The sequence below is a fragment of the Candidatus Schekmanbacteria bacterium RIFCSPLOWO2_02_FULL_38_14 genome, assembly GCA_001790855.1.
Taxonomy (GTDB): Bacteria; Schekmanbacteria; GWA2-38-11; order GWA2-38-11; family GWA2-38-11; genus 2-02-FULL-38-14-A.
This window is the reverse complement of sequence record MGDH01000026.1, coordinates 1-51,748: the sequence shown is the minus strand read 5'-3', so window position 1 is coordinate 51,748 and position 51,748 is coordinate 1. Positions and strand designations below refer to the sequence as shown.

General features: G+C 35.1%; 44 protein-coding genes. 31 read left to right on the top strand and 13 right to left on the bottom strand.

Features of this window, described 5'->3' with window-relative positions; all coding sequences use genetic code 11:
* The 3 genes from A3H37_06790 to A3H37_06780 all read right to left on the bottom strand — a co-directional run.
* On the bottom strand, positions 1-985 hold a 985-nt coding region (locus A3H37_06790; protein OGL49368.1), incomplete at its 3' end, for an adenylosuccinate synthase.
* 184 nt (positions 986-1,169) lie between these two features.
* Entirely contained in the window at positions 1,170-2,747 is a 1,578-nt protein-coding gene (locus A3H37_06785) for a phosphoglycerate dehydrogenase (protein OGL49367.1), read from the bottom strand.
* A gap of 155 nt (positions 2,748-2,902) precedes the next feature.
* The gene (locus A3H37_06780) at positions 2,903-4,042 is read right to left on the bottom strand and encodes a class V aminotransferase (GenBank protein ID OGL49366.1); all 1,140 of its coding nucleotides are present in this window, start codon (positions 4,040-4,042) and stop codon (positions 2,903-2,905) included.
* A gap of 223 nt (positions 4,043-4,265) precedes the next feature.
* On the opposite strand from A3H37_06780, the gene A3H37_06775 reads away from it, so the two are divergent.
* The 11 genes from A3H37_06775 to A3H37_06725 all read left to right on the top strand — a co-directional run bounded on the left by A3H37_06775 (position 4,266) and on the right by A3H37_06725 (position 16,547).
* Positions 4,266-5,342 (top strand): hypothetical protein, encoded by a 1,077-nt coding sequence (locus tag A3H37_06775; protein OGL49365.1) that lies wholly within the window; start codon positions 4,266-4,268, stop codon positions 5,340-5,342.
* Between the two features lie 28 nt (positions 5,343-5,370).
* A complete protein-coding gene (locus A3H37_06770) occupies positions 5,371-7,590 on the top strand; it encodes a hypothetical protein (GenBank protein ID OGL49364.1) in 2,220 nt (739 codons plus the stop codon).
* A gap of 815 nt (positions 7,591-8,405) precedes the next feature.
* Positions 8,406-9,911, top strand: a complete 1,506-nt coding sequence (locus tag A3H37_06765) for a hypothetical protein (protein ID OGL49363.1) — start codon at positions 8,406-8,408, stop codon at positions 9,909-9,911.
* A gap of 286 nt (positions 9,912-10,197) precedes the next feature.
* Positions 10,198-10,578, top strand: a complete 381-nt coding sequence (locus A3H37_06760) for a hypothetical protein (protein ID OGL49362.1) — start codon at positions 10,198-10,200, stop codon at positions 10,576-10,578.
* Positions 10,579-10,588: 10 nt separating this feature from the next.
* Positions 10,589-11,038, top strand: coding sequence for a hypothetical protein (locus tag A3H37_06755; GenBank protein OGL49361.1), 450 nt, complete (start codon positions 10,589-10,591; stop codon positions 11,036-11,038).
* 19 nt (positions 11,039-11,057) lie between these two features.
* Entirely contained in the window at positions 11,058-11,651 is a 594-nt protein-coding gene (locus tag A3H37_06750; GenBank protein ID OGL49360.1) for a hypothetical protein, read from the top strand.
* Positions 11,648-12,196, top strand: coding sequence for an ATP synthase F1 subunit delta (locus tag A3H37_06745; GenBank protein ID OGL49359.1), 549 nt, complete (start codon positions 11,648-11,650; stop codon positions 12,194-12,196). The genes A3H37_06750 and A3H37_06745 overlap by 4 nt, the downstream gene beginning before the upstream one ends.
* A 47-nt stretch (positions 12,197-12,243) precedes the next feature.
* Positions 12,244-13,761: a F0F1 ATP synthase subunit alpha gene (locus tag A3H37_06740; GenBank protein ID OGL49358.1), complete on the top strand. Its 1,518-nt coding sequence runs from the start codon at positions 12,244-12,246 to the stop codon at positions 13,759-13,761.
* 42 nt (positions 13,762-13,803) lie between these two features.
* Positions 13,804-14,664, top strand: a complete 861-nt coding sequence (locus tag A3H37_06735; GenBank protein ID OGL49357.1) for an ATP synthase F1 subunit gamma — start codon at positions 13,804-13,806, stop codon at positions 14,662-14,664.
* A 45-nt stretch (positions 14,665-14,709) separates the two neighbouring features.
* Positions 14,710-16,131 (top strand): F0F1 ATP synthase subunit beta, encoded by a 1,422-nt coding sequence (locus A3H37_06730; protein OGL49356.1) that lies wholly within the window; start codon positions 14,710-14,712, stop codon positions 16,129-16,131.
* A 5-nt stretch (positions 16,132-16,136) separates the two neighbouring features.
* A complete protein-coding gene (locus tag A3H37_06725) occupies positions 16,137-16,547 on the top strand; it encodes an ATP synthase F1 subunit epsilon (GenBank protein OGL49355.1) in 411 nt (136 codons plus the stop codon).
* A gap of 86 nt (positions 16,548-16,633) precedes the next feature.
* Here the strand turns inward: A3H37_06725 and A3H37_06720 are convergent, their stop codons facing one another.
* Together A3H37_06720 and A3H37_06715 are read right to left on the bottom strand one after the other, a co-directional pair.
* Positions 16,634-16,852 (bottom strand): hypothetical protein, encoded by a 219-nt coding sequence (locus A3H37_06720; GenBank protein OGL49354.1) that lies wholly within the window; start codon positions 16,850-16,852, stop codon positions 16,634-16,636.
* Complete coding sequence (locus tag A3H37_06715; protein OGL49353.1) at positions 16,824-17,036, bottom strand: hypothetical protein; 213 nt, start codon at positions 17,034-17,036, stop codon at positions 16,824-16,826. Before A3H37_06715 ends, A3H37_06720 begins: the two co-directional genes overlap by 29 nt.
* Before the next feature lie 377 nt (positions 17,037-17,413).
* Between A3H37_06715 and A3H37_06710 the strand changes: the two genes are divergently transcribed.
* The 14 genes from A3H37_06710 to A3H37_06645 all read left to right on the top strand — a co-directional run bounded on the left by A3H37_06710 (position 17,414) and on the right by A3H37_06645 (position 37,607).
* Positions 17,414-18,778, top strand: a complete 1,365-nt coding sequence (locus A3H37_06710) for a hypothetical protein (GenBank protein ID OGL49352.1) — start codon at positions 17,414-17,416, stop codon at positions 18,776-18,778.
* Between the two features lie 154 nt (positions 18,779-18,932).
* Positions 18,933-19,961 (top strand): hypothetical protein, encoded by a 1,029-nt coding sequence (locus A3H37_06705; protein OGL49351.1) that lies wholly within the window; start codon positions 18,933-18,935, stop codon positions 19,959-19,961.
* Between the two features lie 81 nt (positions 19,962-20,042).
* The gene (locus tag A3H37_06700; GenBank protein OGL49350.1) at positions 20,043-22,133 is read left to right on the top strand and encodes a hypothetical protein; all 2,091 of its coding nucleotides are present in this window, start codon (positions 20,043-20,045) and stop codon (positions 22,131-22,133) included.
* A 75-nt stretch (positions 22,134-22,208) separates the two neighbouring features.
* On the top strand, positions 22,209-23,687 hold the full coding sequence (locus A3H37_06695) for a hypothetical protein (GenBank protein OGL49349.1): 1,479 nt from the start codon (positions 22,209-22,211) through the stop codon (positions 23,685-23,687).
* The gene (locus tag A3H37_06690; protein ID OGL49348.1) at positions 23,688-25,043 is read left to right on the top strand and encodes a hypothetical protein; all 1,356 of its coding nucleotides are present in this window, start codon (positions 23,688-23,690) and stop codon (positions 25,041-25,043) included.
* A 19-nt stretch (positions 25,044-25,062) separates the two neighbouring features.
* Positions 25,063-26,040 (top strand): hypothetical protein, encoded by a 978-nt coding sequence (locus A3H37_06685; protein ID OGL49347.1) that lies wholly within the window; start codon positions 25,063-25,065, stop codon positions 26,038-26,040.
* Complete coding sequence (locus tag A3H37_06680) at positions 26,040-27,041, top strand: hypothetical protein (protein OGL49346.1); 1,002 nt, start codon at positions 26,040-26,042, stop codon at positions 27,039-27,041. The genes A3H37_06685 and A3H37_06680 overlap by 1 nt, the downstream gene beginning before the upstream one ends.
* Positions 27,042-27,062: 21 nt before the next feature.
* Positions 27,063-28,205, top strand: a complete 1,143-nt coding sequence (locus A3H37_06675) for a hypothetical protein (GenBank protein OGL49345.1) — start codon at positions 27,063-27,065, stop codon at positions 28,203-28,205.
* 5 nt (positions 28,206-28,210) lie between these two features.
* Positions 28,211-29,407, top strand: a complete 1,197-nt coding sequence (locus A3H37_06670; GenBank protein OGL49344.1) for a hypothetical protein — start codon at positions 28,211-28,213, stop codon at positions 29,405-29,407.
* The gene (locus tag A3H37_06665; GenBank protein OGL49343.1) at positions 29,400-30,641 is read left to right on the top strand and encodes a hypothetical protein; all 1,242 of its coding nucleotides are present in this window, start codon (positions 29,400-29,402) and stop codon (positions 30,639-30,641) included. The genes A3H37_06670 and A3H37_06665 overlap by 8 nt, the downstream gene beginning before the upstream one ends.
* A gap of 42 nt (positions 30,642-30,683) precedes the next feature.
* Positions 30,684-32,240: a hypothetical protein gene (locus tag A3H37_06660; protein OGL49342.1), complete on the top strand. Its 1,557-nt coding sequence runs from the start codon at positions 30,684-30,686 to the stop codon at positions 32,238-32,240.
* 284 nt (positions 32,241-32,524) lie between these two features.
* A complete protein-coding gene (locus tag A3H37_06655; GenBank protein OGL49341.1) occupies positions 32,525-34,606 on the top strand; it encodes a hypothetical protein in 2,082 nt (693 codons plus the stop codon).
* 255 nt (positions 34,607-34,861) lie between these two features.
* Complete coding sequence (locus A3H37_06650; protein OGL49340.1) at positions 34,862-36,352, top strand: hypothetical protein; 1,491 nt, start codon at positions 34,862-34,864, stop codon at positions 36,350-36,352.
* 28 nt (positions 36,353-36,380) lie between these two features.
* Positions 36,381-37,607 (top strand): hypothetical protein, encoded by a 1,227-nt coding sequence (locus A3H37_06645; GenBank protein ID OGL49339.1) that lies wholly within the window; start codon positions 36,381-36,383, stop codon positions 37,605-37,607.
* On the opposite strand, the gene A3H37_06640 is transcribed toward A3H37_06645, so the two are convergent.
* The 6 genes from A3H37_06640 to A3H37_06615 all read right to left on the bottom strand — a co-directional run bounded on the left by A3H37_06640 (position 37,567) and on the right by A3H37_06615 (position 44,343).
* On the bottom strand, positions 37,567-37,806 hold the full coding sequence (locus tag A3H37_06640) for a hypothetical protein (protein ID OGL49338.1): 240 nt from the start codon (positions 37,804-37,806) through the stop codon (positions 37,567-37,569). The genes A3H37_06645 and A3H37_06640 overlap by 41 nt on opposite strands.
* Before the next feature lie 370 nt (positions 37,807-38,176).
* Positions 38,177-39,205, bottom strand: coding sequence for a hypothetical protein (locus tag A3H37_06635; GenBank protein ID OGL49369.1), 1,029 nt, complete (start codon positions 39,203-39,205; stop codon positions 38,177-38,179).
* A 23-nt stretch (positions 39,206-39,228) separates the two neighbouring features.
* Complete coding sequence (locus A3H37_06630) at positions 39,229-40,635, bottom strand: lysine 2,3-aminomutase (GenBank protein OGL49337.1); 1,407 nt, start codon at positions 40,633-40,635, stop codon at positions 39,229-39,231.
* Positions 40,636-40,941: 306 nt separating this feature from the next.
* Entirely contained in the window at positions 40,942-41,427 is a 486-nt protein-coding gene (locus tag A3H37_06625) for an S-adenosylmethionine decarboxylase proenzyme (protein ID OGL49336.1), read from the bottom strand.
* Positions 41,428-41,922: 495 nt separating this feature from the next.
* Positions 41,923-43,281 (bottom strand): transcriptional regulator, encoded by a 1,359-nt coding sequence (locus tag A3H37_06620; protein ID OGL49335.1) that lies wholly within the window; start codon positions 43,279-43,281, stop codon positions 41,923-41,925.
* Positions 43,282-43,296: 15 nt separating this feature from the next.
* Positions 43,297-44,343, bottom strand: a complete 1,047-nt coding sequence (locus A3H37_06615; GenBank protein ID OGL49334.1) for a hypothetical protein — start codon at positions 44,341-44,343, stop codon at positions 43,297-43,299.
* A gap of 149 nt (positions 44,344-44,492) precedes the next feature.
* On the opposite strand from A3H37_06615, the gene A3H37_06610 reads away from it, so the two are divergent.
* The 3 genes from A3H37_06610 to A3H37_06600 all read left to right on the top strand — a co-directional run bounded on the left by A3H37_06610 (position 44,493) and on the right by A3H37_06600 (position 47,775).
* Positions 44,493-45,632 (top strand): aspartate aminotransferase, encoded by a 1,140-nt coding sequence (locus A3H37_06610; GenBank protein OGL49333.1) that lies wholly within the window; start codon positions 44,493-44,495, stop codon positions 45,630-45,632.
* On the top strand, positions 45,607-46,551 hold the full coding sequence (locus A3H37_06605) for a signal recognition particle-docking protein FtsY (GenBank protein ID OGL49332.1): 945 nt from the start codon (positions 45,607-45,609) through the stop codon (positions 46,549-46,551). Before A3H37_06610 ends, A3H37_06605 begins: the two co-directional genes overlap by 26 nt.
* A gap of 66 nt (positions 46,552-46,617) precedes the next feature.
* On the top strand, positions 46,618-47,775 hold the full coding sequence (locus tag A3H37_06600) for a rod shape-determining protein RodA (GenBank protein ID OGL49331.1): 1,158 nt from the start codon (positions 46,618-46,620) through the stop codon (positions 47,773-47,775).
* A 61-nt stretch (positions 47,776-47,836) separates the two neighbouring features.
* Here A3H37_06600 and A3H37_06595 read toward each other — a convergent pair whose 3' ends face one another.
* Positions 47,837-48,229, bottom strand: coding sequence for a 30S ribosomal protein S9 (locus A3H37_06595; protein ID OGL49330.1), 393 nt, complete (start codon positions 48,227-48,229; stop codon positions 47,837-47,839).
* Positions 48,230-48,242: 13 nt separating this feature from the next.
* Positions 48,243-48,683, bottom strand: a complete 441-nt coding sequence (locus A3H37_06590; protein ID OGL49329.1) for a 50S ribosomal protein L13 — start codon at positions 48,681-48,683, stop codon at positions 48,243-48,245.
* 294 nt (positions 48,684-48,977) lie between these two features.
* Between A3H37_06590 and A3H37_06585 the strand changes: the two genes are divergently transcribed.
* From A3H37_06585 to A3H37_06575, 3 genes are all read left to right on the top strand, one after another.
* Positions 48,978-49,574 carry a hypothetical protein gene (locus tag A3H37_06585; protein ID OGL49328.1) on the top strand — a complete coding sequence of 199 codons (597 nt, stop codon included), beginning with the start codon at positions 48,978-48,980 and terminating at the stop codon, positions 49,572-49,574.
* Between the two features lie 8 nt (positions 49,575-49,582).
* Positions 49,583-50,404, top strand: coding sequence for a tryptophan synthase subunit alpha (locus A3H37_06580; GenBank protein ID OGL49327.1), 822 nt, complete (start codon positions 49,583-49,585; stop codon positions 50,402-50,404).
* Positions 50,405-50,528: 124 nt separating this feature from the next.
* Positions 50,529-51,748, top strand: a 1,220-nt coding sequence (locus A3H37_06575; GenBank protein ID OGL49326.1) for a hypothetical protein, incomplete at its 3' end; no start/stop codon positions are given.

The following is a 51,748-nucleotide window of genomic DNA, read 5'->3' as shown; positions in this document are numbered from 1 at the left end:
TTGCAAGCATATTAATACCATTTATCCATATTGTGTATTTCAAAACCATTAAATCAAGCCATCCACATCTTCTTCTCCTGCCTGTTGTAGCTCCAAATTCAGCCCCTCTTGAACTCAGCATCTCTCCATCTTCTCCAAAAACCTCTGTAGGAAAAACTCCTGAGCCGACACGGGTAGTGTAAGCCTTGCTTATTCCTATAATATCATTTATTTGTTTTAAGGGAATCCCAAGACCTGTCAGGACTCCGCCAACAGTTGTGTTTGACGAGGTTACAAAGGGATATGTTCCATGGTCAACGTCTAACATTGAGCCCTGAGCTCCTTCAAAAAGAAGTTTCTTTTTTGATATGATTGCTTTTTTTAAGATTTCTCCAATATCAGCAAAGAATGGTTTAATTATTCTCCTGTAACCCATATATTCATCAAATATTTGTGATGCAGATAATGGTTTGGCTTTAAAATAATTCTTAATTAAAAAATTTTTTTCTAAAAGATTTTCCTCGATTTTTTCTCTGAAAATCTTTTCGTTCATCAAATCGCAAATACGTATTCCCACCCGTCCTATTTTATCTATATAAGCAGGACCAACTCCTCTCATAGTAGTTCCTATCTTGCCTTTGCCTAATTTGGTTTCTCTTTCTTTGTCCAGAACCTTATGATAGGGCATAATCAGATGGGCGTTCTTGCTTACTTTGAGATTCTTTCCTATTTTGACACCACCTTTTTTGAGGTCTTCCATTTCTAAAACCATTGCCTGAGGGTCAATAACAACGCCGTTACCTATTATACAGAGTTTATTGGAGTGCAGGATTCCCGAGGGTATAAGATGGAAGATAAACTTTTTGTCCTTTAGGACAACAGTATGACCAGCATTTGGGCCTCCCTGATAACGGCATATTATATCTGAATTTTCTGTTAATATATCTACTATTTTACCTTTTCCTTCATCTCCCCACTGAGCGCCAACGACTAAAGTGTTTGCCATAATTGTTTCCTTAAAAAAGATTTTTTAAACTGTAATTGTCATTGCGAGCGCAGCGAAGCAATCTCAATCTTTAGCTTTTAGATGAGAGCTATTAATTTTCAACCTTTTTGGTGAGATTGCTTCGTCGCTCCTGCCTGCTGCAGACAGGTTGCTCCTCGCAATGACAGAGCGAACTACATAACATCTACAATCTAACAAGTTTTGCATCTATGATATTTGGCAGATTTTCTATTCGGTCCAGAATTTCTTTTGAGATTTCACTGTCCACATTAACAATTGAAACAGCCATTCCCTGAGGCTCTGCTCTTCCAAGAATCATTCCTGCAATGTTTATTTTGTTCTCTCCAAGGAGAGTCCCGATTCTCCCGATTACCCCAGGGGCATCCTTGTTGGAAAATACGAGCATAAATCTGCTTGGAGGGGCTTCAAGGTCATATTCATCAATACGGACTATTCGAGGCGATGTTTTGTGGAAAATGGTTCCTGCGACAAGATTAGTTTTTCTGTCTGTCTTTAATCTCACCTGAATAAGACTTGCAAAGTTTTCAATATCGTGGCTTGTGGTTTCAGAAATCTTGATACCCCTTTCTTTAGCAAGAATTGGAGCATTTACCAGATTAACATCTTTCATAATTGGAGTTAATAGCCCCTTGATTACTGAAAGGGTCAGCGAACTTGTTCCAAGTTCTACAACTTCACCCCGGTATTCTATTGATACCTCTTCAAGGCTTCCTTCTGAAAGCTGTGTAACAAAGCTTCCCAGTTTTTCTCCCAAGTCCATGTATTTTCTGAGTTCAGGCAGCAAGGTCTGGTCAACAGACGGGAGATTTACTGCATTTTTTATAACTCCGTTCAAAAAGTAATCTTTTAACTGCTCGGCAATGTCAATTGCCACGTTTGCCTGTGCCTCTACTGTCGAGGCTCCAAGATGTGGTGTGCATATTACACTCTCGTGTTTCACAAGATCAAGATTCTTTGTTGGTTCTTCTTCAAAAACATCAAGCGCCGCTCCTGAAATTTTTCCATCCTGCAGTGCTTTTAGCAGGGCTTTTTCATCGATTATTGAACCCCTTGAGCAGTTGACTATCTTGACGCCTTTTTTCATCTGAGAAAACGCCTTCTCATTAATAAGGTGTTTTGTCTGTTCAGTTGCCGTGGCGTGGATTGTAATAAAGTCTGATATTTTTAATAATTCCTCAAGAGTAACAAGAGGGATATTCAGTTTCTGCGCTGACTCTTTTGAGAGAAAGGGGTCAAAGGCTATGACCTTCATTTCAATCCCCTTTGCCCTTTGAGCCACGAGGCTTCCGATTCTTCCCATTCCGATTATTCCGAGGGTTTTGTTGTAAAGCTCATTTCCAACAAACCTGCTTTTTTCCCATTTCCCTTCTTTCATTGAACTGCAAGCCTGCGGAATTTTTCTTGTCATAGACATAAGCATAGAAATGGCATGTTCAGCTGTTGTTATAACATTTCCTCCGGGTGTATTCATCACAATGATTCCACGTACAGAAGCTGATTCTACGTCTACATTATCAACACCTATTCCTGCCCTGCCTATGATTTTAAGGTTTTTCCCGGCATTGATTATCTCTTTTGTGGCTTTTGTACTGCTCCTGACAACGAGGGCATCATACCCGCCGATTATGTTTTTCAGCTCTTCCGGTTTAAGATCAGTTTTAATATCTACCTCTAACCCCGGAGTGCTACTTAAAATGTCAACCGCTTCTTTTGACAGTTTATCACTAATTAAAATCTTCATAGACTCCTCATAAAGTAAAGTTCAAATGACAAAGCACAAATACCAAATAAAAAAAGATTTAGTTTTTAATTTTAAAATTTGACATTCATTTGATATTTGGATTTTGGTATTTGTCATTTATTATCTCTGAATAATCAGAATAAGCCCTTTTAGAATTATCCTCCCAATATCTCCTCTGCTGCTTTGACACCTCTTCCAAGCTCAATTTTTGCCCCGAGTTCTTTAAGCGTCATTTCAACTGCTGCTACTGCTATTATTATGTCAAACCTGTCAAAGTAGCCAAGATGGGCAATCCTGAAAATCTTCCCTTTTAAATGGTCCTGTCCACCGGCTATTGTGATTTTATATTTCTCTCTCAGTGTTTTGACAACAGCCTGCCCGTCAACTCCCTGAGGTGCCATTACAGCTGTGCAGGCATTGCTTGGAATATCCTTTGCCAGCAGCTCAAGACCCAATGCCTTCATCGCACTTCTTGTAGCTTCTGCAAGCCTATGGTGGCGCTCAAAAACTTTTTCAAGCCTCTCTTTCTGTATGTCCTTTAAAACTTTATCCAATCCTATAATCAGAGAAACTGCAGGAGTGTAAGCAGTCTGGTTTTTTTCCTGATTTTTCTTCTCTTTTTTAAAATCAAAGTAGAACTTTGGGAGATTTGATTTTTCTGCAAACTTCAACGCCTTTTCACTCATACTTACAAAGGCAAGTCCCGGAGGAAGCATAAAAGCCTTTTGTGAGCCTGATATAACCACATCAAGACCCCATTCATCTGTTTTTATATCAAAAACGCCAAGTGCAGTGATTGCATCCACAATGGTTATTGTATTGTTCAGCTTCTTGACAAACTCTCCGATTTTTCTGACATCATGAGCAACACCTGTTGATGTTTCACTCGCCTGAATGCAGACTGCTTTTATATCAGGGGATTTTTCAAGAAGGTCAAAAATAAGTTTGGGATCTACTGACCTTCCCCATTCCACATCAATAAAAACAGGCTCAACTCCATAGACCTGACATATATTTCCCCATCTTTCCCCAAACTTTCCGCCCCTTACTACAATTGCCTTGTCTCCTTTTGAGAGGGTGTTTACAATTGCGCCTTCCATTCCTCCTGTACCTGATGAGGCAAGGGTTAAAACATCATTTTTAGTCTGAAAAACATATTTCAATCCCTTCCTGACTTCATCAAACAGAGTACTAAAAACAGGGGCTCTGTGGTGGATTATTGGTTCTGCCATTGCAAGCAAAACTTCCGGAGGGATTGGAGTGGGTCCCGGAGCTAACAAGTAACTCTTTTCCATTTTTTAAACTCCTCAAAATACCATAAATTACGTTTACAAATCAGGGTTAAAAAATTAATCAGAGCAATTCTTTTAACAAAGGGTTAAAAGCCTGTCAAGGGAAATTGGGTGGTGGAGATAGAGATTGACTTGAGCGGAATTTTCATGGTAAAAAAATTAAGGAGTTTACTCCTAATCTCATTTCAGTATTTGGATCTTATGATTTGGAGCTTGAATATTAGCGATGGAGAAAGAAAAGAAATTCCTGCCAAAGCCCCTGATGAAATTGATTACCATAATCGCTTATGGTACAGGTATTTTTTTTGCGCTAATGATTGTATCAGGATACTGGCTTTCATCTCCCTATACTATGCCGGACCCTACAAGCCGTTTCATTTCCAAAGAGACAGACGGGTTTATTTCCATAAATTTTGATCCTGATGATCCGGGGTTTTCAGAGTTTTGCACATCAATTGCTGTGAAAATTCTAAATACTGAAAAAAACTCTGCTGTGCTGATGAATATGCCTTCGTCCTTTATCCAGTTCCTTGAAAGCAATGAAAAAGATGAAAACATAAAACTGTTTTTCCCTTATGAGATAGGGTATTTGTTTTCCTTTAAAAGAAATGAAGAAAAACCTTTAAAGCTGATTGTTGTAAACTTCAGATATTTTAAAAACTTTTTCAAACTTTTTATAAAATCTCTTCTGCAGACAAAAACAAAACTGATTGAACTTGGCAGCGAAAACCTCAGGAACCCTCTCCGTCTTTTTGCGGCAAGGCAGGATAATAGCCATGGTGGGGGAGAGGATGACTTCCTGACATTCTTTGAGAGTGACATGATTTATTTAACAAGTGAGAAATTCTTTAAAACATCTGCTGAATCTTACTTTGATAATATTGCTCCCTATTATGAAAAACCTGAAGTCAAAAATTTTTATAATAAACTGGTGTTATCAGAAAACATATCTTTTGTTGCAGATAACAGGGAAGACTCGCTTTCACGCTTTATTGAGTTTGAGACAAAGGGGAACATTTCAGGAGTATTTTTTGATATAATAGATATTATTGCAGGCAATATAGATATAAAAAAAGATGACATTGCAACAGGGATTGTTTATATTGATTTAAAAAAAATGTATTCTGAAAAAAGACTTCAGGAAGAAATGATTAAACTTGAAGTACTGACGAAAGAGAATTTTAATCTTAATATAGATTTTGAGTTTGGAGAAATCAAGGAACAGAATTATTATGTTTTAAAGTTTAAGTGCACTGGGTTGACTAAGCTCATAGTGGACGGAATAGGGAAAAGGGTGTCATAGAAAATTTACCTGCAATCAGGTCATTTTGATGAGTAAAAAGAAAAAAAGCAGCAAGAAATTATTGACGAAGTTTTATGCAGCCTTAATCATCTGTCTGGCTATTGTAATGGCTGTCAGCCTTTTTTCTTATAGTGAGAAAGACACAACATGGTTTCGCTTCAAAATAACTGAGGATGAGGAAACGCACGGATGCAGTAATCTGTTGGGAAGTGTTGGGGCTCATATAGCAGCTCTGGCTTATGAAGTTTTTGGATACAGCGCGATATTTCTTCCTCTGATTCTTATTGTTTTCAGCTTCAGGTTTTTCAGTGGCTTCTCCAAAAAGGGATGGGTTTTCCTGATATCTGGCTTCATTCTTTTCTTTTCAAGTATTGCTCCAATACTCCATCTTGTATTTTCATATTTTTATCCTAATGAAGATTTTTCTTTAAGAATATCTCCCGGAGGAGCTATTGGCCTTCCTCTTGTGAATTCAAGTGAAAGGTTTTTTGGAATACTTGGAAGCTATATAATGTTTATAGCCCTTCTGGTTTTATCACTTCTCCTTGTTACCAATTTAGCCATTATTTCAGGATTTATTAAATTCGTAAATTATACCGGAATTATTTTTTCGTGGCTTAAAGCATCTTTTGCAGATTTGAAAGATGTTTTGATGAAGTGGAATGTAAAGAGAAAACATTCAACACAGATAAAACAGCGGATAGAGGAAGAAAAGCAAAAACCGGAGCCTAAAATTGAAATCCCGCAGGAAGAGATAAAGCCTCCTCCTGTTGTTTCTCAGGAATCTTTTGAGTTTATTGAGGAATATACACTTCCTTCCTTAAACCTCCTTGATGACCCTCTTAAAGCAAGTTTAAAAATAACAAAACAGGACCTTGTTATGAATTCAAGAATTCTTGAAAAGAAACTTCTTGATTTTGGTGTTGCAGGAAAAGTTACAGAGGTGCAGCCAGGACCTGTCATAACCATGTACGAGTTTGAGCCCGCGCCCGGAATAAAGGTGAGCAGGATAATAAATCTTTCAGATGACCTTGCCCTTGCGATGAGGTCAGTAAGCGTCAGGATAGTTGCACCAATTCCGGGGAAAGGGACTGTCGGGATAGAGATTCCAAATACTCACCGGGAGGATGTTTACCTGAAGGAAATACTCCAGTCTGAGATCTTTATTAAAAATCCATCAAGGCTTTGTCTTGCTCTTGGCAAGGATATATCAGGAAATCCCTATGTTTGCGACCTTGCCAAAATGCCTCATCTGCTTGTGGCTGGGACAACAGGCGCAGGTAAAAGCGTTTCAGTGAATGCAATGATATTAAGCCTTCTTTTCAGGGCAACCCCTGATGAAGTTAAGATGATAATGGTTGATCCAAAGAGGCTTGAACTTTCTGTTTATGAAGATATTCCGCATCTTCTTACCCCTGTTGTTACAAACCCGAAGCAGGCATCAAGGGCATTATACTGGGCTGTTCAGGAAATGGAGAGGCGTTACAGCCTGATGGCTGAAAGGGCTGTGAGAAATATAACATCCTACAACCGGTTAATAGAAAAAGAGAGCAAACCTAAGGGATTTCCTGAAAAAGATGAAGGTTCCAAAGCAGAAAAACTTCCCTATATAGTTATCTTTATTGATGAGCTTGCGGACCTGATGATGGTTGCTTCAAAAAATGTTGAGGATTCCATACAGCGCCTGGCTCAAATGGCAAGGGCAGCGGGAATTCACCTTATAATGGCGACTCAGAGGCCATCTGTTGATGTCATAACAGGAGTAATTAAATCAAATTTTTCATACAGGATTTCTCTTCAGGTTTCTTCAAAAACTGATTCAAGAACAATTCTTGACCAGAACGGCGCAGAGCTTCTTCTTGGAAAGGGGGATATGCTCTATATGGCGCCGGGGGATTCAAAGCTTACAAGAGTTCACGGAGCTTTTATAGGGGACCACGAGGTGCAGACAATTGTTGATTTTTTGAAAAAGCAGAAAAAATCTGATTTCAACCACTTAATTCTCCAATCAGAGGATGAAGACAGTAAAGAGGTGGTTAATGAGGAATATGATGAGAAGTATGATGAGGCTGTGCATCTTGTTGCAAAGGCAGGTTATGCTTCGATTTCCATGGTCCAGAGAAGGCTTCGCATTGGATATAACAGGGCAGCGCGTATTATTGAGACAATGGAAAAAGAGGGAGTTATAGGTCCGGCAGACGGAGTAAAACCCCGCGAAGTTAAGGTAAGGGAAATTGACTTAGAGTAGTTCAAAAAAATGTCGGTTTTTTGAACACTTTTTATGTTAAAATACAATGACTTAAAAAGAAGCCGGGAAAAATGTTCATTTATTGAACAATTTCAAGGGATTGTTGTTTTGAAACTTTTTTTGTTTCTGCAAAATTCGTATTAAAAAACAATGAGATATTAATATTGTTTTTTTGGGCATAAAATTTGCATGCTTTTTCAATAAAAAGCAAATTATTTATATCTATCTTCTTAAGGAGTTATAAGAAGATGAAATCCAATAAAAAATCTTACCAGAAACCACTGCTTCCAGCGCCTTATCCCTCAGTGCGTTAATCAGGGAAGCTAAAAGAAGTGAATAGTGAACAGCATTTAGTGAAAAGTAGCAGCAGAGCCTTGCTCTGCTATTTCATATATTTGTTTTGAATTTTGTGGTTGACTGTTCGGCAAGCTCACAGCTCACCATGCTGAACAAAGTCAACGCATTGTTTAGAATTTAGAATTTATTTTAAAATAGGAGTGTTTTGTGAAAAAAAACCTTACAGGAAACCAGTATTAAACAAGGTCAATCTTGTTGCTGAAGAAGCTGTGCTTGGTGTGTGCAAGAACAACACACAAGCAGGACCAAACCAGAGCGGGTGCATTATTCCCCAGTGCTTTAATGAAGGAAGCTGAAAATAAAGTAAATAGTGTATCGTAGTTAGTGAATAGTAAGGATAGGGCTTTCACTTGTCCGTTCTCCTATATAATTACTAAAAAGTGAACAATCGTCAACTAACAGAAAAAAAGGATGATTTATCCTTGAGATGAAACAAATTACTTTTTCAAGGAGAATATATGCAGTTTAAATCTATAAAGTTTTTCTTTGCGATGTTTTTAGTTTTTCTTTTTCCAGAATTTTCTCAATCAGCAAATTTCTCTGATATTACATCTACAAACCTTCCAGCAATTCTTGATTACAGTATTGGTGCAGTAGCTGTTGATATAGAAAATGATGGAGACTTTGATATCTTTGTGGCCAACAATGGGCAGGACCGCCTTCTGCTCAACAATGGCTCAGGTGTCTTTTCAGACTCTACCTCTACAAGATTACCTCAAGATACTGACGATAGTCATGGTGCAGCAGCAGGGGATGTGGATGGAGATGGTGACATAGATATATTTGTAGCCAATAATGGGATTAATAAGCTCTTGATAAACAACGGAGCAGGAGTTTTCACGAATCTGGGAACAACATGGCTTCCACAAGTGACTCGATTTTATACCAGCGAAGCTTTTGGTGACATAGATGGGGATGGTGATTTAGATTTAGTCGTTTCAGCCTCTTCGCTTTCTAAAAGCAATGCAATAAGGGTATTGATAAATAATAGCATGACAAATTTTGTTGATGAAACTTCTTCAAGATTAATAGGGAGTAATTCTTTAGTTACACAAAAGTTAATCCTTGCTGATTTTGACAGAGATGGAGACTTGGATATCTTGGCTATCAATTCCCTCGAGCAACCAAATAGACTTTTACGTAATGGTGGAACTGGAATATTTACTGAAGATACAACAGGAATAATTCCATCTGATACTAATTCAAGTAATTCTGCCGCACTTGCAGATATAGATAATGATGGTAAGATTGATTACATTTTTATCGCCAATGATGGTGGTCAGCAGAATCGGTTGTATGTCTTTAATTCAAGCACCTCAAAGTTTGAAGATAATACCTCAACAAAATTACCTGTTGATAGCGATTATAGCTTCGATGCAGCTTTTGGAGATTTAGATAAAGATGGGGATTTAGATATAGTTGTAGCCAATGGGGAGGGTAGTGGTACGGCAAATAAAGTCTATATGAACGATGGTACTGGTAATTTTACTATTGCTGCCCCTGCTTTCTTTCCGCAGGGCACAGATTTCAGTGCAGCGGTCTTGATAAAAAACTTTGATGGAAATGCAGGCAATGAAGTTTTTATTGCCAATGAATTTTATCAACAGAATAGATTGTACTCAGCAGAGGAAATACCAACTGCTATTACTCTTTCATCCTTCATAGCAGAGATAAGGGGAGGCAAAGTTGTGCTGAAATGGGAAACAGGAACAGAGATTGACAATATTAGCTTTAATATTTTGCGTTCTGAAAAAGAGGATGGGAATTATGTAAGGATCAATAGGAGACTAATTCCTGCAATCAGTAGTGCAACATCAGGAGCAAGCTATGAGTTTAAGGATAGGAATGCTAAACCTGGAAGAACATTTTTTTACAAACTTGAAGACATTAACAGGAATGGCAAGAGCACTCTTCATGGGCCTGAGTCTGTAACGGTGAATTTTAAGAAGAAAGGGAAGAAGTAGTTAACAATGAGTCGGTGAATCGGTGAGTAGGTGAATCGTAGGAAGTGAATACTGAATAGTAAACGCAAGGGCAGAAAAACCTCTGCCCTTGCGAAAATATAACCCTCCTTTATAAATTAAGATAAAGCTAAAAATTTTTAAACCTATCTGCAACAAGCTGTTTGGCGTACAACTATTCACTATACATTAATTACTGTCCGCTATTTCAAGATTGGTCTTGACAGAAAAAAATCATTCTGTTAAAAAGTGCCAGCTTTTAAACCCATTGATTTATTAAGAGATAAGATTGTTTCTAAGTATTTATAAAATAAATGATAAAATTATAATAAGTGTAGTAGTCTTAATCATTATTTTAATTTCAGTTTCATTATTAATAAGAAATTCAGAACTATTAATTGGAACAATTCTTGGCGGTGTTACAGGAATTATAAACTATATTCTCTTGTGCAAAACAGTTGGGCAATTGTCAGATGTAAGCAATAAACCCAAGAGAAAGGGAAATTTGTTTTTTTTTACATTTCTGCGGTATATAATAATGTTTTCAATTTTGGCAGCAGGGATTTTAATATCAAGGAATTGCCTGATTTTCGTTTTGATATCAATGAGTTTACCTCAAATAAGCATGATTATTAAACCTCTTTTAGAAAAAAAGGAGAGGAAAATATAATTAGATTGTTTTGGAGAAATATATTGTGATTGAGTTAAATATTACGTTTTTCATACTTGTAGCCAATTTTCTATTGTTGATGTTTATTCTTAATAAGAAGCTCTTTAAGCCAATGATTGACCATTTGGAGCAGAGGGATAATGAAATCAAGGGTTCATTTAATAATGCCAAAAAAATGGAGGAAACAAGCGAGAAAAAATTGCAGGAATATAACTTAAATATTAAAGAAAGCAAAAAAAATGTTCTTGCTGAACAGAATATTTTGAGAGACCAGGCTTTAGAACAGCAGAAAGAGGTTTTGAAAAGCACAAGACAAACAGGCGAGGCTAAGGTTTTGCAGGTGAAAAATGAAGTAAACCAGCAACTTGAAGCTGTTCGTGGAGAGTTTTCAAAAATTGCATCAGTTATTGCATCAGAAATATCAGGTATGGTTCTTGGCAGAAAAGATAAAAAAAATTAGTTTTTTCAGGCGCTGAAAAATGTTTATGTATAGTTTTAAAAAGAGCTATTTAATAAGCTTATTCTGCTTTATTATTTTGGTTTTTTTCCTGAGTCAGACAGGATTTACTGCTGAGAAGGAAGGAGCGCATGGGGTTAACGTCTTAAAAGAGGTGTGGAAATGGATAAACTTCATAATCTTTGTTTTTGCAATTTATAAATTTTTATCAAAGCCGGCAAAAGAGTTTTTGTTTACAAGGTCAGAAAGTATAAGAATACTGTTATCAGAGAGCAAAGATTCTCTTTTGAAGGCTGAGAAGAAGTTAAAGGATAGTGAGATTCTTCTGAAAGGGTCAGAAAAAGAGGTGGAAGAAATAAAGAGAAATACCAAGAAGCAAATCGAAATCGACAAAGAGAAAATTACCAGTGAAACAGATAAACTTAACAGAAAAATTGCTGAGCAGATAAACAATGATATAGAGCAACTTTATAAAAAAGCTGAGATGTATGTATCCAATCAGATAGTAGCAGAGGCAACAAAGATTGCAGAAGAATCACTGAAAAAAGAATTTACAAAAGATAACCAGAGGGTTTTAGTGCAGAAATATATCGATGCGTTGGGGGAGATGAAGTGATCAAGGATATAATAGGCAAGAGATACGCAAAGGCATTAATAGACTCAATTGAGAAAAAAGAAGATTTTGATAGAGTTGGCAAACAGTTAAAAGAGGTTGCTCTTGTTTTTAAAGAGTCTAAAGAGTTGCAGAATTTTTTCTTTAACCCTGCCATCCCTTTCACAAAAAAAGAAATAGTTCTTGGTGAAATCTTAAATTTTTATCAACTTCACCCATCTCTTAAAAAAACCATATTTCTTCTTCTGAAGAATGACTGGTTAAAAATTATTTATACTATATATAACCATTTTATGTTCTATTGTGACCAGTATAATAACAGGGTGAGGGCTGAAATTACATCAGCTTATAAGTTAACTGATGATGAAAGAACAGGGATTGCAAAAAAGCTTGGCAACTATACAGGAAAAGAAGTTGTTCTGAATACAAAAATAGATTCAGATATTATCGGAGGAGTTATTGCCAGAATAGGAAGCCTTGTTATTGACGGAAGCGTCAGAAATTATCTTAAAATGGTAAAAAATAGTTTAACAAAAGATATTCAGTAGAAAAATAAATTATAAATTTAAAAAATTAGGGAGGAATAATAAGAGAAATGGGAATAAAAACATCAGAAATCAGTGAAATTATTAAGAGACAGATATCCGGGTTTGAACCTACTGTTGATATTAGTGAAATCGGGACTGTCATCATGGTTGGTGATGGTATTGCGAGGGTTTATGGACTGGAAAAAGTAATGTATGGAGAGCTTCTGGAATTTCCTCATAGTGTTGTTGGTATTGCCTTTAACCTTGAAGAGGACAATGTCGGAGCAGTTCTTATAGGTGAAAGTAGAGCAATTAAAGAAGGTGATACTGTAAAAAGAACAAAGAGGATTATGGAAGTTCCTGTTGGAGAAAAGCTCGTAGGAAGGGTTGTTAATGCTCTTGGACATCCACTTGATGGGAAAGGTCCTATAGAAACAAACAATTTTTCTCCTCTTGAAAGACTGGCTCCTGGTGTTGTGGAAAGAAAACCTGTTAAGGAGCCTTTGCAGACAGGGCTTAAGGCGATAGACTCAATGATTCCAATTGGAAGAGGACAGAGAGAATTAATAATAGGAGACAGGCAGACAGGTAAAACTGCTGTAGCACTTGATACCATCATAAACCAGAAAGGTAATGGGGTTATATGCATATATGTTGCAACTGGTCAGAAAAGGTCAACTATTGCGCAGGTAGTAAAAACATTAGAAAACTACGGAGCAATGGAATATTCAATAGTTGTAGCAGCGTCTGCATCTGACCCTGCACCAATGCAGTATATATCCCCCTATGCCGGTTGTGCAATGGGAGAATATTTTAGAGATAAAGGTGGCCATGCACTGGTTATCTATGATGACCTTTCAAAACAGGCAGTAGCATACAGGCAGTTATCTCTTCTTCTTCGCAGACCTCCGGGACGTGAAGCATATCCGGGCGATGTATTTTATCTCCACTCAAGGTTGCTGGAAAGGGCTGCTAAATTAAGCGATGAGCTTGGGGGCGGTTCTCTAACAGCACTTCCCATTATAGAAACTCAGGCTGGAGACGTTTCAGCCTATATTCCTACAAATGTTATTTCAATTACAGATGGTCAGATTTATCTTGAATCAGACCTTTTCTATTCAGGTGTAAGACCTGCAATAAATGTTGGTCTTTCAGTATCAAGGGTTGGAGGCAGTGCGCAGGTAAAAGCAATGAAACAGGTTGCAGGGCGTTTGCGTCTTGATTTGGCGCAATACCGTGAAATGGCTGCATTTGCCCAGTTTGGAAGCGAGCTTGACAAGGCAACCCAGTCTCAGCTGTCAAGGGGAGCGAGGATGGTAGAAATCCTGAAGCAGGGACAGTACCAGCCTCTGACTACTGAAAAACAGATATTAATAATTTTTGTAGGTGTAAACGGAATGCTGGATGATATTCCTATTGAGGAATGTCAGCGTTTTGAAAAGGAGTTTTTGCAGTTTGTTGAGAATAATCATAAAAATATTTTAACAGAGATAAAGGAAAAGAAAGAGATAAGCAAAGAGATGGAAGAAAAAATGAAGAATCTAATAAAAGAATTCAAACAGTCATTTAGTGTTTCAAAATCCTAATTTTTCTTAATAAAAGATTTACATATAAGAAATTATGAAAAGATGCCAAGTTTAAGAGATATAAAAAGAAGAATAAACAGTATAAAGAAAACACAGCAGATAACCAAAGCAATGAAAATGGTTTCTGCATCAAAGCTCAGAAGAGCTCAAGAGCGAATCATTGCTTTAAGGCCTTATGCAAAGAAAATGCAGGAAGTGGTTGGGAGTATGGCTTTAAGAGCACCTGAAAACAGCCATCCTCTTCTCCAGAAGGGAGATGATGGAATAACAGAGCTGGTTGTCATAACAGCAGATAAGGGATTGTGCGGCGGATTCAATAATAACATAATAAAACAGGGAATAAGGATTTTAAGTGAAAGCGGGAAGGATGATACGAACCTAACACTTATTGGAAGGAAAGGAAGAGATTTCTTTAAAAAAAGAAATATCTCTGTAAGGAATGTCTATGTAGATTTTTTTGGAAAACTTGGCTATGAACACGCTGTGCAGATTTCAAGAGAAATAATAAAAACCTATGCTGAAGAGCAGATACAAAAGGTAATGCTGGTTTATAATGGTTTTAAATCAGCTATATCCCAGGTAATAACTGTTGAACAACTACTCCCAATTGTTCCTCTTGAGGTTAAAGAGGGTGAATATTCAGTTGACTTCTTATACGAACCTTCAAGGGATGAAATTTTTAAGGAATTGTTGCCAAAGAATATTGAAGTTCAGATATACCATGCCCTTTTAGAATCTGCAGCTGCAGAATATGCAGCCAGAATGACAGCAATGGATTCTGCATCAAAGAATGCATCAGAAATAATAGATAGTTTAACTTTGAAGTACAATAAAGCAAGACAGACTTCAATAACAAAGGAACTGCTGGAAGTAGTAGGTGGCGCAGAAGCTCTTAAAAGTTAATACTATTAAGTTTTAAATTTTATTTAAAAGAGAGGGATTAGATTCATGGCTGAAAAAAATAATATTGGAAAGGTTGTGCAGGTAATAGGTCCAGTTGTAGACGTAATGTTTGAAGTTGGGAAACTTCCAGCGATTTACAATGCACTCAAAATAAAGAAAATATCATCTGACGGTAAAGAGGCTTTTATAACAGTAGAGGTTGCTGCTCATCTTGGTGAGAGTGTTGTGCGAACAGTTGCAATGGAACCAACAGAAGGTCTGACAAGAGGTGTGGATGTAATAGATACAGGAATACCGATTTCTGTTCCTGTTGGAAAAGGGACTTTAGGAAGAATACTGAACGTTATTGGTGAGCCTGTTGATAAATTGGGAGAGGTAAAATTTACTGAAAGGCATCCCATTCATCGCCCGGCTCCATCTCTTGAAGACCAGAGCACTGAAACCACGATGTTTGAAACAGGACTGAAAGTTGTTGACCTTTTGGAGCCTTATTCAAAAGGAGGCAAGACTGGTCTTTTCGGAGGTGCTGGAGTTGGCAAAACAGTACTTATAATGGAGCTAATCAGAAATATCGCGATGGAGCACGGTGGAGTTTCGGTTTTTACAGGTGTTGGAGAAAGAACCAGAGAAGGAAACGATTTATGGCTTGAAATGAAAGAGTCAGGAGTTATAGATAAAACCGCTCTGATTTATGGACAGATGACAGAGCCTCCAGGAGCAAGATTGCGTGTGGGATTAACCGGACTGACTATTGCTGAATATTTCAGAGATGTTGAGGGTCAGGATGTGCTTTTGTTTGTTGATAACATATTCAGATTTACGCAGGCAGGCTCTGAGGTTTCTGCTTTGCTTGGAAGAATGCCTTCTGCCGTTGGTTACCAGCCAACCCTTGCTACAGAGATGGGAGATTTACAGGAAAGAATTACTTCTACAAAAAAGGGCTCAATAACTTCAGTTCAGGCAATTTATGTTCCTGCAGATGATCTGACAGACCCGGCACCTGCAACAGCATTTGCCCATCTTGATGCTACAACAGTTCTTTCAAGACAGATAGCAGAGCTTGGTATATATCCAGCAGTAGACCCCCTTGATTCTACATCAAGAATATTAGACCCGCGAATATTAGGCGAAGAACATTATCTTGTCGCGCGCTCAGTGCAGAGGATTTTACAAAAGTATAAGGAACTTCAGGATATCATAGCAATACTTGGAATGGATGAACTTTCTGAAGAGGACAAACTTACTGTTACAAGGGCAAGAAAAATTCAAAGGTTCTTATCTCAACCATTTTTCGTAGCTGAGCAGTTTACAGGAATTCCAGGGAGATATGTGAAATTAAAGGATACAATAAGAGGGTTTAAGGAAATAGTAGAAGGGAAGCATGATAATATTCCAGAACAGGCTTTTTATATGGTTGGTGGAATAGAAGAGGCTCTTGAAAAAGCAGAAAAAATGAAGAAGGAGTAGTTCTCTTGGGAAAAGCAATATTGCTTGAAATAGTCACCCCAGATCGTCTGTTAGTAAGCGAAAAAGCTGAGGATATAACTGCGCCCGGTTTTGGTGGCGAATTCGGAGTATTACCAGGGCACACATCTTTTTTAGCAACCCTTAATCCCGGAGAAATTTCATATAAATCTGTATCCGGTAACAGGAAGTACCTTTCTATAAGCTGGGGATATGCAGAAGTAAGACCAGAAAAAGTAATTATATTGGCTAATACAGCTGAACGGTCTGAAGAGATAGACTTGGCAAGGGCTCAAAATGCCTTTAAGCGAGCCGAAGAGCGATTAAAAACCAGAACTGCTGATATAAATGTTGAAAGGGCAGAGATAGCTTTGGCAAGGGCTTTAGCAAGGATTCAGGTTGTTGCTAGGAAAGAATAAAACTTTAGTTAAGTGACAATAAAAAACCCATTCCGATTTTGTCTTGGAATGGGTTTTTTATTTTTCTGATTAAAATTATCTTTATTTTATTCTGAAGGACAGCAGAGAGCAGGTGGACTTATAGTATTCTTGCTGTCTCCAAAGTCTTGGTTTGTTACTTTTTTGTTTTTAATCGTAATGGTTATTTTATTTGGTGTTGTGCTGCAATATCCAGCTGGGTCAGTTTCTTTAACTGTATAAGTTCCTGCTGCAAGTCCAGAAAAAGAATAGGTTCCATCAACAGCTGTTTGATGTAGTAATTGCACCTGGATCGCGGGTTATTGTGACACCTGCAATCGAACCATCTCCTCCATTTCGTTGTCCATTACAGTTTTTATCCTCAAATACTTTCCCTTCAATGGCATGAGTTGCAGCATAAGTTATATTTGTCAGGAAAAATATTGAAACACAAACGATCACAATACTAAGACAAAATTTATATTTTCCCATCTAAAACTCCTCCTTGAATAAATTTGTTTAAATCTTAGAACATTATCTGAAATTGTCAAGGCATAAAAATAAAATTATACTTCAAGAATTTGAATGCAAAACTTATGCCATTTTTATTTATTTATCTCACAAAACCACTGACATTGTCAGTGGTGGGGCGTGGGGGCTGAGGCCTCACACCTTAAGTGAACCAACATTGTTGGTGGACAATATTTTTAAAAAGGTTTCAATCCTTGTTAAAAATATCTATCTATCATTAACTTAAGCATCTTTTCATTCCGATTAAGGTTCTATTTAAATCTTCCCTATTAAATCTTGACAACTGCAAAGAGATTAGATTTTATGGGGTATGTATAGTTTGAAAAAGCAAATTTATAATGTTTTTTATAAAATTAATAATAATATATATTGTTTTACTTCTAATTCCTGTATATATTTCTACAGCTGCTACTGAAGGAATCCATCTTGGTCCTGCTATTTTAAAACCAGCAGTTTCACTTGACTGGACTTATAATGATAATTACCAATCTCAAGAAAAAAATAAAGAAAGTGCTTATTATCTTAATGTTGGGCCATCAATGGAACTGATTTTTGAAAAAGGAGAAAATAAATTTAGTATAGAAGTTATATCTCCTGTGAGATACTTTTCTGAAGCAACTGAAAAAAAAACAAGATTTCAAGATACTTTTTATTCAACAACTATGGAAATACGCCTTCCTTGGAGAAGTTATCTAAAAGTGTATGATTCTTTTACAGGCACTGAATTTAGCCCCTTTTTAACTGAGACTGAATCTAATAAAAACTCAGACCGTTTAGAAAACCATGCAAGGTTTACTTTAGGGACTAATATTGGCGATATTATAAAATTAGAGGGAAATTACAGAACTGATTTTTATAAGTTCAAAGATAAGGAGAAGAACCTGATTTTTACCCTGGATAGAAACAACCACAAGGTGGATAACTTCAGGGGATTAATTGTTTTGAACATATTATCAAGAGATAGTCTGATGCTAAACTATAGTTACCAGACTGATAAGTATGAAAATGATCCTTCAAGGGATAATAAGTCCTTGCAATATGATTTTGGGTTTTTTCACCGCTTTAAAAATATTTTATCTTTGAGCGGAAGGCTTGGTTTAGGTAATTCTATAAGGGAAGGGTTGAGTGAGAAACTTATTCCTATGTCTGAAAGCGATACACTTTCTTGGGGGTCAACAGTTGATATAAAAATTACTGACAAAACTTCTATGAATTTTTCAGTGTCTAAGTCTATAACTGAAACATCTTTATCTAAAACAGCAGCCCAGATATCAGAAACTTCTGAAGAGTTTAATTCTTCAAAAAACAGAAGTCTTTCGTTCTTTTTTGATTTGAAAAGTTCTATTACTGACAGAACAGATGTTACTTTATCAGCCAGGAGAACTTCCAGTAATTCATCACTAAAATCTGGAAGGGATACTATTTATAATGACATTTATATTAATATAGACCAAAAGTTTTTCGAGAAGATGGTTTTGAATTTTAATGTTTCTTATAAGGATAATGAGTTTAAAGAGGGTGCAAATGAGCAATTTGTCAGAAGGAATAATAGGGAAAAAAGATGGACTGCAGGAGGCGATATATCTTTTAAGATATTCAAGCATGCAACAACAGAAATCTCTTTTAACCACCAAGAAAGAAACAGCACCTTTGGAGACTATACAAAAAATATAATTTCTCTGAGGATGAATATATCATATTAAAACAAAAAATTTATCAGATGCCTATTGATTTATAGACTCTTAAATAAAATTTCTAAAAGAATCGTTCTTGACAATGAAGCTGATTTATTAATAATTATTTGATATAAATGATATGTTAAACAAGTTACTTTAAAAATATTTGAAGAGAAGATATATGAAAAAATATATTTTTAGAAAAGAGATAGCTCTAATAATTATTTCTATTATCTTTCTTTCGGGCTGTTATTTCTGGAGAGGTTCCAAGATTATAATAAAAAGATATCCAACGAATAAGGAGATAAGAGAAAAGAAGCTAACAGAGATAACAACTGAAAAAGCCCAAGATATTCTCATTGATAAAACCGATATTTTAAGCAATGGCACACCATGGGCGAGTGGAAAAATTGAACCAAGTCAAAGTGAATATATCGTTGGACCAGATGACACGCTGATAATAACTGTATGGGATAATCCTGACCTTGCTAAAGATGAAAAAGTTGAAGAAGATGGGACTATTTCTTACCCTTTTATCGGGAGAGTTTATGTGTCTGGAAAAACCCTTAGACAAATAGATGAAATTCTTACAGAGCTTTTGGGAAAAGAGCTAATTTATGACCCTCAGGTGGATGTTTCTGTTAAAGAATATAAAAGCAACAAAGTATTTATAGTAGGAGAAGTAGGAAAGCCTGGGCAATATTACCTAAGGGAGTCAAGGAGTTTGTTTGAAATACTTTCAGAAGCTGGAGGTGTAAAAAAAGAAACAGCGGGAAATTTTATTCTTATAAAGAGAAAGATTCATGGAAAAGATGATGAATATTCAGAGATAAAAGTTCCTCTTTACAGAGGTGAATTGGAAAAAGATATTGAGGTTATTGCAGGAGATAGTATAAAAGTTCCTGAATCAAAATTTTTTATTTCTGGTGAGGTTGCAAGGCCTGGATTTTTCCCAATTAGTGAAAAGGATTTAAATCTTTATCAGGCAATAGTCATAGCAGGAGGCTTTACAAAGGGTGCAGATAAATATAATGTTAAGTTATCAAGAGATAACGGGAAAGAGGTATTCCTTGTAGATTTGGAAAGAATGAGGAGGGCTTTGGAAAAAGGAATTTCAGGTTCAAAAGGAATTGAAAAACAGATAGAAGAATTAAAAATAAAAGATGGAGATATGATATTTGTTTCGATCAGTTTCTTTTATTCAGAATGAACTTACGAAAAGCTTTAATCCACATAACTAAAAGACCGAATTATTTTTTGTTTTAATCAAAACATGCCAGAGACACAAAATATGGAAAAAAAAGTCGAAGTCAAAATACATCTCAAGGACTACTTATATATACTAAAAAAAAGAATGTGGACAGTTGTTTTGGTATTTATATTTCTTCTTCTGACAGTTACCATTGCAACTTTTAAGCAAGTTAAAATTTATAGAGCAGTATGTCAGATTATGATTGAGTTTTCAGCTGACAGAATAGTTTCCTTTCCGGACATATCTCAGGTTTCAGGATACAGAGAGTATTTTGAGACACAGTTCAAAATAATCAAAAGCAGATCGGCAGCATTAGAAGTTATAAACATATTATTTCCAGGAAAAAATTTTACAGAAGATGAAAAATTATCGTTGGCGGACGAGATAAGGGAAAGAATTAAAGTTAATCCAATTAAAGGCACAAACCTTGTGAATTTGGAAGTAGAAGGCTCTGACCCAAATGAGATTACTAGTTTAGTTAATACAATTTCTGAGGTTTACATGGAAAAGAGTTTGGAAAGTAAAGTCAACGACTATAAGACAGCATCTGGTTGGCTTGATGATCAGATTACTTCAGTAATCCTAAAAATGAAAAAAGCAGAATTTGACCTTCAAAAATACAGAGAGAATAAGAAGATTATTTCTCCAAAAATTGAAGATAGGCAGGGTTCGGTTATGGATGAATTGACTCTTGTTAATGTGGAGCGTAACCAGTTGAAGTCAAAAAAGGTCGAATTAGAGATATCACTATCCCAGATAAAATCTATGACTGAAAAGGGCATAGATATTGACGAAACCACTTTGCCTGGATTTATGAAACAAACCAATTTGCCTGGAATGCGACAAAAGACTTATGCAATAAAAGAAGAAATAGCCAAACTGGAAAAGACTTATATGCCAAAACATCCAAGGGTTGTTAGAGCAAAAGAAGAGTTAACTGCCTTGCAGGAAAATATTAAGAATGAAATCAGAACTATAATTGAAAGCATTCAAAATGATTATGAATTAACAAAGAGCAAAGAAGGTATATTGAATGAGAGACGTGACGAATTAAATGAAGAAGCGATAAGCCTGCTTGAGAGGTCTATTCAGTACAATATTCTCGACAGGGAAGTAGAGATAAACCGGAACCTTTATGACTATCTTTTAAAAAGGGCAGGTGAAATAAATGTGACTGGAAGCATGAGGTTTAGTAATATTACTCTAGTTGATAAAGCAACAGTACCAAAGGTACCAGTTGCCCCTAATAAGCCAAGAAACATACTATTGGGTACTCTAGTTGGTCTGATTCTGGGATGCGGGTTAGCATTTTTCTTGGAATATTTAGATACGACAATAAGGTCGATTGAGGATATTGAGCATTATATAAATATTCCACTGTTAGGTTTTGTTCCAAGCTTTAGTGCATATATAAAAAGACGGGAAAAAAGAAGTAATCCAGAGTTAGTAAGCTTTACACATCCTAAATCAACTGTTGCTGAATGCTATAGGGCTATAAGAACGAATCTGCTTTTTTCATCTGATCACCCTCCAAAAGTTATGATGGTTACAAGTTCTACACCCGAAGAAGGAAAGACAATAACTTCTGTAAACCTTGCCATTACAATGGCACATAGCGAAAAGAGGGTTCTTCTGATTGATGCAGATTTAAGAAAATCAAGAATTCATGAAATTTTCAAAATTGAAAATAGATTTGGGTTTAGCACAATTCTTACTGATAGTATTGACCCTTTATCTGTTATCATAAAAACAAAGATCCCTTATCTGTCTGTGCTGACAAGTGGACCATTACCCAAAAATCCTTCCGAGCTTTTAATGTCATTAAGGATGAGGGAACTAATAAATATATTTCGTAATAATTATGATTTTATTCTTTTAGATTCTCCGCCTATTTTACCGGTGACGGATCCTTCAATTATTGCTAGGTATTCTGATGTAGTATGTTTTGTTATAAGGAGTGGGGTGACAGGTAAGGATGTAGTGATAAAGAATGCTAAAAAATTTCAAGAGTTAGAAGTAAAGCGACTGGGAGTAATTCTTAATGATGTCAGCAAACAGGATTCAAATTACTATTACACTGAATATTATTATAGCTATTATAACAGGGCAGAAGATTTAGAAAGTCAGTAAGCATTTCTCTTCTTTAAAATATTTTCCTTAGTTCCACCCTGCATAATATTAAAAATCTATTAGTTATAAAAATATATGGCTGAGCATAAAAAGGTTTTGAGTTTTTTGGATTCATCAATTGAATGGGGTATCATATGTTTAATTTTTTTTACCCCTATTGCCTTCAGCACTGTTGAGGTTTGGTCAGAAGCAGTAATGGAGATAGGAGTTTTCCTTGTGGCTTTTATATGGTTTTTAAAGATATATCTACAGGGAAAAGTCTTTATGGTTGATAATCCTATAAATTTAGTTATAGTTTCTTTTATATGTTTAGTAGCTTTTCAGTTAATACCATTTCCTGATTTTTTAATTAATATTATTTCTCCAAATACAAAAAGAATACTGGACTTTTATACGTCTGGCATTTTCGGAACATTTAATTTTAAGACAATTTCCCTAAATCCATGGGCAACAAAGGGAGAGCTTGTAAAACTTTTAACTTACGCAATGGTTTATTTTCTAGTAGCAAATAATTTTAATGGCAGGGGGCGAAAAAATAGATTAATTTTAAGCATAATTATAGTTGGTTCCATAGAAGCTTTTTATGGGATTATTCAGTATGTAAGCGGTGAAAAAATGATTTTTAAGTTTAGCAAAATGTTTCATGCAACAGATAGGTTGATAAGTACTTTTCCGAGCGCAGATCACTTTTCAGCCTACATCAAAATGTGTATTTTTATTTCCATGGGGTATCTAATTTATATTTCAGAAAAAGGAAATAATAATAAAAGTTATGAATTTGACAGAGCAAAAAGAAAAAGGGGAAAAAGAAGAACAGATTCTTTCATAATAAAAAATTTTATTATGTCTTCTGAAAAAGACTTTGAGAAAAAGATTATAATAATCTTTGCCATAGTAATAATGATAGTTTCTTTAATTTTCACAAAATCACGTGGAGGAATTTTAAGTTTTTTTCTTTCATCCCTTTTTATGTTTATGCTTATTATTTTTAGAGGCACTTTAAAAGGACATTTATGGATATTAATTCTTGTTACAACAATCACATTAATTCTTGGGTGTTGGATAGGTTTTGTTCCGGTTTTTGATAGATATTTTAATGTCAGTATAAAAGAAGAATTAGAGGAAGGAAGATTTTCAATTTGGAGCAGTACATATAATATATTTATGGATTATCCAGCAATGGGTACAGGATTTGGATGCTTTGAATATGTTTTTCCCTTATATTCTCTAAGAAGCAATCAAGCGTGGGTGAATCATGCTCATAACGATTGGCTTGAGCTGCTTTCTGACACAGGAGTAATTGGTTTTACAATTATACTTTTGGGAGTAGTTTATTTAAGTATATTTGCTTTTAAAAAAGTGTTGCTTTATAAAAATGATTCACAGATATGGATTTTTCTGGGAGGTTATACTTCTATTTTATCAATAATTATCCATTCGTTTGTAGATTTTAATCTGAGAACTGATGCCAATCCGTTTTTAGTATCTGTAGTTCTCGGTCTGTTAGTTTCATTTCTAAATAAATCCGTTCCAGTAATGAGAGATAAGAGATAAATGGAAGCTTTGATTAGCCCAAAATACCGGTTTTTCTTACTAGTCACATCTTTTCCGTTTTTTGTTGTGTGGTTAATTTTAATTTTTAGCATAATATATTCCAATTTTTTATATGTAAAAATTTCAAATATTAGTTATGAAGATCTAATAAAATACAAATTGCTTGATGATAATGTAAGCGGACCGAGGATTATTGCTCGTGATGACGTAAGGCTTAATTTGCTTCTAGCTGATAGTTATGCAGAAAGATGGAATTATAGTGTTGAAAAAAATAGTGGGATAAAGAACAGCTCGGAGAAGGATTCTTTAAAAGCAATAGAATTTTATAAAAAAGCTATTTTAAGCAACCCTCTTTCAGGGGAAAGTCACCTTAAACTGGGAATAATGTATGCAAATTTAAAGATGAATAGGGAAGCTTTTTCTGAACTTAAAAAAGCAGCTTTGCTAGACCCTAAAAATGCTTATCAACAATTTGATGTAGGCCGTTATTTTTTCAAAATAAAGAATTATAAAGATGGTTCCAGAATTTTAAAGGAAGCTAATACGCTTAGCCCCCAATTTTTACCTGAGAGTTTAAATTTAGTATGGGATTTAACAAGGGACTATCAAACCTTAACAAATGTAACGCCAGAGCAGCAGCACGCCTTTTTGACGCTTGGAAATTTTTTATTGAAAAAAGAGATGTGGGATGAAGCAATTGTGGTATATAAAAAAGCAATTTTGCTGAATCCTAAAAATACAATTCCCTATCAATCTCTCTCTTTTGCTTATGAGGGAAAAGGTATGTTTGATGAGGCTCTTCAAGTAATGTTGAGTGGTTTGAAAGAGATTCCAGAAAATTCCGATATTTATTTTTATTTAGGAGGGATTTATTTAAAAAAGAATGAATTAGAAGATGGGATTGTTAATATTAGGAAAGCAATAAAACTATGTAGTAATAAATTCAACAGTAAATCATTAATTGAGTATCATTTGGCATTATCAGAAATCTATTTTAATAGAATGAAGTATTATGAAAAATCTCTGGAGGAAGCAGATTCTGTTTTGAAAATAAATTCTACAGAATCAAGAGCATATTTTTTAAAGGGGTTATGTTATAAAAGCATGAACTCTAATCCTGATAAGATGATTGACTGTTTTAAAAAGGCAGTAATCTATAGCCCTCATGATCTAAAATATAGGTTTACACTTGCAGAAAATTATTATTTATATGGATTGTATAAAGAAGCTTTAGCCGAATGGGAAGAAATTAGAAAATTAAGTCCTCAGGAGGAACTGGTTGAGAAGAAGATTAGAGAGATTAACGAGGCGATGAAGAAAGACCGGATAAGTATAGTCATTGATAATACAAAATAGGGTTTTAAAAGAGAGTAATGTGGATAAAGTAATAGTGAAAAAAATTAGCAGGACAGGAGAAGAGTTTGAAGATGTGTTAGAGTCTCTATATGCTGATGGTGTATTTAAAGAAGTAAAAGGGAAGATAATCATAAAACCAAACTTATGCACAATAGCCGCATATGAATCAGGTATAATTTCTGATATTAAGATAGTGGAAGGGTTGATAAAATATTTTAAATCAAAAAAAATAAATTCTGAAATCATTGTTATAGAATCTGATAGTTTTGACAGAACTAGTGAAGAAGTGTTTAAAAAACTCGGATACTATGAACTTCAGAACAAGTGGGGTGTAAAGCTTATAAATCTTACAAAAGAAGAGTATGTTTCTACAATTATTTCAGATCTTCCCTATGAATTAAATCTTCCAAAAATTTTTCTGAAAGAATATTTTTTCGTTTCTATTGCAAATCTCAAAACTCATGACTACCAAAAGATTACATGTGTTTTTAAAAATCAGTTTGGTTGTATTCCTGATAGATTAAAGGAGAGATACCATCCTTATTTAGATGAGGTGCTTTATGCTCTTGACAGATTTATCCAGCCCAATCTTTGTATTGTAGATGGAAGAATAGCACTTGAGGGAAGCGGTCCGGTGGATGGAGAACCATTAGAAACCGGAATAATGGTAATTGGGGAAAAATCCATTGCTGTGGATACTACATGCGCGAAAATTATGGGATTTAACCCAAAAGAAGTTCCTTATCTTAAACATGCATTCAAAAAAGATAAATATGATTATGAAAATATAAAAATAATTGGTGAAGATTTAAAACTCAGTTTTAAATTTATACCAAAAAAACTTTATATAGGTATAAGGCTTAAAATCTGGATTACTAGAAGTTCTGTTGCAATCACAAACTTTCTGAAAAAGCTTTCCTTTAATCTTCTTTGCTTTGGAATTATTCATACCATATCCCGTATACCTAACTATATTAAAAAACAGATGGCAAGGTAATGGAAGAAAGAGTTAGAAAACTTAAAGTAGGCGTTGTTGGATGTGGGCTTATTGCAAAACTTTCCCATATTCCTGCTATTAGAAGAGTTCCAGAGGTTGATTTGACATTTGTAGTTGACTCTAAACTTGAGTGGGCTAAAGAGACAGCACGCAGATTTCTTATCTCAAATTTCTCTGATAATTATGCTGATCTTTTTGGAAATGTAGATTTAGTTATTGTTGCAACTCCGAATTCACTTCACTCAGAAATAAGCTGTGCCCTTCTGGAGAATGGTATCCATGTTTTATGCGAAAAACCAATGGAGGTGAGTTTTGATAAATGTAAAAAAATGATTGATTCCCAGCAGAAAAGTAAAAAAATCCTTATGATTGGACATAATAGACGTTTTGCTTCAAATGCAAAACTTTTGAATGAATTTATTAACGAAGGTTACTTTGGAGAAATAAAGGAACTTAAACTGGTATTAGGGCACAAGCATACATCTTGGCCATCACAGTCTAAGTTTGGTTTTAATAAAATTCTTTCTGGTGGTGGAGTTTTGATTGATCAGGGGATCCATTTAATTGACCTTTTAATATGGCTTTCAAAAAAAGGTTATAAAGTAAAAGGAGCAGAAGGTAAGGATATTCTTAAAACTGGTATGGAAGATTATGCAAAAGTTAAGGTAGAATTTGAGAATGGCGGAATAGGGATTATAGAGACAAGCAGAATAAAAGAATTGAATAATATTTGTGAGATAAAAGGAGAGAGGGGATGGGGAAAATTTCATATAGATAATATAAGCTTTTTAGAGATTTTTAGTGAAGATATCAAATCTTGTAAAAAAACTAGAAACTCCATCCTAATTAAAACCGCAATAAATAATACACATTTTGATCAGTTCAAGCATTTTTTAGAGTGTATTTATGAAAAAAAGAGCCCTTTAGTTGATGGGGGAAAAGCTGCTCAGGGAATAAAAATGATTGAGGAATGCTATAAAGTTATGAGATTAACCGGTTAATTTCAAAGGATAATCCAACTTATGAAGATTTTAATGGCAGTATCACATTATTATTTCTTTACAGGTGGCACAAGGACTGTAATGAAAGAGTTTTCTCAAAAATTAATCAAAAAAAGACATCAGGTTGATATTTTGACAGTAAATGTAAGTGAAAGGGGTGAGCCTTTATGGAAAAAAGAGATTAGTGATAATGGACAATCAAAGATTATAAGATGGCCTGCATGTAAACCATTTGTTAGAATAAAGTATCTAAACCGTTTATTCCCTCGCATATTTAACAGTATATTTTTTTTAAAATGGGGTTTAAGAAAAGTATTAAAAGATTATGATATAATCCAATTTTTTGATGTAAATGACTTAACATTTCCTTTGTTTTTTTTCTTCACAAAAAAACCAAAAATATTTGTTTGTGCTACATTGGCTGAAAGATTTAATCTATATCAAAATAGCCCAATACCAAGATTTATTTTAACCAAATCGTGTAGTCTGTATTTTGCGTCAAATCAGAACACGGCTCGAATATTAAAGGAATTAGGAGTCGATGAATCTAAAATAAAAAATATTCCTTATAGTGTTGACGTTGAAAAATATACCACTGCTCTGGAAAAGAAAAAGGATAACATTATTCTTTTTATCGGAGCATTTGAAGAAAGGAAGGGGATACACATACTCCTTGATTCTCTCTGGTATTTAAAAAACAAAGTTGAACTTGTTATGGCAGGTCCAATTAGGGATTCTAAATATTTTAATAATATTCAGAAACACTTTGAAGGAATAAATAAAAAAGGTTTCCACAAAATAACATATCTCAGCGTAGTCGATGAAAAGGAATTAATAGATCTTTATCAGAAGGCAGCGATATTTATTTGCCCTTCTATTAGTGAGGAATTCGGAATTGTTATTATTGAAGCGTTTGCCTGTGGAACTCCTGTGATTGCTTCAAAAATTGGAGGTATTTCTTATGTTGTTAAGCATTTTGAAAATGGAATTCTGGTTAACCATGAAGACCCAGTAGAGCTTTCAGAGGAAATTGATATGCTATTAAATAACATAGATATGAGAAATACAATGGGAAAAATGGCAAGAGAATATGTTGTGGAGAATTTTTCTTCAGAAAAAGTTGCAAGTAGAATTGAAAATGTTTTTTTAAATGTAAAAAATTAAGGAAAATGGCAAAGATAGCTTTTGTATGTCTGACATTCCACTGGCCTCCACTCGGAGGAGCCTGGGTTGAGGAGAAGGAATTATTGACCAATTTATCTGAATTTCATGATGTCTACTTAATAGTTCCTGAGTATCAGAAATTCTTTCCTAGAGGCAAGATTCGTGGAGATATGCCATTTGAGGTAATAAAAATTCCATTCAATAGTTTTACTTTCAATTTTTATAATGTTTCTAAAAGGATAAGAAGTGTTATCGAAAAAATAAATCCAGATTATATAATATTTGGAGAAGGTGGAGTTTTAAAACCTTATATAATAAATGAGTTAAAGGATTATCCAGTGATTTTGAGGTTCTATTCTGCCTCAGTTTGGTGCTTTAATCAAAATTATTTTCGGAGTGGTTGTCTGTGTAATAATACCATGAGAAATTTTTTTTTAAAATGCACAATATGCAATTTAACTTTGAATAATAATGATAGGCGGCACGAATACTTAGGTTCTTTAGGTTTTTTCCCCTCTTATCTTACATCTCTAGAGAAATGCTATAAGAGTGCTAGGGGAATAATTGTGTATAACGAAGAGATCAAAAAGTCTTTGGTAGGTTTTAATAAGAACATAATGGTTATTCCAGGGGGGGTTGATATAAGCAGATTTACCCCGAATAATTCAAACTATAAGAAAGAAGAAAAAAAAGTCAGGATTTTTATGTCAGGAAGAAGCGATGACCCTGCAAAGGGATTACATATCCTTAAGGAAGCCTGTTATATTTTAAAAGATTATGGTTTGAATTTTAAAATTGATATAACTTGGTCTTGTGACAATATTCCAAAGCTTGGTGAATTTATTAATGTAAATAATTGGATTGAACAGGAGGATCTACCGAGATTTTATCAGGAAGGCGATATATGTGTAGTTCCTTCAATTTGGCCTGAACCTTTTGGGATTACAGCTGTTGAAGCTATGTCTTGCGGGGTTCCTGTCATTGCGTCAAGAATAGGAGGACTTCAAGGAATTGTTGAGGATGGAGTTACTGGATTTCTCTTTGAACCAGGTAATTCAAAAGAGTTGGCAAGAAAGTTAAGGATACTGATATCAGAAAGAGAAATACGCAATTACATGGGGAAAAAAGCAAGAGAAAGAGTGGAAAAATTCTTTAACTGGGATCTGATTTTTAGAAAGCACTATCTCAATCTTTTTGAATAATAATTTTAATTTCTCTCCAAAAATGAAAATCCTATGGATAAAAATGAGACTACCTTTTCCTCTCACTGCTGGAACAGATCACGTTAGCTATAATCTTATCAAGTCAGTAGCAGAAAAACATGATGTTACATTAATTTCTCATAGTCGTTCCGAGGGTTCAGAAGCAATAGAGGGATTGAACAGATTTGGAGTAAAAACAATATTGGTAGATTTCCCTGCCCTAAATGGGCTTTTGATGAAAACTTTTAATAGATTAAAAAGAGAATTCCTGCTGTTTTTCTGTTTAATTCCAAGAGAGGTTACAGATAATACCTCAAAATCTATTGAGAAAGTTATAAAAAGAAAATTAAAAGAGGAAGAGTTTGATTTGGTACAGATAGAATACTGGTTTGCTGGAAAATACAGAAAGTATATTAAAAAAAGTTTGTCATCATTGATAGTTCACGATGCGTTTTTCATTACAGCGGAGCAGAATGTTAAGTTTCAGAAAGGATTAAAATCTAAGATAGTCGGATTCATTGAATATTTGAGCATCAAACGATATGAGTTAAAAATAATTAAGTCTTTTGATCACGTTCTTTTTATAAGTAAGCATGATGCTGAGATTTTCAAGAAGTATATTCCAGGCCTAAACTCTGCTAAAATTCTACCTCTAGGCTTCAATTATCCTGTTTGGGATGAAAATGAAAAAGAAATAGAAAATAATACTTTGATTTTTGTTGGTAGTATGATGGCTTACTTTAATGTAGATGCGATGTTATATTTTTGCAATGATGTTTTGCCGTCGATAGAAAAAGAAGTTCCAGAAGTTAAATTATATATTGTTGGAGAAAACCCCCAAAATGAAATAAAAAGTTTAGCATCAAGAGGAAATATCATAGTTACTGGTTCAGTTACTGATGTTAAGGATTTTATAAAAATGAGTGAGGTATATGTGGCTCCATTAAGAATAGGAACAGGGATAAAAACTAAGATTATAGAAGCCATGGCTTGCGCTAAAGCAATAGTTACAACTTCTGTTGGTGTACAAGGATTAGAATTTGAGAATGGGGAAAATATTATAGTGGCAGATGATCCTGCAGACTTTGCAAATAATGTAATTGAGCTTCTTAGAAACCCTTTAAAAAGAAAAAAGCTTTCTGAAAATGCAAGAAAGCTATTTTATCAACATTACCACTTAACATCAGTTAAAAGTAAGATTCAAGATGTTTATTCAAGTTTGATCAGTGAATAAAAACTATTATAATATTCAAAATATAATTTGTAGTTATACACAATGAATAGACCAGATTTAAATATATTATTAAGAGATATTAGGAAAAAAATATTTTATGGGAATGGACTTTTAATAACAATAGCTGCACTTTTAGTTTTTATATATAGGATGACAGTTTCAAGTCCAACTTCCATAGATATAATGTTTATTACTATCCCGACAATAACAGTATTAATTTATCTTTTCTATAATCCAAAAATTTGCATTGTTTTGATTACACTTTGGGTGCCTTTGAGAAATCTGCTGATTGGAGAAATAGGTGGATATGAAATATTTGAAATATTACCAGAATCTATGAAATACTCGGATACATATTTATTGGTAATATTAACTGCTCGATGGCTATCAAGAAAAGTTTTTTTCAGGGAACCTTATAGAAAAACACCTTTGGATTTGCCAATAATAATATTTTCTTTAATTTCTTTGTTTTCTGCTGTCTGGAATCTCGCACCTCCTATAATCGGTCTTGCAGGATGGAGAACTTTTTTACAATTTGGATTGTTTTATTATGCCATTGTACAGCTTGATCTTGAGGAGAAATTTTTGAAACAAATGGTGGTATTATATCTGATCACAGCAATGATTCAGACCCCTTTTTCTCTTTATATTTTTTTATTTGATGTTGGTTCAATTGAATCAGCAGGAGGGGATGCGACTATAGGGACTCTTGGTGGAGGAACTAATTATTTAGCTCTTTATGAGGCTATGATGATGTGTTTAGCTTTGGGACTTATTAAGTTTAATGAAAAGAAAAATTTAAGATATATATTTCTTTTTTTCTGGTGCATGATATCTTTTTTTACAGCTTCTGGAAGATCAGCTTTGTATTTATTTCCAATAGCCTCTTTATTTATTGTAAACCAAGATATCAAAAAATTTATAGACTTTATAAAGGCATATTTTGTTTATTTTATAGTTCTGCTAATTGTAATCATGTTTTTCTATTTTAGCGGCATAAAAGACTTATATTATGGAGAAAAACTTGAGGATTTAGACCCTTCATGGCTATATGAACAGTTTTTCATGGAAGATACAAAAACTCAATGGAGAGGGGGTAGGGGACGCTTGTATACAATGACATGGGAAGCTGTGAGTGAAGTGCCATTAGGCTATTTAGTAGGTGTGGGACCTGGTATGTATTTAAGTAATACAGGAATCTATTTTGAAGTCCCTTTGTTTTTAAGATATAACATGCAATCATTGTGGGGTGGTAAAAAAATAGATGCTAAATTAGTTTATCCACCAGATTTGGCTGTGCTTGCTGGAGAATTTGGATTTTTAGGATTATTAGCATTCGGATTTATTATTTTTAAAATATATCAGATTATTAAAAATGGGATTAAATCGCTTGATGATCCTTTCTGGAAAGGTATTGCTGCAGGGATGTTAGGAGTTTTTATAATAATTGTTGCAGCAAGTTTTGGAGAAAGGACTTTTGAAGTTCTTTTTATGCAGTATATTTTATGGTTTTTTGCAAGTATAATTTATAAAATAAGTCTTATTAAGAAAGAAGCAAGTAAAGTTGAAGAGAAAAAAGAGCTTATTCCTCTTGAATGATTTAAGGTTTTTGATTTTGAATTTATCTTTTATAAAAAGTCTCTGCAGAAAACAGATATTGAATCTATCTGTAGTCATATTTGCTCATCACGACGAAAAAAGAATTCTGAAAAGATAGATAATTATTTTAGATTCTATGGAACGAGTTTAAAGTATTGTATTAAATAAAAACCGAAGTGAAATCCTTCTTGTGTTTAATTTTATATTGAAATATTTTACAATAGAAAACGAAGAGATTCGTCTTTTAGGGTATATGTCCCCAGAAAACTTTGAAAGATTAACTTATGAAGGGGATTTTAATGCTGTTTAATTCTGTGTGTTCATATTTTTGGAGTAAGATCAATTATGTAATTATAATATTCTCAGCTATTATTTTATTTCGTCCACTTTTTGAAAAAGGATTTCCGGTTCTCGTTGATAATCCAGTACATCTTGCTGAAACTTTATACCTGATAGAAAATCTTTTACCAAAATATCACTGGATTAACGGCTGGTGTCCGGCTGATTTTGCTGGTTTCCCGATTCTTTTATATCACTATATATTGGGTAAACTGTTAATCGCGGGAATGAACATATTTTTGGGAATTCAAGTTATAACGGCTTACAAGTTGATGATGCTTGTTTCCATTATCTTTCCAGCATGTACGTTATTTTTACTCTTCTCAAAAATTTGTGGCAAATTGCCTGCCACTTTTTCTGCACTATTTTTTATCCTCCATATTAATAATATTGAAAAGATTCTTGAGGGAATGTGGAACAATTACTTTTCTCTCGGTTTTTTACCTCTATTTATACTTACAATAATTAGGCTTTTTGACTCAATATCAATTAAATACGTTCCTTGCGCCGCTATATTGTTAAGTCTAACATTTATGTCACATCAATACGTTGCCATAGCTGAATGTATTTTTGCTATCATATATTTTGCTGTGTCATTAATAATTGATCGAAGAAATATTTTACACATTTTCTTTATGCTTTTTGCAATAGGCATACTTTCAGCAGCAGTATCATTATTTTACTTATTCCCGATTATCGACACCAGCAAATCGGCACCAGCAAATCGGGCAATCGGAGTAGACCAAATAAAACCTGTAAGCTCAATTTATTACTTTTCAAAAGATCTCCTTAATATTCCCAAAACTATCAGCATTAAAAACCAACTCGTGAAAGGTAACATAAGAGAATTTTGTAATGGTATTTTAAATAATATCTGGATCAATATTGCAATGTTATTTTTTAATATTGTGGCAATTTTAGGAATACGAAATATGCTTTTTAATAAGGGATCCGTTTATAGAAAAATCTCCATTTCTTGTGGTGTTTTTATAGGTGTCATGCTAATAGTTGCATCTGATATATGGCGGGTTGTTCCTTTTCTTAACAATATGCCTTTTTCCGCTGGGATTGAAAATTCCCATTTTATACTTTTTTCCCATTTTGGTCTTCTCTATTTTGCATCGTTCGGCATCAAATATCTTTTAGAATTAAAAAAAGAAATAATGAAGATTACGCTGTTTGTCATGGCTACTTTATTTATTGCTGGGTTATTGGCGCTTTCAGCACATTTCAAAGAGAATCAATTTTTCCTGACTTCAGAAAATTTAAGAGAATTTGATGATATTAAAAGATTCTGGGATTGGACTGGAAGAAATATCGATGGATCCAAAATGCGAATATGGATTCAACGAACAAAAGGAAATTCAAAAAATGAGATACTCAATAATAGCCATATCTTATCATTAACCCAGAATTTCTCAGGGGTTAATCATATTGGTGCATGGTACGGTTTTCAACAACGGATAGGGAAACTTGTTGATACTGAGAATAAAAAGATTTTTGGAATGAGGACAAATAATTTAAGAGAAGAAATTCTAATAAAAAGAATGTATCTTTTTAATACCGGTTATATGGCAGTAGTAGAAAACAACCTGAAAAAATTGCTTGATAACTTTGCTCAGTTTGAAAAAAGCGCGGATATAGGATTTATTACCGTATTCAAACTGAAAAATTTTAACCCAATGTGGATAGAATTTATTCAGGGGAAGGGTATTGCCTCATTTGGAAAATTAGCTCCTCAAAATATTTCGGTAAACATCACAACTTTTGAAACAGACATTATCATGCGCATTAAAATACAAAATCATCCCTACTGGAAAGCATACATGGATGGGGTTCCTACAAAACTTGAAGATGATGAATTTGGCCTAATGAAAATCAGAATTAAAAATAAGGGACATCATGAGTTAAAATTAGTTTATAAATCAATAAATATTTTCTCCATACTTATCAGTATTATTAGTTTATTAGTATGCCTTGTTCTAATTCTTTTTTTTAAGGTTGAAAGGGCAAAAGTTTGCTATTAACTTTATAATAACTTTTATTTTATGGAATTTTTCTATTTTTAGTCCTTGATGAAAATTGATAAAAAAGTTTATGTAATATGAAAAAACGGAGTTGATTGGAATTTGGAATGTTTGATTTATCTTTTAAAGAATAAAGGACATACCGATCCAGTGGATTAGCTCACCGGGGAGTCTGGTTCATCCTGTAAAACATTCTTTATTAATGATTAAAGAGTTATTTCAGATTCGATGGAATGAGTTTGAAGGATTATATAATTGAGTGACCGCGGTTTGAAGAATAAAAAAAACTTAATTTATTTATTCCTCTTAGCTTTATTTGTAAGGCTATTTTTTTTATTTATCACGGACGATGGGTCTGGAGATCCTGCTGGGAGAGTTTTAGAAGGACAGAGATGGTTAGAAATAAAAGGCCCGCATATCATAACATACGGATATTGGTTGCCATTGCATACTTATTTGATAGGAGGGATGCTATATATATGGAACGAACCAAGTTTATCGCCAAGGCTTTTAAGTTTGATACTTGGAACTATTACAATTTTCCCCTTCTATTCTTTAGTTGAGCTTCTTTTTAATAAGAAAAATGCATTGTTATCAACTTTATTTTTAGCATTATTTAATTTTCATATATTATATAGCACTCAGACGTTAAGCGAAGTACCATTTGTATTTTTTCTAATCTGCTCAATATATTTTTTCTTCAGTTTTTTGAAGGAAAAACAAAACAATTTAAAAATATTGATTATTTTGTCTGTTTTTCTAACATTAGCAAGCATGTTAAGGATTGAAGCTTGGCTTTTTGTCCCTTTAATCCCGCTATATTTATTCAAAGAGAAAAAAATAAAACCTGCACTAATATTTTTTGCAATTTCAGTTATATTTCCATTATTCTGGATCTTAAGCAATTATATAAAAGTCGGAGATTTATTGCCGCTTGCAACAATTAATGTGTCTGATACAAATCTACAAGAATGGAATATTTTTACAAAACTTACTATATATCCTTATCTGATTTTAAAAGTACTTTCTCCTGTTGCTGGAATAATTTCATTCTATGGGATGATATTATCATTAAGAAAAAGAATGTTCTCTTTAAATATTTTCTTTTTTACGATATTTTTGTTTTTAGTTTTTACCACAATTTATGGAACAAATGCCGCACCTAGAGAAAGATATGTGCTTACAATAAGCATATTGCTGCTTCCTTATTTAACTATAGGCTTCGAAGAAATTTGTAGAAATTTAAATCCAAGAATAAAAACATATTTTACTGCTTCACTGGTCATCAGTATTCTGATTACTTATTCCTATTTCTATGTTTATAGAAGTGACCTTTTGATTCCAAAAGTTCCTAATGATGCAAGAAAAGTAGCAGTATGGATAAAGAAAAATATGAAAACAAGAGAGAAAGTTTTTCTGGATAATGATAATTGGTGGAATAGCAATATTGCGATATTAGCAGGGCTCAATATTGACAAGGCTGGACTTTTAGTAGGTTTGCCTTTTCCAGGAATTGGTGTGACCGGCAGATATTATTCTCTTAAAGATGACGGTCTGATTCAATATTTAGAGGAACAGAGACCTAAATATTTTATTTATGCAATTAATGGATATTTGGCTAGAAAATTTCCTTTTTATTGGAAAAATTATATAGAAACCAGGTTGAAATTAAAACTAGAGTTTATTAGACAAGAGGGCAATTACATAATCTATAAGATTGAATATGGGAAGAACAAAAAGTTTTGATAAATTTTAAATTGAAAAATATTTAAGTATGAATTTGTTGGTAATTAATAAATTTTATTTTATGCGGGGTGGCTGTGAAAGATATATATTTGAATTAAACAAGATATTGGAAAGGAATGGGGTCAATATTATTCCATTTGCAATGGAAAATGATAAAAATTATCCAACAGAATATTCTAGATACTTTGTAAGCAACATAGATTTCCAGAAAAAGTTAGAATATTTAACAAAGATAAAATCTGTTGGACGAGTTATGTATTCTTTTGAGGCTAGAAAAAATATTTCAAGACTTATAGATGATTTTAAGCCGGATATAGCTCACGTCCATAATATTGCTCATCAGATATCTCCGTCAATTTTGCCTGTATTGAAAAAAAGAGGAATTCCGATTGTACAAACACTTCATGACTTTAAATTAATCTGTCCGAGCTATCTTTTTTATGCTCATAATAAGCCTTGCGAGAAATGTAAAAAAAATAAATTTTATGAAGCAATTCTCAATAAATGCATAAAAAATTCTTTATCAGGAAGTATTTTAATAGCAATAGAGATGTACTTCCATAAAATTATTAGGATATATGATAATGTGGATGTATTTATTACTCCAAGTCTTTTTATGAAGAACAAATTAGAAGAATTTGGGGTTAATCCTGAAAAATTGATACATATACCAAACTTTGTTCCAGTAGAATCATTTGCACCAAATTATGACTTTGAGGATTATTTTATTTATTTTGGGCGGCTTTCTGAAGAGAAAGGGGTAAGAACATTACTTAAAGCAATGGAAAGAAGTTGGAAAACCAAGCTTCTTATAGTAGGTGATGGAGTGCTTAAGAATGAACTTGAAAAATATGCAGAGAAAAATAGTCTTACAAATGTAATTTTTACTGGGTATAAATCAGGTAGCGAACTCAGTAACTTGATAAAGAATGCTATGTTTACAATTGTTCCGTCAGAGTGTTATGAAAACTGCCCTATGACTGTTTTGGAATCATTTTCGATAGGCAAACCGGTAATAGGGGCAAATATAGGTGGAATCCCTGAACTGATTAGTGAGGGTTTTGATGGATTACTTTTTGAATCTGCTAATGAAGAGGACTTGAGGAATAAAATTTTATATTTATTAAGTAACCGCACTAAGATAAAAGAAATGGGTAAAAATGGAAGAGAAAAAGTAGAAAAGTTATATAATGTAGATTTTCATTACCAAAGAATTAATAATCTTTATCAGAAAGTGACTGCAGGTTATATTTAATTATCCAGGGAATTGTAAATCCAGATTTAATACATCTTAAAATTTGTGAATCTTTCCAGTCCCATAATCTCTCTCTTGCAAAAGTAACAGGCTTTGGAAGACTGTTCCAGTTTCCTGAAGAATAATAGAATGCCCCAATAAATTGAACAAAAATTGGGGAAAAGGGACAGTCCGCTGTTCCCTTTTTTCTGTTTGCCATAGTCGGTTCGGTTCTTAAGGGATTAGATTCTTGTTTAGATTAGGATAATTTTGTTATAACTATATGAGTTTAGATTTCAGTGTCAATAAGTTTTTGGATGGTCTCTGAAAAAGTTTGATGAAAAAAGTTGAATGAAAATTTTTTATATTTATTAAGAAGGAGGAATGTAATGATAGGCAAATCAAAGCAGAAAGATATGTGACTGACAAAAAAGGACATAAAGTGGCGGCGATTTTAAAGGCAATAGAAGACAGAGTCTCAGAGCTATCAGAAGACTACGAATAGTATAGCCGCAGAAAACTTTGCCTAAAGGGTGGGAACAGGATTAGCAGGGATGAAATGGTGGAAATCATTGCCAGGATTAAGGGATTCATGCCATTAGACTTTTGCAGTGGTTTATCCTGAGGTGGGGGTAACGCTCAATAGCTGAAAACAGTATCTTGTTTATTAAGACATCATATTCCATCCCTACAGATTTTGCCATAATATAAAGGTCGCTGTAACCGGGCATTAGCCCCGGCAAGGGATTGATTTCAAGAAAATTAGGAGTTCCATCTTTGTCAAGTCTTATATCAACTCTTGCCACATCCCTACACTCAAGCGCTTTAAATGAATCAATGGCAACTTTTTTTATTGCTGATTCAAGCTGTGGAGAAATAGGAGGGGGACAGAGGTACTGGACGCAATTCTCCCAGTCTTTTTTTACCTCATAAGAATAAATCAACTCTTTTTCAGATTGGGCAACACTTTTTACTTCCATTATTCCGAGAACTTCAGGTTCTTTTGTCCCGAGAATTCCAACAGTGTATTCCGAGCCCGGAAGATATTCTTCAATCAAAACAGGCTGGCGGTATGTCGCGAGAAGTTTAAAGGTTTTTTTCTTAAGGGTTGAGATATTTTTAATTTTTGAATCAAGACGTATTCCCTTGCTTGAACCTTCATAACAGGGTTTTATGAAAATAGGAAAATCTATTTCCATCTCATAAAGTTTCTGAATTTCTTCGGCTTCTTCAATCTTTCTGAAATCAGGAGTAGGGATATTGCTGTAGCCTATAACTTTCTTTGCCATTGATTTGTCAAGACAAAGAGAAAGGGTAAGGGGATCAGAGCCTGTATACGGAATCTGGTATGCTTCAAGAATTGCAGGAACATGGGCTTCCCTGCTTCTTCCTGATATGCCTTCTGATATGTTAAAAACTATGTCAGGTTTGGCTTTTTCTATAGATTTAATTAGTTCCCTTGCATTGCCAAGCTTAATGACTCTGTTACCGTTTCTTTCCAAAGCTGAGGCTATTGCATCAATTGTATCCATAGAGTCAAGCTCGCAGTCGGCATCAACAGAATACTTCATTTCATTCGGGTAATTTTTTTTAAGGTCAAAAGAAATACCAACAGTCAGAGGCATTTTAGGTTATCCTTTTTTCAGAGAAACTGTTTTGCTGATGCCTGAACTCTTGTAACAAAGCTAAATGGAATCTGAACCGGTTTCTTCTCTTTCTCTTTTTGCTCTTTACAGGTTTCTTTTTTTATACCCTTTGAACTGATTTTTTTCCTGCGGTTCTCTCTCTCTGAACCTGAAGGAACAAGGGATTCTGTTTGTGATAAAAAAAGCTTTGCCACGCCTTCACGGCTTATCCATTCCTGCTCTTTGCATATTCCGCATTTCTGGCAGAAAAATTTTTTACTCTTTGGTTCTTCATAAACAGTTATTGAGCCTTCATAATTTCTGATAACAGCTCCTTTTTCTGAATATGATATAAGGTAATTGGGCATGACAGGAACCTTTCCCATTCCTCCGGGACCGTCTATTACAAAGGCAGGCACTCCGAGGCCGGATGTATGGCCCCTCAGCATTTCTATTATTTCAATTCCCTTGAGGACAGATGTTCTGAAGTGTTCGACCCCAACAGACAGATCGCACTGGAAAATGTAATATGGCCTTACTCTTATCATCAGGAGTTTGTGCATCAGTTTTTTCATTATATGAGGGCAGTCATTTACATCCTTCAGGAGCACAGTCTGGCTTCCGACAGGTATTCCTGACCTGAGCAGAAGGTCAATAGCCTGAGCACATTCCTGTGTGATTTCTTTGGGGTGGTTAAAGTGAGTATTAATCCACACAGGGTGATAGCGGCTTATCATTTCAACAAGCTCTGGTGTAATCCTCTGCGGCAGGGTTACAGGAATACGGGTGCCAATGCGGATAATTTCCACATGTGGAATTTTCCGCAGTGATTTCAGAAGGAATTCCAGAGTCAGAGGAGAAATGAGAAGAGGATCTCCGCCTGAAAGAAGGACATCCCTTATGGTTTTTGTGTTCTTGATGTACTCTATCATTGCGTTAAGCTCGTTTTTTGTTTTATCAATGTCCTTCATACCTACAGAGCGTTTTCGTGTGCAGTGACGGCACAATGTCCCGCATCTGTCTGTTGTAATCAGCAGTGCCCTGTCCGGGTAGCGGTGCGTTAACCCCGGAACCGGAGAATCAATATCTTCATCAAGGGGGTCAGGGTCATTATCTCTTGTTTTCTGAAGCTCATATTTTGATGGAATAGCCTGTTTTCTGATTGGACAGTTTGGATCGTTTTTATCAATTAATGAGGCAAAGTAAGGAGTAATTGACATTTTAAAACGTTCAGTGACTTTTTTCAGTTCAGCAAGTTCCTCATCGCTTAACTCAATTATTCTGCTTAGGTCTTCAATTGCGGTTAAGCGGTTTTTTATCTGCCATTGCCAGTTATTCCATTCTTCATCAGGTACATCTTTCCAGTAACTTGCTTTTATGACTTTTTCAATCTCAGAAGCAATGGGTCTGTCTGAACAATCCATAAGCTAGATTCCTCCTTCAGGGGTTGGTGATTTCATAAAAAGCTTTGGCGGGAAAACCTCTTCTATCAGCATTGCCATTACAGGGGAAGTTAAAATAACCGCTCTTGTAGACCGGGCTATTAAACTGTAAAAGAGATGCAATTTTTTAGAAAAAGAAAGCAGGTCAAAAGATATTTTTAATATTTTATTTATAAAACTTTTAGACAGACAGAAGAGTCTTGGCAGGTCACAGAAATCGGAATCTGGTAAAAAAATTCAATCCCCCTCTCCTAAATTCACGGCAAAACGTCTCTTATTTCTTTTAATCTAAATGAGTAAATTTTTTTTCCGTGATAATTTAATACCGTTTTCTCTCTGAAAATCTATCAGATGCGTAACTTTCTTCCTCTGTCCTACTACTATTCTCGTGGTTTTTTCTATATCTTTTGGAAATTCATCTCCGCGATTGAATAGATTCATCTGGTATTTTTTCATTTCAAAAATTTCTTTTATGTAGCTGACTGCTATTTCTGAATCAAACTGCTTGCAGGAGAAGATATCAAGGCTTAGATAGTTTTTTACAGGAAATGTGTGAATGCTTATATGGCTTTCTGCTATGAGCACAAACCCTGAAACCCCCCAATCCTCAAGCTTTGCTCCTGTGTAGCGAAAGACATAAGGAGGCATGATTTTTGTCATACCGATATTGGAAGGAAATTCATCAAGAATTGAATAAATCATATCTAAATCTTCTAGTTTTTTTCTATTGCAACCATAACCGTCGAGAGTGAGATGGGGACCGAATCCTGTCATTCTATTGTTCCCTCCATGATAAATTTTTTTTAATTTCAAATATTTGTCTTAATCATATGCAAAATTCATGCCAAAAAAACAGTCTTGATATATCATGGAATAACATATTGAAATTACTTGCTAAATGCTGCAAAAAAAATTGATCTTTCTGTGTTTTAAATGCATATTTTAATGATTAGGTCAATATTTACATTTTTGACTTGCAGAGGATGAAATAAATGTCAAATTGACCATATTTTCCCTTTCGTGCTGTTTTTTTTTGTCGTAATGACAATGGGTTAGAAGCAAGTTTAAATGATAGAAAAATTCCAAATTCCAAATAACAATTTCCAAATAATACTTAAATTTAAAATTCCATATGTTCAAAAAATTTAAATTAGGGTAATTTAAGTTTAGAGTTTTTTGGAAAATTGGTAATTATGATTTGGGATTTTTACTTATCTATTTTGCAATTCTGAGTATGGTTGGGTTTGTAAAGCTTAATTCTTTAATTTTTCACTTAACAGGTTTTAAGCCGTATTCTTCAAATTTTCTGTGAACAGTTTTTACTCCTATTCCAAGGAGCTGTGCAGCCTTTGCCTTGTTTCCTTTAACAAGCTCAAGAGTTTTAGTAAGAATGTTTTTCTCTATTTCTTTAAGGGGAGTACCAATATCAATTACTACTGAAGTATTGTCAGCAGACTGGCTTGTAACATATTCTGGCAGGTCTTTTGGGGTCAGATACTCATCCTTTGCCATCACCATTGCAGATTCAATGCAGTTTTCAAGCTCTCTGACATTTCCGGGCCAATAATAATTTAAAAGCAGATTAAGCGTTTTTCGAGTTACACCTTTAATTTGAGTGCCGTACTGCTTATTAAACTTGCTAATAAAATAATTCAGAAGAAAGGGAATGTCTTCTTTTCTGTTTCTCAAAGGCGGAATATCAATTTTTACAACGTTTAGCCTGTAATACAAATCCTCTCTGAATTTTTCCTGCTTTACGAGTTCTTTGAGATCCTTGTTTGCTGCTGCAATTATTCTTACATCAACCTTGATGGTTTTTGACCCTCCAACTCTTTCAAATTCCTTTTCCTGTATTACTCTGAGGAGCTTGACCTGAATTGAAGGAGGTATTTCGCTTACTTCATCAAGAAAAAGAGTGCCTCCGTCAGCCATTTCAAACCTTCCTATCCTCTGTGAAGCAGCACCTGTAAATGATCCCTTTTCGTGTCCGAAAAGCTCGCTTTCAAGAACTCCTTCATTAAAAACGCTGCAGTTGACTTTTATAAAAGGGCTTTGCGGCAAGTTTCCGCTGTAATGAATTGCATTTGCAATAAGTTCCTTGCCTGTACCGCTTTCTCCGTAGATGAGGACATTGCTGTTCCGAGAGGAAACCTGACTTACAAGCTCAAGTATTCTTTTTATCTCATTACCTTTTCCAATTATATTTTTAAATCCAAACCTCTCTTCAAGCTTTTGCTGAAGCTCAATGTTTTTAAGTATTAAGACCTGTTTTTCAAGCGCCTTCTCAATAAGAATACCAAGCCTCTTAACATTTACAGGCTTTATCAGAAAATCATAGGCGCCGATTTTCAAGGCTTCTACTGCTTTTTCAATTGTTCCATGGGCAGTTACCATAATACACTCTATTTCAGGTTTTCTGTTTTTGGTTTCTTTTAACAGGCTGATTCCATCCATATTCGGAAGCACCATGTCTGTAAGAAGCAGGTTAATATTCTGCTTTTTTACTATATCAAGCGCTTTTCTGCCATCGTGAGCTAAAAGGACCTTATGCCCCTTTTTCTTCAAAAACTTTTCAAGCCCTTCAGCTATTTTTTTATCATCTTCAGCTATCAGTATTATGCTTTGCATAGTTTGTGTTAAAGATTAGATTATTGGCAGTGAAACAGTGAAGATAGAACCTTTGTTGACCTGACTTTTTGCAAAGATATCCCCCTCGTGTTCCTTTACAATCTTTTTGGATATGGTTAATCCGAGACCGGTTCCGTCCTTTTTCTTGGTATAAAGAAAATCAAAAATATTTTTTAAATCTTCTTTTGGAATCCCGAACCCGTTATCTTTTATTTTCAGGTTTACCTTGTTATTCTTTTTTTCAGTTTTTATTTCCAGTTTTCCTCCATCAGGCATTGCCTGGATTGAATTTTTTATTAAATTTAAAATCATAAGCCTCATCTGGGCAACATCAATCAGAATTTTAGGAATGGATTCATCCAGTTTCAGGACAACATCAACTCTTGCCATTTCTGCCTCTGGCTGGACAAGTTCAATGATTGATTTCACAACTTCGTTGAGATTATACAATTTCTTTTTTGATGATGAAATTACCCCGAAGTTTAAAAACTCATTCAGATTGTTATTTAATCTCTCAACTTCCTGTTCCAATGTTTCTATTAACTCGACAATCTCTTTTGAAGTATTTTGGGAATTCTCGTTTATCTCTTCTTTCAAGAGGTCAAGGTGGAGGTTCATTGATGTAAGCGGATTTCTTACCTCGTGGGCAACCCAGCTTGTAAGGGTTCCGATTGTTGCTTTCTGGTTCTGCTTCAGAAGCTGGAATTTGATAGGCTTTTCCCTGAAAGAGTTTATCAGCATTATCACTGTTCCATTGTATTTTTCACTGGAATCAAAGATCGGAGCTACATTGAGAGTCAAGTTTCTTCTTTTGGGCTTAGTGATTGCAATTTTATAATTTAACGCCTCTTCTGTTTTTTTTACAGAGGAAAGGATATCAAGGATTATTTTTTCAGAAAAAATATGATTTGTTGGTTTGAAAAGGACATCTTTGCTTTTCAAGCCAAGCAGTTTCTCCGCAATTGAGTTAATAAAAGTGATGTTGTCTGATTTGTCAATAATTATAATTCCGCTGCCGAGGTTTTCTATTATGTTTGGTAAAATAGGTATACTTGTTGTCATAGTAAATTCAAAAAACAAATGTTAAAAATTATTCCTCAATACGACATTGTAAAGAACAAAAATTATTTTACAACAGAAAAATAGCGATTGCAACAATATATGGCTTGTAGTGTTTGACAAAGAGCCTTTTCTGTGATTAAAAATTTACTATGATATCCAGCAGAGCAAAAGATATTTCACCGTTTATTGTAATGGATGTGCTTGATGAAGCCAAGGCTATGGAAAAAGCAGGTGAGGATATTATTCATCTTGAGGTTGGGGAGCCTGATTTTGACACGCCAAGGGTTATAAAAGAAGAAGGATACAGGGCTTTAAGAAATGGAATAACCCACTATACACATAGTATGGGAATAATTGAACTTAGGGAAACAATAGCAGAGCATTATTTCAAAAGGTACGGCGTTGATGTCAGCCCTAACCAGATAATCGTTACAAGCGGAACTTCTCCGGCAATGCTTCTTGTCTTTGGTGCTTTGCTGAATCAGGGTGATGAGGTTGTTTTATCCAATCCTCATTACTCCTGTTATCCGAATTTTATCAGGTTTGTAGAAGGTATTCCTGTGTTTGTGGATATATTTGAGAAAGAGGGGTTTCAATACGATGCAGATGAGTTCAGGAAAAAACTTTCAAAAAAAACAAAGGGTATTGTAGTTAATTCCCCTGCAAATCCTACAGGTGCAGTCTTAAAGAAAAAAGTGCTGGAAGAATTAGCAAATCTTCCTGTGTTTGTGATTTCTGATGAAATATATCACGGATTGATATACGAAGGAGAGGAACACTCAATGCTTGAATTTACTGACAGGGCTTTTGTTCTTAACGGGTTTTCAAAACTCTATGCAATGACAGGATGGCGGCTGGGTTATGTTATCGCTCCTAAAAAGTTTGTGAGAGCGATGCAGAAGCTGCAGCAGAATCTTTTTATTTCCGCTTCTTCTTTTGCACAGTGGGCTGGGATTTCTGCTTTAAAAAATGCAGGGAAAGATGTAAAAAAAATGGTTACTATCTTTAACCAGAGAAGGTTATATATGGTTAACAGGCTCAGGGAGCTGGGTTTTGGAATAAAGGTGTTGCCCACAGGGGCTTTTTATGTTCTGGCAAATGCAAAGAAGTTCTCAGAGAATTCATATGAGTTTGCCTTTAAAATCTTAAGAGAGGCAAAGGTTGCTGTTACACCGGGAATCGATTTTGGAACAAATGCTGAAGGGTATATAAGATTTTCTTATTCAAATTCAATTGAAAATATTAAAGAGGGAATGAGGAGAATTGAAAAATTTATTAAAAAAATCTAACAATTTTTTTTCACGCTTAAAAAATGGTCTTTCAAAGACAAGACAGGGATTAATATCAAGGGTTGAGAACCTGCTTTCTCTTGGACAGGGGATTGATGAGGAGTTCTTTACAGAACTGGAAGAGATATTGATTCTTTCTGACCTTGGAGTTCAGGCGTCAAACAGGTTCATTGAAGATTTGAAGAATTATGTTAAGAATGAAAAAGTTAAGGAAGCTAATCTTTTGAAAGATTATCTCAAAAAAAAGTTCATTGAAACCCTTGAATCAGGTCAGTGTTCTTCTTCAGAAAAAAGCAATTTTGAAAAACCCTCTGTTATTATGGTTGTTGGTGTTAACGGTGTTGGGAAGACAACAACTATTGGGAAATTCGCTTCTCTTTTTACACAGGAAGGCAAAAAAGTTATGCTTGCCGCAGCAGACACCTTCAGGGCAGCAGCAGACGAACAGCTTGAGATATGGGGAAGGCGTGCTGATGTTCCTGTTGTAAGAGGAAATGATGGTTCTGACCCGAGTTCAGTGGCTTTTGATTCCATAAAATCTGCAATGGCAAGGGAAATTGATATATTAATTATTGATACAGCAGGAAGGCTTCATGTTAAAAAAAACCTGATGGAAGAGTTAAAGAAAATGAAAAGAGTTGTCGGGAAGGCTATGGAAGGTGCTCCTCATGAGATTCTTCTGGTTCTTGACGCCACAACCGGGCAGAATTCAATTGCGCAGGCAAAGATGTTTAATGATGCCCTAGAACTTACAGGAATTGTCCTGACCAAGCTTGATGGTACTGCAAAGGGAGGGATTATCGTTGCCATAGCTGAGGAGCTTAAAATCCCTGTGAAATTTATCGGAGTAGGAGAGGGGATAGAGGATTTTCAGGAGTTTAATCCAAAAGACTTTGTTGAGGCATTGTTTAGTTCGTAAGTGAAGGATTCAAAACTTTTTACCTGAACTCGCGGATTTTTTAATTTCAAACCACTAAGTTTTGCTATGTTTGACAGAAGACTGATTTTGAATTTTGACTGGAAGATTCTGTTTCTGACCATTCTTATTGCAGTTATAGGAATTGTTGAAATCTACAGCGCCTCATACTCGCCTTTTCCCGAAGATGTAGGTCAGGCAGGCAGCAATCTGTTAAAAAAAGATAATTTAAACCGCAGCAGTGAATCCCAGAACTATTGGAAAAAACAGGCATTATGGGTCTGGGCAGGACTGATAATTCTTTTTCTGATAACTTTTCTGGATTACCATTCAGTTGTAAAATACGGATATTTTTTTTATTTCTTTTCTTTGCTTCTCCTTGTCCTGCTGATTGTAATAGGAGATGTCAGGTCAGGTTCAAGGCGCTGGATTGATGTTGGATTTTTTTCAATACAGCCATCTGAAGTTGTGAAGCTTTCAATCATACTTGCACTAACGAAGTATTTTGGGGAATCAAGAAAAAAAGATTCCTACGGTTTAAAGGAGCTTGTTGTTCCTCTGATTCTTGTCTTTATTCCATTTGTGTTGATACTTCTTCAGCCCGATTTGGGGACCGCTCTTTCACTTTTTCTGATATCTGTTTGCCTGATTTTTGCTGTTGGGGTTAAACTGAAAACCTCACTTTATTCTGGAATATTTGGAATTATTTCCTGCGCTGTAATGTGGAATTTTTTAAAACCTTATCAGAAACAGAGAGTGTTCAGTTTCTTTGACCCGTATCAGGACCCACTTGGAAGCGGTTATCACACAATTCAGTCTGAAATTGCAATCGGGTCAGGAGGTTTTTTCGGAAAAGGGTTTTTAAACGGAACGCAGGGACAGTTGAAGTTTTTACCGGAACACCACACAGATTTTATTTTTTCTATTATAGCAGAGGAATGGGGATTTCTGGGCTCTCTTGTCTTTATTATATTGCTTTTTGGGCTGGTATTTTTATGCATTCAAGCATCATTCAGGGCAAAAGATAAAATTGCAGCCCTTCTGTGCTTTGGCATTACTGCGATGATTTCATTGAACATGCTTATCAATATTGGAATGGCAGTCGGGCTTTTACCTATAGTTGGTGTTCCTCTGCCTCTGATTAGCTACGGAGGGACTTCAGTTATTATAACAATGACAGGAATAGGACTGATACTGAATGTTCAGATGAGAAGATATTTGTTATGAGTGAATAGTGAACAGTGAATAATGATTTTTTGCTAAATACTATTCAATGAGGACTGGCGGATTATCTCTTGGAGAACTGGAATCTCTTTCTTGCTTTTTTCTGGCCGTATTTTTTTCTTTCGATTTCCCTTGGATCCCTTGTTAAAAAACCCTCTTTTCTTAATAATGACCTTAAATTTACATCTGATAGAAGGAGGGCTCTGGCTATTCCGTGGCGCAGAGCTCCAGCCTGCCCTGAGATTCCTCCGCCGATCACAGTAACAAGAAGGTTATATTTTTCAAGTGAGTTTGTTAGCTTTAAAGGATGGAGAATTGTATTCCTGAGAGTTTCAGTAGGAAAATAGTCTTCAAATTTTTTTCTGTTTACAGTTATTTTACCTTCACCGGGTCTTAACCATACTCTGGCTATCGCAGTTTTTCTTCTTCCTGTTGCATAAAATCCAAGTTCTGGCAAAGTATCTACCTCCTTATAAATTTAAGGTTTGAGGGTTCTGTGACTGATGAGGATGTGTGCCTCCGCTGTATACTTTAAGTTTTGTTGCCATAGCTCTTCCAAGTTTATTTTTTGGCAACATCCTTTGTACTGCTTTCTCAAGTAACATTTCAGGCTTTTTTTCTAAAAGCTTTTTAGCATTTATTTCTTTTAGTCCGCCCGGATAGTTTGAATGAGAGTAATAAATTTTGTTATTAAGCTTATCACCGGTAAGGATAACTTTTTTAGCATTTATAACTACGACATGGTCTCCAGTATCAACGTGCGGTGTATAAATCGGCTTGTTTTTACCCATAAGTATCATTGCAATTTTTGAAGCAAGCCTTCCAAGTGTTTTCCCGTCAGCATCAACAAGATACCAGCTTCTTTGCATATCTTCTTTTTTTGCACAAAATGTTCTAGATGATAGTTTCATACAAATACCTTTTCTAAAAGTTTTGACTTTTTAATACAAGCAGTATATTTTGTCAAGAGATTTGTGTTTTTAGGAGAGTTTTTAAAAATGCTCTTATTTGTCATTGCGAGGAGCAACTTGCCTACCGGCAGGCAGGCAGCGACGCGGCAATCTCATCTCTATTAACGAGATTGCTTCGCTGCCTGCTTCGCCTTTGGCTCGCAGCTTCGGCTCGCAATGACAGGACTAAAACAGACCTTTGCAGAAACCTTTTTAACTTGAATCATTGAACCATTTTAAAATATCAAGGAGATAATGATAATTATGAAAAAAGAGACAGTTATTTTAGGGTTGGTTATGTTTGTGCTTGGTGTTTTAGCAGGTATTGTTGTGCCAAAATACTTTTCAAAAAAAGGCGGAGAGGAGATTGTTTCTTCAGAATTTACTGGGCAGGGAAGAGAGGAATTCCAGCAGGTACAGGACAAGAGCCAGGAAATTTCTCAATTACAATCAATTCTTTTTTCAAGCCCTGAAAATCTGGGGGCAAGAATTCAGCTTGGAAATGCTTATTTTGACACCAGGCAGTGGGCAAAAGCAGCAGAAGAGTATAAAAAGGTTTTGGAAAAGGACTCAAAGAATTCTGATGTCAGGACTGACCTTGGCATTTGCTACAGGGAGTCAGGTGATTATGATAAGGCGATTGAAGAGTTTAAAAAAGCTGCTGAGGATTCTCCTAACCATTTGAATTCCCGTTTTAATCTGGGCATTGTCTATCATTTTGATAAGAGAGACTATATGAATGCGAAAAAGGCTTGGGAGGAGTATTTGAAAGCTGCTCCTTCCGGCGAAAAATCAGATGAAGTAAAAGGGTTTTTGCAACAGATAGATAAAATCGTTTTAGGGAAAGGATAATTTTTTATATGAGCAGAATTGACAGAGTTTTTGAAAGCCTGAAAGAGGAGGGGAGAAAAGCCCTTATACCGTATATTGCTGCAGGTGACCCTGATTTAGATACTACAAATGATTTAATTCTTGAGCTTGAAGCACAAGGTGCAGACATTATTGAGCTTGGAATTCCTTTTTCTGACCCTATCGCAGACGGACCAACAATTCAGAAGGCATCGATGAGGGCATTGGAGGGTGGTGTAAAGGTTAAGAAAGTGCTTGGACTTATTAATAAAATAAGAGGAAGAAAATCTGAAAGTTACCGTGGAGTTGAAACTCCAATCGTGGTAATGAGCTATTACAATCCCATACTGCACTATGGTCCGGAAAGGTTTGTCAGGGAGTTGGTGTCCTGCGGAGGAGATGGAATCATTATACCTGACCTTCCTCCTGATGAAGCTGATGAGATTTTGTCTGCCGGGAAAAAGCATGGGATAGATATAATCTTCCTGCTTGCCCCGACAAGCAGCAGAGAAAGGACAAAAATAATCTGCGATGCAAGTTCCGGATATATTTATTATGTTTCAGTTTTAGGGGTTACCGGGGCAAGGGATTATTTAAGCACATCTCTTGAAGAAAAGGTAAGGTTTATAAGGAAGTTCACAAAAAAACCAATAGCTGTTGGGTTTGGCATTTCAACCCCTGCACAGGTGAGGGCTGTGGCTTCAGTTGCTGATGGAGTGATTGTGGGAAGTGCGTTGATAAAAGTAATTGAAGAAAACCTTAAATCTCAGAATTTAACTAAAAAAGTCGGAGGGTTTTTAAGGGAATTAAGAAAGGGGATAAAAGAGGTCTGATTGATAAAAAGATTATTGAAAAATGCTGTAACGCCAAAATGATAATGTCCTAATTCACCAAAGTAGAAATGTCCTAATTTACGGATGCTATAGTACCCTTTTTTTAGATTAAAAAGGAGGGTAAATGGCAGGAAAGGACATTATCATGGCAACACAGGAGGAACTAAAGCGTCTTCATGTAGTGCAAAAGGTTTTAGAAGGCAGTCTGAAGCAAATTGAGGCAGCAGAGATACTCTGGTTAAGTGGAAGGCAGGTAAGGAGAATAGTCAGGAGGGTAAAGAGAGAGGGTGATAGAGGTATTATACACAGGTCAAGGGGTAAGCCATCAAACAGAAGGCTGCCTGATGAGACAAAAGAGATGGTTATAGGGTTTTACAGGCAGAAGTATAAGGATTTTGGTCCAACACTTTTTTCAGAGAAGCTCTTAGAGTTAGATGGCCTTAAAATAAGCGACGAGACGCTTCGCAACTGGCTTATAGAGGATGGTGCTTGGGTAAAGGGGCGCAAAAATAGGATTCACCGACAATGGCGAGAGCGAAAAGGGCATTTTGGGGAGATGCTGCAGATGGACGGAAGCCATCACGACTGGCTTGAAGGTAGAGGTCCGAAGATTGTGCTCATGGGTTGTATAGACGACGCTACAAGCAATATTTTTGGTAGGTTTTATGAGTACGAGGGGACTATTCCTGCCATGGATAGTTTTAAGGGTTATACTGGACTTTATGGTATTCCCTCAAGCATATACATTGATAGACATACCACTTATAAATCAAATGCCAGGCCAACAATAGAGGATGATTTAAACGGAAGATGCCCGCTGAGTCAGTTTGAGAGGGCAATGAAAGAGCTTGGAGCGAGGGTAATACATGCTTTATCTCCGCAGGCAAAAGGCAGGATAGAGAGGCTATTTAAGACGCTTCAGGATAGGCTTGTAAAGGAGATGCGTCTTAAGGGGATAAATACTATGGATGAGGCGAACCGGTTTTTGAAAGGTTACATTAAGCGTCATAATAAGCGTTTTAGCATAGAGGCTGCTGAAAAAGAAGACCTACACAGGCCTTTGCCGAAAGATTTTGATCTGGACGGGGTTTTGTGCGTCAAAACAAAGCGCGCCTTACGCAATGATTTTACCGTTGCCCATGATAGAAAACTCTATCAGGTCACTCATCCTGTAAACACGAAGGATGTTGTTGTGCAAGAGAGACCTGATGGCAGGATGCTTATAACTCATAATGGCAGGGTTTTGGGGTTTAAGGAGATACAAACCAAACCCCAGAAGGAAAAACCTTTAAAGCCCTTTAAGATAAAAAAGAAATACATTCCTCCAAAGAACCATCCATGGAG

Coding starts and splice junctions, on each gene's coding strand:
- A3H37_06780 (OGL49366.1), bottom strand. CDS start 4,042: ATGGAAAAGAGTTACTTGTTAGCTCCGGGACCCACTCCAATCCCTCCG.
- A3H37_06785 (OGL49367.1), bottom strand. CDS start 2,747: ATGAAGATTTTAATTAGTGATAAACTGTCAAAAGAAGCGGTTGACATT.
- A3H37_06670 (OGL49344.1), top strand. CDS start 28,211: ATGGCAAAGATAGCTTTTGTATGTCTGACATTCCACTGGCCTCCACTC.
- A3H37_06710 (OGL49352.1), top strand. CDS start 17,414: ATGTTTTTTATAAAATTAATAATAATATATATTGTTTTACTTCTAATT.
- A3H37_06735 (OGL49357.1), top strand. CDS start 13,804: ATGCCAAGTTTAAGAGATATAAAAAGAAGAATAAACAGTATAAAGAAA.
- A3H37_06750 (OGL49360.1), top strand. CDS start 11,058: ATGTTTATGTATAGTTTTAAAAAGAGCTATTTAATAAGCTTATTCTGC.
- A3H37_06705 (OGL49351.1), top strand. CDS start 18,933: ATGAAAAAATATATTTTTAGAAAAGAGATAGCTCTAATAATTATTTCT.
- A3H37_06580 (OGL49327.1), top strand. CDS start 49,583: ATGAGCAGAATTGACAGAGTTTTTGAAAGCCTGAAAGAGGAGGGGAGA.
- A3H37_06765 (OGL49363.1), top strand. CDS start 8,406: ATGCAGTTTAAATCTATAAAGTTTTTCTTTGCGATGTTTTTAGTTTTT.
- A3H37_06715 (OGL49353.1), bottom strand. CDS start 17,036: ATGGGAAAATATAAATTTTGTCTTAGTATTGTGATCGTTTGTGTTTCA.
- A3H37_06660 (OGL49342.1), top strand. CDS start 30,684: ATGAATAGACCAGATTTAAATATATTATTAAGAGATATTAGGAAAAAA.
- A3H37_06695 (OGL49349.1), top strand. CDS start 22,209: ATGGCTGAGCATAAAAAGGTTTTGAGTTTTTTGGATTCATCAATTGAA.
- A3H37_06640 (OGL49338.1), bottom strand. CDS start 37,806: ATGGCAAACAGAAAAAAGGGAACAGCGGACTGTCCCTTTTCCCCAATT.
- A3H37_06610 (OGL49333.1), top strand. CDS start 44,493: ATGATATCCAGCAGAGCAAAAGATATTTCACCGTTTATTGTAATGGAT.
- A3H37_06645 (OGL49339.1), top strand. CDS start 36,381: ATGAATTTGTTGGTAATTAATAAATTTTATTTTATGCGGGGTGGCTGT.
- A3H37_06655 (OGL49341.1), top strand. CDS start 32,525: ATGAAGGGGATTTTAATGCTGTTTAATTCTGTGTGTTCATATTTTTGG.
- A3H37_06585 (OGL49328.1), top strand. CDS start 48,978: ATGATAATTATGAAAAAAGAGACAGTTATTTTAGGGTTGGTTATGTTT.
- A3H37_06625 (OGL49336.1), bottom strand. CDS start 41,427: ATGACAGGATTCGGTCCCCATCTCACTCTCGACGGTTATGGTTGCAAT.
- A3H37_06770 (OGL49364.1), top strand. CDS start 5,371: ATGAGTAAAAAGAAAAAAAGCAGCAAGAAATTATTGACGAAGTTTTAT.
- A3H37_06590 (OGL49329.1), bottom strand. CDS start 48,683: ATGAAACTATCATCTAGAACATTTTGTGCAAAAAAAGAAGATATGCAA.
- A3H37_06680 (OGL49346.1), top strand. CDS start 26,040: ATGGAAGAAAGAGTTAGAAAACTTAAAGTAGGCGTTGTTGGATGTGGG.
- A3H37_06630 (OGL49337.1), bottom strand. CDS start 40,635: ATGGATTGTTCAGACAGACCCATTGCTTCTGAGATTGAAAAAGTCATA.
- A3H37_06730 (OGL49356.1), top strand. CDS start 14,710: ATGGCTGAAAAAAATAATATTGGAAAGGTTGTGCAGGTAATAGGTCCA.
- A3H37_06700 (OGL49350.1), top strand. CDS start 20,043: ATGGAAAAAAAAGTCGAAGTCAAAATACATCTCAAGGACTACTTATAT.
- A3H37_06620 (OGL49335.1), bottom strand. CDS start 43,281: ATGCAAAGCATAATACTGATAGCTGAAGATGATAAAAAAATAGCTGAA.
- A3H37_06600 (OGL49331.1), top strand. CDS start 46,618: ATGTTTGACAGAAGACTGATTTTGAATTTTGACTGGAAGATTCTGTTT.
- A3H37_06615 (OGL49334.1), bottom strand. CDS start 44,343: ATGACAACAAGTATACCTATTTTACCAAACATAATAGAAAACCTCGGC.
- A3H37_06775 (OGL49365.1), top strand. CDS start 4,266: ATGGAGAAAGAAAAGAAATTCCTGCCAAAGCCCCTGATGAAATTGATT.
- A3H37_06675 (OGL49345.1), top strand. CDS start 27,063: ATGAAGATTTTAATGGCAGTATCACATTATTATTTCTTTACAGGTGGC.
- A3H37_06690 (OGL49348.1), top strand. CDS start 23,688: ATGGAAGCTTTGATTAGCCCAAAATACCGGTTTTTCTTACTAGTCACA.
- A3H37_06740 (OGL49358.1), top strand. CDS start 12,244: ATGGGAATAAAAACATCAGAAATCAGTGAAATTATTAAGAGACAGATA.